This window comes from Dysgonomonas termitidis, assembly GCF_054657735.1.
In genome coordinates, this window is the sequence record NZ_BAAHYD010000002.1 from 3,283,367 (window position 1) to 3,341,037 (window position 57,671).

A 57,671-nucleotide genomic window follows, 5' to 3' on the forward strand; every position below is an offset into this window, starting at 1 on the left:
GCAATACTATCTCTTCGCCTACCTTAAGGGCTTTTATCGATCCTCTTACATTGATTTTTTCTATTGTTTCCATTTGTATTGATTGATATATTTATGCAAATATAAATAAATATCTTGCAGAATATGCAATATAATATTACATAAAATGCAAATATTTTGCAAATAATATTCTAATTAATTGATAATCAATAGATAATTTAATATCATGGAATTTGCACAAAAGAAAATTTTGGAAAATATTGAGTCAATTCGTGAATACAAGCGAAAAATGACTCGGAAAGCATTAGTTGAAAAAATCAATATTTCCGAAGCAACATACAGCCGTATAGTTGATGGAAAAGTTCTATTGACATATAATAGACTTGCAGATATTGCAAAAGCACTTGATTATTCTGTAATCAACATAATAACATATCCTGACGAATATATAAATCAACAAAATCCCACTTCTACAAAAGTATTAGTGGAATTGGAGGTTAGTAATGATGAATTTATAAAGCTAGGATTAAAAGATAAAGTATTACAAATTCTAAATAAATAAAATATCAATAAACAATTAAACCTTAATACATTATGTCAGAAAATGATGAAAGAAAAAATTATTTAAATGCAACCATGTATGAAATTTTTATTTGCAGAGCCTTTAAGTGTAATAACTCAAAAAATGGGGCACATCTCAGTAATATGAAAAATCTAATCGATGCTGAAAATGGAAAATTATGGGTTTCGCATTTACCATCTGCATCTGCTCAATTAATAACTGTAAAAAAATATATATCAAATGCTATTGATGAATTTCTCAAAAAGAGATTATCAAATGCAGAAAGAGAGAACCTCTTAAAACTAAAACATATAGTTGAATTAGCAACAAGTTCATCCCAGTTATTTCAAGTTATTGATGAAGGATTAGAAATTACGGATAGATTTAAATAACTATGGAATTAGGGATAAATAAAGAAACTGAGAATGAGATCATTCAAGAGATTTTATCTAAAATGAGGAAAAATATAGGACGTTATGAACCTAGACTTATAATAAAAAATTACCTTGGCACTGATTTAGACTTTAAAACTTTATCTAAGATAAGTCGTTCAATTACCTCTCGGATGGTAGAAGAAGGATTAATAGAAGGAGGTCACGGAACTTACACGCTCACCCAAAAAGGAATAAAGATTGCTAACGATGGGGATGACGGATATAAAAAATATTTACAGGAACAAAAAGAAAAAGATCAGTTAAGGGAAGAATCTGAGATTGCTGAATATAAAAAGAAAATATTCGATTATAAATTCAGGTATATTTCCTATTTCTTTTCTTTAATAGGTGATATGATAAAATCAACATTTAAATAATTCCGTAGCCCCGCCCATTAGCAGGGCTTTCTTTTTCCACATCATCAAACCGCACAAATAAAGCTTGTCATTTTTTTATACAAGCTTTTATTTTTCACACGCAAAAGTTGCAATATATTGCAACTTTCATTATCTTTGTACTATGAATAGAATAATAATAGCATTTAAGGATTACTATCAGGAGTTTATAAAAACACTGGGTAAGAAAGAATTACTAAAGCTTAAATATATTCTTTCGTTGCTCGAAACTACAGACCGCATGCCGGTAAAGTTTATCAAGTATATCCGTGATGAACTCTACGAGCTCCGGATGGAATATAATAGTAATATTTACCGTGTGTTTTTCATTTTCGATGAAGATTTTGTAGTCGTCCTGTTCAACGGTTTCCAGAAAAAGACGCAGAAAACGCCGGTTAGCGAAATAGATAAAGCATTAAAAATAAAGGAGGAATATTATGCATACAAACAATCACATGATAACAAACATAAGTGAACAACTGGAAAAAGAATACGGCAAGCCCGGAACTCCCGAACGCGCCAAATTCGATGAAGAAGCCTACGCATTCTACACCAGCCAGCTATTACTGGATGCACGGAAGAACGCGAGGTTGACACAACAGGAACTGGCCAGCCGCATAGGGGTAAACAAATCTTATATTTCCCGGATAGAAAAGGGTCTGATAGTTCCCAGTGTAGCGACCTTTTACAGGATAGTCAATGCGCTTGGCTTGAGCGTCGAACTTGCTCCGGCTTAATTCAGCAGTTATTCTGTTTGTGATAAGCTTTCAGCCCTGCCCATCAGCGGGGCTTTTTTTCTCCATCTTTGCAATTCTACCTTTTCAATAATTGACAAGCTTGTATTTATAAACTTTTTTATACTATAATTTGATAAAAACACACAAATAGTATAAAAATATTTACCTATTTATTTTGATAATGGTAAATATTTATATACCTTTACCTTGTCGAATAAATAATACAGGATATGAAATCAAGAGAATTAAACCGGTTGGCGGTAAAGGCAGGATGGAAGTTTATATCACAGGACGCCACCAGCCACCGGACTTATGAAAAGGACGGGAAATTTCTAATCATCCCTTACCATGGGGCGAAAGAAGTCCCCACAGGTACATGCAGCAAAATATTAAAAACAATCAAGGGGCTTATTTAGCCCCTCTAAATCCACAAAATAATGAAACAGATAACAGCAATATTGGAAGCGGGCAAAGACGGCTATGGCGTGTCTTTCAAAGAAATAGACAATGTATTCGGATTCGGCGAAACAATCGAAGCAGCTAAAGCTGACGCGCAGGCTGCACTGGATACATATGTGAAAACGCTGAATAATTATGGAAGGCAATTACCTGAGGTATTACAGGGTGTATATGAGTTGGCTTTTGAGTTCGATATCGAAGCGTTATTGAAGTATATCGACGGGGTTGTAACAAAAACAGCCCTTGCCAAGGCCGCCGGAATAAACGTATCTCAATTGAGCCATTACAGTTCCGGATTGAAGCGCCCGCGAAAGGAACAGCAGGAGAAGATAATAAACGGCCTGCATAAAATAGGCAAAGACTTACTGTCCGTATCTTAATTATTTATTCGACCAAGTAATTTTACGGTCAGGCCCCGCTCATCAGCGGGGCTTTCTTTTCTCACCTTTGCAATTCTACCTTATCAATAATTGACAAGGTAATATTATGCAATTTTCACGAAAAAATACCCCGGAAAACAGGCTTCGCGAGCATGATTTTTTCAAACACATAAAAATAACGTAACTCACTATGTACTAATACTTTAATAAAACTACCTTTTCAAATTTTAAAAAGCTGGACAAATAAGGTTCAAAAAAAAGCCTTAAAAACCCTCATTTTTGACAATATAATACCATATATTAGCAAATTGAAAAATTATTTGACAGTATGACGGTATATGTTTTCATTCGGCAGCGACCTCTTAAGGTCACTACTTATACATCACTTGCCGCGCTTTACGAAGCGAACAAATCTACTATTGATGTTTCAAGATCTACCCTGTATAAATGGAAGTTTAATTCTTTCGACTATGTAAACAGCCACTACATTATAGCGAAGACGAAAACTCAGTCTACAGGCGATGTGCGGAAACTTAATAATACTAGCTTATCAACTATTGACAAGCTAGACATTTGAAGTAATTTTTGACCAGTCGAACAGATCCAGTACTTTTCTGTTAGCATCCCAGATTACCGACCAATCCTTATCGATGTAAATGTCAGTTACTTTCATAGCTCTATCCGGAGCATGGTTTAATGCTTCATGTACCGTATACTTATCGATGCCTACAGTTGATGAACAGGCGATAGTGGCCCAGGAGTGCCGCGCCGCGTAGAACTCTAAATGATCTACGCCAATCTTTTTGCCTATTTTTTTTAAGCCTTCATTAATTACTGCATTGAATACCTTATGGTTAGTATAGTGTCTATGAAACCGGAATAGCTTCTTATCATCTTTATATTTATCCATTAAATTCCGGATACAGGCCTCGACCCTCACACACATCTCAGCCCTGTCATCCCGGCGTGCTTCCGTTTTTCTCCGGTTATAAACTAAAATGTCATTTTTAGGTGAGTCTGAACGGAACATATCGGCGCTATTCATCCCAATCAAGGCAAAAGATAGTATAAAGCAGTCCTTAGCCAGATTAAAAAGGCTACTCCGTCCGCCTATTATTTCCTTTTCATAGGGAAGATCTATTATCTGTTGTATCAAAGTAACAGGCAAAGCCCGTTTACGCGTCTTCGGGAGAGGTTTCAATTTATATTTTTTAAATGGGGAGAAGGGTATATTTATTATCCCGCGGTCTTCGTCATTATACTGTTCCTTAGCCTTGTTATGTATGGCTCGAACGCATGACAGGTATTTAGATACAGCACGGCCTCCCTTAGCTTTCGTTTTATCTTTAGAATCTTTTTTGTATTTCTTTTTATTACTACCACGCTGGGAAGGCTCTGATGCTATGAACTTTTCAAATTCCAGGAGAAAATTTGTGTTTATCTCGGAGATATCAAGGCTTTCCCTTTTTGTAAAACGTTTCAATGAATTCAGCATACTTGTATATGTATCTCCGGTTTCTTTTTTCATTTCAGAGGCTTTCTCTTTTGTGTACTGCATAAAATCGAGATAAAATTTATCGCCACCCTGAAGATGATTTTTTATTTTTGAAACAAGTTCATCTATAGGCATATTAAATAAGCGGAAACCTAGATTATTGCAAACTACACGGCATTCCCGTATAATATCGTCACATTTTTCCACTATATTTACATTCTTTATTTTCAGACTTTTAGTTAGATCATCTAATGTTATATATAAATTTGTGGAAATTCGCCGTATCTCCCTGTTGTGTGTTACCCGTATTCTTACATTGTAAGTTCCGTCCGCACGTTTATTTTGTACTTCCGCTTTGAATGTAGCCATAACCTATAATTATATGTCAACTATTTATAAACAAATATAGCTACTTTTAAATATAAGTAAATAAAATAAGGATATAATTAAGGGAAATATTCAAGAATATGAAAATATAATAACCATATAATATACTGTATTTCAGATATTTTATAAATAACAGTATGATTATATCTAAATTTAATATAGAAGATTGAAGAAACCTTCCAAAGAGAAGCCTTTGACATGGCCGGTCATCACCTCTGTGTTCCAGTATTTTTCATCCTCGACCTTGTAGCTGCACATCAAGGTCCCTTTGGGAAGGTCTTCAAATCCTAATGCTTTCGATTTATCTGTCTGCGGGTCTGCCACTATCCACAGTTCGGTGAGGTAGTTGCCCGAGAGCGGTGTCTGATGCTGGTGTGTGGTATTGTGAAGTGCTACACCGGTACGCATCATTTTCTGTGCTATCCTTTCTATTTGTTCGGCCGAAAACCTGATGTAATAGTCGCCCAGTTCTTCACTGTGACGGTAGATCAGTTGCTCGGGTTTCAGTACTACGCCTGTAATAATGCGTTTCTTTGTATCACGATTGAGAAGAATGTGTTCACTGTTTTTTTTCAATGTCACAAAATCGACCTCATTGGCCGGACAATCGACAAAGGATATGGCACAGATGCCCGTCATATCGTCTTCGTTGTCGTCGATAATACAGTTGTAAATAGGTAAATTCATAGATTATCTGCTTTTTAGGATATAGATAATTGGATTTGAAAAAAATGCAGATAAATGGAAAAATTAACAGTTGGATGTATTACAAAAAATATTCATTCTTATCGCCTTAAAAGCAACAGCACATTTCAGCTGTATTAACAAAAAACAGCCAATATTGGTTGTATTAACAAAAAACAGCTCAAAAAGGCTGTTAGCAAAATAAAAATAGTATCTTTGTAAAAAAAAAATGGGTTGGATAGGAGTAATAACAGGCGATATAGTAGATTCTACGGAAATACTGAGCTCCGGAAACAGGGACAGGCTACTGGATATATTACATAGCGCTATTTCTAATGTCAACACTTTAGCAATAGCTAATACCAGAATAGAGATATACAGGGGTGATAGCTTCCAGATAATTACCGATAATGCCAAAGCTACCGTATGGACAGCTATAACATTAAGGGCTGCCCTGACAGCGAATTCGGGAGCCAATCTCCGCTGGGATGCGCGTATGGGATTAGGGATAGGAAAAGGTGAGTTTATTACAGACAGTGTCGTGGAATCGGATGGAGAAGCCTTCCGTTTGTCGGGTCAGGCATTTGATATGCTGGATAAGAACAGCCGTATGTGCATTATTACGCCTGACGATGACTTCAATGATGAACTGAGTGTCAGCACAACCTTTGCTGATGATATCGTATCCGGCTGGACACAGGCACAGGCTTCGGTTATATATCCCCTTATGATGGCGGAACATACGTCTCAAAAAGACCTTGCAGAAATAACAGGAAAAACGCAACAGACTATCAGCAAATTACTGTTAAATGCGAAAGCAGGTAATATAATCAAATATGCAAACCGGTTCAGAAGGAAGGTATCGGATTTGGAAAAACAAAAATATTAAGAAAGATGGAAATCAATATTCTACTCAGGTTACTTTGCGCACATTTCCTCTGTGACTTCCTGTTTCAGCCCGGATCGCTTGTAGACAGGAAAAAGAATGATGATATACAGATAAGTCTGAAAGCAAATATAATGCATAGTCTTATACATGCTATTGCGGCGTACATCATAGCAGGGGCATGGTTAAGCTGGTATATTCCCGCAGGGATACTGGTCTCCCATTTTGCGATAGATTTCCTGTATAAGCGGAAAAAAGATGGACTGCAACCATTCCTGATAGACCAACTGTTACACATTATTGTTCTGATATTGCTTTGGCTTATCTGTGAAGGCCAGTTCAGGGCATTATGGGAATATATATCCGGCCTTTTTGCAGGCAATAAGATGTGGGTTGTCCTGATAGCATATATCCTCATACTGCAACCCTCTTCGATACTTATCGGCATATTCACCGAAAAATGGAGCAGCCAATTGAACATAACAGGAAATAACGGGCTACAGGATGCCGGAAAATGGATTGGCTACATCGAACGCTTTCTTATAATTAATTTAAGTTGCTATTTATAGATTGTAAATTTTATCAAAAGTATATCCCCAAATGAAAGCAATAAGTTTAATCAAGAACCCCTTTTGAGTGACGGCATGAATTTTCTTAGGCAAATACTTGGTAATATCACTAAAAGCTGTTTCAATCCGCTTTCTGTGAATAGATATCAGATATTCCATACACGGATTATGCGGCTTTGTGGAATTACTTTTCCTGGCAGCTTTCAGATAAATATTATTATCGGCCAGCATGTCTTCAAGCAAATAATCAGTGTAAGCGGAATCAGCCAGAAGTTGACTTCCATCAGGCAGGTTGACCGGCAATTGTTTTATACCGTCAATATCATGGATTCCGCCTGCTGTAAAGGTAAATTCTACGGGAATACCATCCGAAGTAACTATCATATGAACTTTAAAACCATAAAAATAAACACGTTTGGAAGCACATTTACCTCGGTATTGTTCCCCTTTGACAATCCTGGATCTACTTATGCGTATATTATGGCAGACCTCTACAGGAAAGCTATCGATGCTATAAGTTGTCTCAAGGCTCATACCCTTTATTGCCTGGCCTGTATAGAAAAAGAGTTGGCTAAGAAATTCTCCTATATTGTGCAACCTGCGGTTGAAGCGGCTTTTGCCAAGCATACGAGGCATCAATCCGGTAGAACGGACAAAACAGATGGATTTCTCTATATTGCCTGCAAAATACTGGGCGGCAATCAGAACTACCGTAATGATTTCCGCATCACTGGTCTTACGGCTCTCAGGCTCTTTGTGGTTCATCGATTTCAATATATCATCAAAAAATACGTATATTGCAATGGTTTTTGTAACCATGGTCAGTCCTTTTTTGTGTGTTAGCACCGCAAAGTTAAGGGATTGACCTTTTTTATTGGATAATTCTATAAATAGCAACTTGAATTAATTACATTTATATTTACCGGAAATTTCGAAGCCATCGGATTCCTTCTGGCTGCCAAGTCGATATTCAGATATGGCGATCTGAAAGAACTGCAGGAAATAAAAATGACCGAATATGTAATGATAGGAACGCTTTCGAGTTTTTCTGTGGCTATCATTATCGGGGTGGTTTTTAAATATTACCTGCTTTGAAAGCAATATATTATATAAAATAAACAAGAGGCTGCCTTTCCCGGGCAGCCTCTTTCAAATTCTACTGTTTAAAGCCTATACCTAAACAGCAAGCGGGCATTTATATACCAAACAATCTGCTCATTGTTAATATCCCGGATTTTGTTCCAGTAAGTTGTTAGCCCCTATCAGGCTGTAATGTATCGGGAAACGGTTCAGATTCGTATTGTTGGTCGCTTTATGATCCCACCAGTCTTCGGTCACATAAGCGTCCCAACGTACCAGATCGGTGCGGCGGCGGCCTTCGCCCAAAAATTCCCGTAACCATTCGTCCAGCATACGGTATTTGTCCAGGTTCGAAGCCGTAACAGGATCAGGGTCGTTTCCGTTTGCGAAATAGCGTTTACGCACGGTGTTAATCAATTGTGCCGCTTCGCCTTTTTCTCCCGCGCGCATTTTGCATTCGGCCAATGTGTAGTAAATTTCGGCCAAACGAATGATAGGAATATCGGGATCAAACTTACGGTTCTTCTCGCTCTGATTTGGACGTGGGCTGCGTTTGGTAACACGCACGCAGGATGACTCCTCAGCCGTGGCGATAGTAGATGGTAGTGATGCCAACGTAGGATATTCGGCCGAACCTAATTTGGCAAAATACGATACCTGGTCTACGACTGTAATTATCTGCCCGTTATACTCACGGCTACCTGTACAAACCCAATCGGAATTAGTCGGATTGATGAGTTTACCTACGATAAACATCCCCCGGTACTTGCCATTGTTCTCATATACATATGGTTGCTTGCGTATATCGCTGTCATGGAATTTGGAATAAGCACCACCCAGTTTGTAAGGATATTTATTGCCCAGAGGGTCGAGACTTGGAATCAGCCCGATACCATTATTCGAACCCGAACCTTCCAATCCTCCCAGATAATTCCTGTAATTGTATGGTACCATGCGATCCCAGTACATACCGTCAGTTTCCAACTTGGCATTCTGACTAGGTACCGACCATATGATCTCGGTACACGTTTCGTTGTCGAAACCGAAAATGTTTGTCCAGTCCGCATCCAGTTCATATTTGCCGTATACGCCATTGATAATATCCTGACATATCTGTCCGGCCTCTGCATACATTTCCGTACCGATATACGATTTGGCATTGAAGTAGAGGCGTGCCAGAAGAGCGGCTCCTGCAGCCCTGTTGATACTACCGTTCTCAAGACCTCCGAGCTCCTCCTTCACAGGGAGGTTAGGGATGGCTTCTTTGAGCAGGTTTTCGATAAATTCGAAAGTTTCCTTATCGGTCGAACGGCCTTTTACCTCGCTCTGTGTCGTAGTATAGAGAGCTACTCCTCCGAAAAAGTCGAGCCCGTCAAGGTACAAGGATGCAACCAATGCTTTTTGCTGATTCAGCATCGATTCGCGCGTGCCCTGTGGAAACCCCAGAGCATCGAAGTCCACTTTTTCAAGATCTTCGAGTGCATCCCAGGCAAGAGCAACTCCCATCGCAAAATTAGTCCATCCTGTTTCGATGAAAATCATATCTTCTGTATATTCATGATGGTGGAATTTCTGATAATTGGCACCATCAAACCAGTCACTGCCTCTGGTAGGCTGGCAGAATTCATCCGTGCCCAGTTCCTGCAACATCCAGCGGGGAGCGTCATTGGCCACATACCAGCGCCAATGCGTGAAAGGGCGGTTGAAACGTTCCCATACCGCTTCCTGCGATGTATAGAATGTTTCGGGCACTACTTGTGTATAGAAGGTCGGATCTACATCGCAGGATGTAGCAGTGAGCAGACAAAGTGCTCCCGACAATATGAATTTGGTTATCTTATTCTTTTTCATTCTTGCCTATGTATTTAAAAATTTAACTGAAGACCAAAAGTATAAGTACGCGTCATCGGGTAGAAACTACCGTCCCAGAATTTTTCCGTACCGCCGTCCCAATTGGTGATATTCACTTCGGGATTCATACCGCTGTAACCGGTGATAGTAGCGACATTACCCACAGTCCCGTAAACACGTATGCGGTCTACAAACTTCGTATATTTCCTCATCGGCAGGGTATAACCCAGTGTAATGGCGTCGATTTTGAGGAATGTGCCGTCCTCGAGATAATAGTCGCAAATCTGCTTTTCTCCCTTGATATGGGCAAACTTCCCGTAAGCATCTTTCAGTACGTTGGTGTTGCCACGTCCCTGAATACCGAAATACATATTTATGGTATTGTACACATCAAAGTCTATCCAGCTGCGCAAGCTGATACCCAGATCGAAATTTTTATATGCGAGTGTGTTGCGCCAGCCTACGATCAGCTTTGGCAGGTAATTGCCCATATACTGTTTATCGTTCTCGGTCTTCTGAGCAGCCGGTATCACTCCCCCGTCTTTGTTGTAAAGAAGGAAACCTCCATCGTCATCGAACCCTGCAAATTTCCAGATGTAGAACGAACCTATCTTCGAACCTTCCTCTATACGTGCAGCATCACCCGGAGTTCCCGGAGCAACGAAGCCATTACCGTTGTAATAAGTATTGTTGCCCCACAAGCTGAGTATCTTACCCGAATTGTGGCTGAGGTTCATATTGGTAGTCCATGTGAAATCTTTTGTACGGATAATATCTCCGCCAAATTCGAATTCCCAGCCTTTACTTTCCATACTGCCGATATTCTGCCATTGAGAACCCTGCGTGAAAGGCGGTTGAGGTACTTTTACGTTGTAAAGAAGATTATCTATCTTACGGCGATAGTAATCGAACTTACCATAAAAACGGTCGCCGAACAGTGAGTAATCGACACCCAGATTCCATTCTTTGTTCTCTTCCCATCCCAGTTTGGCATTTACGTTTTGCGACTTGCCGAAGGAGTATGCCCATGTCCCGTCAGGAAGCATCCAGTAAGCATCTGAACTCAACATATCAGCCATATAAGAGGAACTGAAATCGTTGTTACCCGTTACTCCATAACCGAAACGCACTTTGAGGTCTTTGAGCCATGTGAGGCCTTTCATGAAACTTTCGCCGGAGATGCGCCATCCTGCCGATACCGACCAGAAGTTGGCCCAACGGTTATCGGCGGCAAATTTGGATGAACCTTCGTGACGAAGAGATACCTGCAACAGGTATTTGTCCTGGAATGAGTAGTTGGCACGCCCGAACACCGAAAACAGACGTTCTGTGATATTTTTACTTGAGGCCAGATTTGCCTTCCCATCGCTGCGGTACGAACCTACCCCGATATTCCAGAATTTGAGACCGTCCACATCGAAGTCGAAGTTTTCCATGCTAAATCCTTCGCCGTTGTTTTCGAAGTAAGAGTAACCGGCTGTAGTATTCAGTACATGGCCTCCATTAAATTCCCTGATATAGTTCACATATCCTTCCGATGTTAGGTTTTCGGTTTTACTGAAACTAAGATATGCGGCTCCCCTGCGCGATTCTTCCAGTTCGGTGCGATGATAGCGTGACCTGTAGAAGTGGTATTCCCACTGGCGGTTTTCGTAACCTATTGTCTGCGTATAAGACAGGCCGGGGATGGGTTTTACATTCAGCTTGAAAGTAACTTCGGGCTTGAACCATTTGTCCAGTCCTTCGTAAGCACTCAGCTTTGCGTCGGCTACTACGTTATAGTCCAGCGACTCGTTGAGCCATACGTTATAGCCGGTTTCACTATCCGGATCGTAAGGCGAACGTGTAGGGTTGTTTCGCATGGCCTGCTGGAAAGCAGGGATATTGTTGTTTCTCCATGCCTGACGGTAATCGACATTCGGGCGCACTTCGAGCCAGTCGTCAAACAGTTTGAAATTGGCATTGAAACGTCCGCCATAATCCTCACGCTCGTCACTGAGCGAGATACCTTGATTTTTTTCGTAAAAAAACGATGTATAGACCTGCGCTTTCTCTGTTCCCATATCTATAGCAATATGGTGTTTGTGAGAGAAGTTGCCGTCGTTTATCATTTCATCTCACCAGTCTGTGTCCGACCCGTAATCGGTACCTATGCCATGTTCGGCATATTCGCGTCCGGTAAGTATCTGTGGCGCCCTGTAGGTCTGTTTCTTTGTTAGTTCGTTGCTGTAAGTCAATTTCACTTTACCATTGGTATTAGAACCGCTTTTGGTGGTAATCAGTATTACCCCTGAAGTGGCACGCGTACCGTAGATGGCTCCGGCAGAAGCATCTTTAAGTACATCTATCGACTTGATATCGTCTTGTGTAAGTGAACGTATATCTCCACCCGGGAATCCGTCGATAACAATGAGCGGCGCCTTTCCGGCATTGATGGAAGTAAGGCCGCGTAACTGGAATGTAGTACCGGCATTGGCACTCCCTATATTATTCATAATAAGCCCGCTGATACGTCCCTGTAGCGAAGCAGATATATCGGAGCCACCTACACCTACCATCAGGTCTTTTCCCGAGATGGAAGTAACGGCACTGGTAACCTGTTTTTTATCCAGTGTCCCATATCCGATTACCACAACTTCTTCGAGTGCCTGAGCGTCTTCCGATAAGTTTACATTTATGGTTTGCTGACTGCCTACCGGAACTTCTTTAGGTATAAAACCTACAAATGATATTACCAGCACGGCATTATCGGGTACATTATTTAAAATGACTTTTCCATCCGCATCCGCAATATTTCCGTTAGTAGTTCCTTTTACTACCACGTTGGCACCGATGAGAGGCCCATCCGCGTCAGTTACAGTTATGGAAACTGTCCGTCCTTTTTGCAAAGGGGAAGTTTCATGAGAGACAGCCTTTTTCTCAGCATTTCCATCGGCAGCGTGGACATTCGGTGCACAGAAGAGGAATAATCCGAAAGTTGCAATTGCCAAAGATGAAAACGACCTACATAAAGATCCTGAATTCAGGACATTAATTTGTTGATGTGCTTTCATTAATTTTCAATAAGATTCGTTAATAATAATGCATTAAATCGTTAAAAATAATCTGAATACAGTATAAATCCGGGCATTTTCTGTACACAGAGGTTCTGATCCATGGTTTCATGTTTTCATATCTACCTCCTTCTATAAATCTGTTAAACATTAAGGCATAATGTGTTAAATCTGATTTTCAATAAAATAGCCTTTAACACAAACTATCATATATGATTGTTGTGATACAAACATAATCAATTTTCTTTAACAAACAATCATTAATGATAGAAATTCATGGATAAAGAAATTTTAGTTAAAAAGGTAGGTTTAAAGATTAGGGAGATAAGAGAGAGTAGAAATATGAGCATGATGGATTTAGCAGATAAGCTTGATATAGAATACAATAATCTCATAAGAATAGAGAAGGGACGTACTAATCCTACCCTGGGTACTTTATATAAAATATGTCAGGCATTAGAGGTAAAATTAATCGATATTGTAAATGTTGAATGATATATAAACTGAATAGGACGATTATGAAAGGCAAAAACTACAAATAAAAATTATTAATTTTTTTATAGTTGTTGTTAATACTTACAAACGTCTTTTTAAAAAAGAAGATCCTTCCGGTCGCCATATCGATATATTCCGGTATGGCAAGTCAAAGATATTGCAGATATAGGAATAAAAGCGTGTATGTTACTTCACATCCTCATATCACTCCTATTTTCTTCTCATTAACAGCGTTTTTATTATTTTTCTTGTTTTTTTCTGTCTTATTTATGGAATCCATCTAAAAATTCCCTCTATATTACATCAAACAAATATAAATTAATATATTTGTAGTAAAGGGGGATGTGCGTCGGACGTTTTTGACAGCGCATTTATGTGAATCTACGTAATACCGAAAAACATGGTGAAGTATGCTAAATATACCATATTCTCCTTGATAATCCTATCCACAACGACAGGGTTGGTATCGTTCGTATATGAAAATGCCGCAGTAAAGGAAACCCGCCGGTTCAATGCAGACAAATTCAGGGAAACAGGATATAATGAAGATGAGCTCAGCCTGTTCTGTGATGTGGCATTCATGTTCGAAAACTCCCGGATACGCAAATGGGACAGGGATATAAAGGTGGAAATTAAGAATATCGGCGAACTTAGCCAACAATCAATTGACGAGGTAGATTCCGTCATCGCCATCCTTGCCCCACTGATTGCCCCGTTGAAAATGGAACGTGTAAACAGAGGTGGCAACCTGCATGTGTACAGGCGCGTACCCGAAGTGATATCGAACAGGCTGCCGCAATCTGTCTGTCTGAATGGAATGTCGAAAGTAAACCGCAAATCGTCTTACTCATGGAGTATTAATTTTGCAGTCATCTACGATGGTTGTCATGCCAGTTCGCAAACGCTGATACATGAATTTCAACATGCACTGGGACTCGACCATCCTATCAAACTATACCCTTATTATGTAACTATCGGCAGGTCGGTAATTCCGCAATTCTTCCGTTCACAGGACGAAATAAGGCATATGATGAAAGAACCTTTCTATATCTCGAAAGAGGAAAAGACAGTCTTAAAAATGCTTTACTCGTCCGAAATTAGGCCGGGACTGCATGTGGAAACGTTTGCACAAAAGATGGGATTTACAGATGCAGAGCGCAAACTGATGATTCCGGATGTAAACAAACGTCCTCGCATTATCATTTATCCTGAGGAAGAAAAGAAATAAGATATAGTCTGGATTTAAAGAATCAAAGATTGCAAGATCACCAAAATGTCTATATATAATGCCGGTGTGGAATTTCCGTGCCGGCATTATATATTTAACAAATAATACATTAGTGATTCGTACCTTCAAATAAGTCGTGATTTTCCTTACCCTGGGCACTCTTCGCCTTGAAGTTATTGAATGTATAACTAAGGCTTAATGTAATCAGCGGATAATTGGGTCTTATATGCGTCACCGATTTCAGGTTTGCCGTACTTATATTGCTTACATAGCGTGCCGAATTGAATACATCGCGGAAAGACAGGGTGGCATTCAGTTTCCTGTTGAGTAGCTGCTGACGTACTGCCAGATTCACATACCAGAATGAATTGGTTTTCCCTTGGGTGGTCACAGATGGCCCCACAAAGTTACCATCGAGTTGTACCCGGGTGTTTTTTCCGGCATCGTATGAATTGTTGAGGGTTATCTCATAATTGTTGCTGGTTTCGTCACCGCTTTCGGTCTTATATTCATTCTCTATTTTGTAATGGTAATAACTTCCGTTGAGATTGACATTCCATCTGCGTGTAGCCTGTATCTGTGCGCTGACCTCAAGGCCTGTTGAATAATCATGCCCTACATTTGCCATCGAATCCAGCGTCACCCCTGCCTGATACGGGACACGCAGACGCTCTATCTTATCCTTGCGGCTGCGGTGGAATACAGATGCAGAAAGTGAATGTTCGCCTATATTCTTCTTATAGTTCAGTTCGTAAGAATTGATGTATTCGTTGCGGATATCGGGATTGCCTATTTCGGCAGAATAATAGTCTCGATATGTAATGTACGGCTCCATAAAAAACAGTTCGGGACGCGTAATACGCCGTGAATAAGATGCCAGTATCTTATCCCCTCCCGGCAGGTTGTAACCGAGGTGTGCAGACGGGAAAAATTCAAATTTGTCATATGTACGGTTTGCCCATTCCTTCGAACTGCGAAGCACACGGTGGGTATGCTCGCCGCGAAGTCCCAGCTGAAAATCGAAACTCCCGTAACTGTCGGCCACTATCGCATAGATGGAATGTATGCCGTACTTGAAATAGAACGTATTATAAATATCATCGCGCCAATAAAATTCCCTCTTCTCCGGATTCCAGAACTGCATGCTGTAATCACCGTCTTCGAGATAGGAGAAATACTGATAACCGCCTTCTATACGTCCTGTTTCACGGTATGGGAATATGTAATCGAGATTTCCGCGCATAGTCCAGCGGTGCTCATCTTCCCATGCCCTGTGTCCCTGCTGGCGTTCACCCTGGTAGTTGAACAGGTCGCTCTGAAAATATTCCATGGCATCGCCACCGTATTTCAGGTAATAACTTCCTGTGAGGTCGTGCCCTTTATCATTAAACTTATGGGCAAACCCGGCTGTTCCCTGATAATATGTTTCATGCAGGTCATAGTCATCATGGCTGATATAATCGCCGCTACCCAGAGGCAAGCCGGCTTTAGTCTGTTCCTCCTTGTAATCGAGATCACCCTTGCGTGTACGTCCGCCATAGCCGCCCTGGACATCCACATTGAACGTGGTTCTGGGTAATGTGTACATCCAGCCCGCTTTTAGCGAATAGTCGAAATTGTTGCTTTCGCGTGGCCCGTCCGAATCGGATATGGTGGTCACATCGGATACAATGGTGGTTTTCTCCTGCCTGAATTTACTTTTGCGCAGTCTGTCGTTCCATCCGCCACCCAGATACCAGCGCGAAGCCTTATCCTGTTGTGTGAGCAGGAAATCTACGCCACGCGACAGCATAGTGCTTCCCGTAAGGTTTACCATGCCGTTCAGTCCCTGCTGAGAATGTTTTTTGGTGATGATATTGATAATGCCTACGTCGCCTCCTGTATCGTGACGGGCCGACGGGGTGGTGATTATCTCTATATTTTCGATATGCCCCGACGGTATTTGTTCCAGTGCCTGCGAACCGCTAAAGACACTCGGCTTACCGTCTACATAAACTGCAAAGCCATTGCTGCCCCTGAATGTTACTTCTCCTTCGGCATCGACACGGACAGAGGGTGTATTTTCGAGTATATCGACTGCCGAACCTCCGCTTGCGAGCAGATTATTGGATGCATCTATTACTTTTTTATCAAGTTTATAGATTACCTGTCTTTTCTGCGCCACTATCTCCACTTCGGCCAGGCCATGTTCGAGCGGTTGCATTTCTATTGTACCCAGATTGAGTACCGGAGCAGACACATTGAGTACAATACCGGAGCGTGTATATACATCAAAGCCCACAGCCCTTACCAGCAGGGAATATTCTCCGTCTTTAATGTCAGACAGGGTAAAAGCTCCGTCTGTCTGGGGCAGGGTATGCGATACGGGATCTATTTTCCCTTTTTCTATAAGGATTATATCGGCATAATCTATCGGTGTACTCTTTCCGGCTTCTACGACTTTCCCTTTTATGCGTGGAATGGAAGCGGATACAGTGAGGGCAAGACACAACAGTGTTGACAAAAAAAACAGGCACTTCATTATCGTTAATCAGGTATTTTATAAAAATGTGTACAAATATAATATGAATAATAGTACATTAACTATTTTATTTATATACAAATGTTAAAGATGAGAAATATGTCAGTAATGTATAATAATTTGTCTGTAACAGAACACTCCTTTTGACTTGTTGTCCTGCAACAGAAGACGGCAATTACATCTTGTTCTCCGGGAAATAAGCGCACATTTATATACAAATTAACAAATATCCCCGAAAGTTCACTATTCTCCCGGGGGTATTTTTGAGTCAGAGATTTAAGACCTGGATACTATAGCGGTTGCCTGCGCCATTCTTAATTATTTCTCATTGTATAGATAACTTACTTTTATTTTGATGAATGTTTAATTAGTTTCCGGACCATTTATCCACCTGTACAGCATCTTCCTGCGCACGGATTATATCCGTTACGGCCACTTTAGGCTCTATACGAATGCCTTTGATGGCATTTATCAGGGCTTCGTTGTCTCCGGAAGAACCCGACTCTATGCGAATGTTCTTAATGGCATGTACCAACGCATCGTTGTCCGAAGAAAAATTAGGGGCTAAAAACGGTGCAGGCATCATCCCTCCCACTGCAAATTCCCGTTGAAATGGCAGCTCGAAACCCTGTGATGCTCTGGCGAAAAATCCGGTAACATCGGAGGGTGTTAATTCTTTACGTTGGGAATTTATATAACGAACCAAGCCTATATTTTTACTCGTTGATTCTCTGTTTATAACATATTCACCGCCCTCTACTTCTATATTTGTGCCTTCGATACGCATGCCGCCTTGTGAGTGGCGTTTGCCATTAAGCAGTCCTCCGTCCTGCATGTATTTTAGTTGCTCAGTCATTATTTTCACTTGTATTCCTCCCTGCAATCCAACCAATGCTGCTAATGCAACGTTCAGAGGCCAGGGATATGCCCCTAATGTTTTCGTTACCCCTCCGGCTACGTCACTGATTGCCTGTGCTATTTTTACCACATGTTCCGCTTTATCCTTTATCCTCTTGAGTTTAGCTATCTGTTCCTCTTTTTTTGCTTTTTTTTCTTCCGCTTTTGCTTTTTCTTCTGTCGCTTTTCTGTCTAATGCTGCTTTTTCAGCTTCTATACGCTGTTTTTCATCTAATACTTTCTGTTCGCTCTGAAAGATGATATCGTTGGCTTCTTTTATCTTTTTCGCCTTATCTGCCGATGCTTCTTCTTCCTGTTTCTTCAATTCGTTTAGTTGTTCTAATCTATCTTTGGCATCTTCGATTTCTTTTTGTTGCTCAGGAGACATTTCATCCCAGCCCGCAACTTCTTTATACCCACCGCTTTCGGTATCCTTCTCTAATCCGTAATCTTTTTCTAATTCCGATATCTTTCCTGAATATCTGCCGACATTGCTGTCGTTGACTCCTTTTTCAGCCGTCAGCCTGTCTACTTCCAGTTCTTTTTTCTTGTCTTTGGCTTCCTGTTCCAGTTCTTTTATTTGCTTATCTAGTTCGGCTTTCTTTCTGGTAGTGCTTTCGGTTATATATGTCTTTTCTTGTTCATATAGGGCTTTTTGTTTTGCATTTATGTCGTCTAAAGGTTTGGTTATACTACTGATATTATCATACAGTGCCTTAAATTGAGAACTATCATCCCATGCTGTACTTTTGGTTAGTTCATCGACTGTATTCTTTATTATTTTTGTGCTTTCGCTCGCTTTTTGAATCGCATTATCGCTCTGTTTATTCCATTTATCAAGAAACGAAATATTAGATTCTTCAATTTTTGCGTTTATTTCCACTACCTTTTTTTGCAGGCTATCTAGAGCTGCTTTCTTTTCTTCCTGAGCTTTCTTAAATTCTTCGCTATCCTTATCGTAGTGCGTACTCATAGCATCGTATTGAATACCTGTCTACAAAATAGCGGATTCAATTTCCGATTTATAGCCTTTCAAATCTCCAATAAAACTTTCATATGTTTTCAGATTGGCGTCTTTAATCCTCTTACCTTTCTCTATATACTTCACTTCTATATCGGTCAAAGACTTTTCAATAAGTTCTTTATTCTTGTTTGTCCGGTCCGCCAATAGTGTAGTTTACATCTCGGAAGAGTTCGTTACCATTGTCAGATAACTTTCCATAACAACGGGCAGTTTCTTCACTGTAGCCTTTATAGAAGACAGAATACTTTCGTCTGATTTCCTGATACTTTTAACCAGTTCCTGCGCTGCTTCTCTGTTCTTGCCGATAGCCTGCTCGGTATGGGCGCTAAGCTCTGAGACAGTAGCTCCTATTTTGGCGACATGCAAAATAGCATCATCTGATATTTCGACAAATCCTGTCCTCAAGACTTCTGCGATAATATTTGCCGATATAGGAAGTTCTTTCATTTTTATCTCTACCTTATCCAAATTATCAGCCAGTTTCTCTACATTTTCTGTACCGTTTACTTTAATTACTAATTCTTTCGTTTTTTTCATAATGCTTTTTAGAGTATAGATAAAGTAATTGAAAAATGATAATAAAAATCAGGCTTTTTTATACTCAAATTATATATTACTTCACTTTCACCACTGACATATTATTACGATATCTTATTTCAGGCTTTTTATTTGTAATAATATGAGTTGGTATATCTTTAATACTTATCCCACAATATTCATAGTTATCAATGGAGAACGGCTTTGCTATCTTACTATTCTCATAAATAAAAAACGTCATTTCATTTTCATCAGCACTGGCAGTCTGTTCTATTTTCAGTGCAGAGAGGTCTAGGTCGCTGGCCTGAGCCTTGGTGACGAAGTCTACGTCTTTGATGATAAGCACTCCTAAAAATATTGCTATCACTGTCAGTACAATCTTAGTGTAAAGGTCTGTTTTCATAATGCGAAGTATTTATTTGTTAATATTATCTACAAATGTAGACGAATATTTTAGATAAAGGTTTAAAAATCACAAGGCGATTGCTAATTTCACCTCTCCATCATTTTTATCTCTACCTTATCCAAATTATCAGCCAGTTTTTCTACATTTTCTGTACCATTTACTTTAATTACTAATTCTTTCGTTTTTTTCATAATGCTTTTTAGAGTATAGATAAAGTTATTTGAAAATGATAACAAAAAAGCCTGAGAAATAACTCAGGCTTTTTATCAATGTTTTATATAACTATCACTCACTTTGATATTAATATAGGAATACCATTTAGATAATTGCCTCTATATCCAAAATACTTTTCAATACTATATTCATTATAACCATTTATAGACGTCCCTCCATACTGCATCAAATTCACATCTATCGGTTTACTAACACTCACAATATTTACATCTATTACTTCTTTTTGTACCGGTAAAGCCTGTATTTGATTGTTTTGGGAAGCGTAAGCCGATGATATTACATCGTTATTTTTAAAGAAATTAGCGACTAAAGCTATTGCTATCACTGTCAGTACAATCTTGGTGTAAAGGTCTGTTTTCATAATCCGAGGTATTTATTTGTTAATATTGTCTACTAAAGAAATCCGTTACCTGTATTACAAATATAGTAATTAATCATTATCAAACAGAGACTCATTGGGCTATAAAGACACCCTTTTTAATAAGAATAAAAATAAAGGCTTCAAAAAACAAAAAAGACTTGCAATACATCTATATTATTGCAAGTCTTCCCCGTTTTAAAATTTCGGAATGTGAAGTTTAAAATTTGGCTAAAGCGACTACATAAGTGTTTAATTAATGATAAGCATGCTAAGCCAGCAATGCATTCAAAGAGTAATTAATCGCAAAAGGCTGCCCATCGCCGAGCAGTATTTTTTATCGACTAAGATGGCAGCTTTTTTTTAACCAAGTAAGTTTTATTATGTAAGAACGTTGTATGCATCACAAATATAGGGATAATTACGGGAAAAGATGAATATATTGTGTTAAAACAACTCATTGATACAGTTAATTAATTCGCTGGTTACCAGAATATTCAAATTAAATATTTTAAGTTAATTTTGACTTTGGCAACAATATTATATAGTAGCAGCACTCTGTCTTTTCCGGAGGCGAACTGTTTTCCTTAAATTATGTTATTATCTATTCATAAATCTACTTCATTATCGTAATGTTATTATATTTGGAAAAATTATAATACAGCATGTGCATGAGTGGGCATGCAAAATAAGACCTGACATGTTACTCTTAATAGAAGCTTCACGGGTTACCCGAAACTAAAATTCATACAGGCATAAAAAGAAAAACAGCCATATATGATGATAATCAGCCGATAAAAATATTTATTATTTTAATACTTATGTTTTCCCATAGTATTAAGGTAAGGTTAGTTGAGAAAACGGGTTGTTGCGAAACAACCTTTTCTCTTTTGTATATTTTACCTGTCAGAATTTTGAATCAGGTTTATCAAATAAAAAAAAGTTTATCTATATAGTAAAAAGCTATGAAAGAACTAATACAATTACCGTTGATAAGTGAAAAACTATTTAAAATGCATTCACCTATTACAGCCAATACCGATATCACCGAGTTTATACCTTATATCTGTATTGCGCAGGAACTTCACATCGCCGGCATATTGGGCGAACCGCTAATGGACGAATTACGCGGACAAGTATCAACCAATACCTTAACTCCTGAAAACAGTGACTTGATACTGAAAATTGCACCGGTCTTATCTTTCTGTTCTGTATATCAGGCTCTGCCGTTCCATTGGGCGACTATCGTAAACAAGGGTATTACAATACGCGAGAGCGAAAACAGCAAAGGTGTGGATATCAAAGACCTTGCACAATTACGCCAGTGGATAAAGAATGATGCGGATGTGTTAAAACAGCAACTTGTGGATTTTCTGAACAATTGCCGGACTAACTATCCTTTGTGGCAACCGGAAAATAAATGCGAAAAGAATACAGGATTCGACAGCGGATTTTATTTTTCTAAACACTAGGCCAAGCCCCGGTATTCAATAATAATCTCTTCAATAAAAAGGCAGTTTAAACAAACTGCCTTTTTATTATCAACAACATTTAATACCATATACATCAATAACTTATTTCAACAAAAAAAACAATTATTCCGGTAAAACAAACTATTTCTTCTAAAATCACAGTACCCGTTTTTACGCTCAAAAAAAACGATTGAAATATTAACAAAATAAAGATAAAGGTCCATCAAACTAATTGAACAGATATTTGTTGAAATATATGAGACAACACAGAATGCATAAATCTTTTTGTTCAAATTATTGACTCATGAAATTAAGAATAAAGTCATTGACATCCATTCTGATAGTGATTTTAATGATGTCAGAGTTCCCGGCGCTTAGGGCACAAGTAACGATCGGTTCCAATATTCCTCCAAAAACAGGAGCCTTACTCGACCTCAAGGAAAGCGAGACCAGTGGCAGTAATTTAGTGAATTCTACCAAAGGACTATTATTACCACGTGTATCCCTCGTTAGCCGTCAGAGTATGGCCCCACTGATTGCCTCTGCCACCGAAGAAGAAAAAAGACAATCGGCTGGCATGATTGTATATAATTTGCTGCAAACACCAGACCTGTTTCCAGGCCTTAACATCTGGGATGGGACTAAGTGGGTACTCGTTGCCAGCATAGACTGCATATCCAATGTAATAACGGCCGAGTTTACAGTAGCCTCCACTACTGTCAGAGGCTCTTATGTAAAAGGAGTCGACCTCACTCCGTTAAACTTTTTAAGCATTGTCCTCGATATTTCGGTCCCGGGAAAATATATTATTACCGGAACCACAGGCAATGGGTATGACTATCTTCTATCCGGTGAATTCCCAGCTACAGGGGTGCAAACGGTCAATGTTCCCGGAGGTGGCACACCGGTTTTAGCAACCAGTGACCTTAGTGAAGTGCCAGATACTATAAGTGTAAAAATCAATAATGAGGAAGTGTCTTTGCCCAACAGGGTACTTAGTAAGCCATCAGACTATCTTGTGGACTGCAATACATTGACCGTGAACGGAACATATGTGGCAGGAGCATCTCTAAACCCTGCAACAAACTATCTTACAATACAAGGTATAACCACAGCCCCCTCGGCAGGGGGATCATATGAGATAAAAACAGACACGGTCAACGGGTATTCTTTTACCAAATCAGGTTTGCTTACAAGCGGAGGCCAGACATTTACAATATCTCCCACCAACTTGACGGATAAACCGCTGGTACAGGGTCTGAACAATTTCACACTAACAACGAACAGCGGTTTGTCAGCGATTACATGTCCATTTACGATAAAAGCAATAAACCCTGCTTTGTCTATGTATATAAGTAACGTCGCATATGCCGGCTATCCCACCTCTATGACCAATATAGCCGGAAATATCAATAATTACGGACCAAACGGAATATACGATAAGGTGGAAAAGATAAATTCCACTACAGGTGCGAACGCCAATGTGATAACTAATATGACCAACAAAGCTACGGATGTGACCATCATCAATTACAGTATGACCATGAGTTCAACAGAGGCAGCAACAGCACTGGCATATATCAAAAGTGGAAAAATTCTTATTTATGCTGTAGATAATACGACCGACCCGGTAGCAGGCGCAGTGTCGATAGTAGCAGGTTTGTTAGGGGTCAGCGCCTCCTCTGTGCTGGCTACCTATTCAACCACAACGAACGCCGAAGCGGGGATTATAATAAACTCGACCACACTGACGTCGCCGAACAGTAATATTATCAATGGACCTTTCGGGAATACATCCGGCTTATCCTTCGCCAGGGACGGCGATTATAACTGGAAGATAGATCTGGCTTCGTCGGTTACCGATACATCTGTTCGAAACCGGTTTACTCCGATAGCTAAAGTTTCGGACGGAACCGCACGAATCCTGCTGGTAGAGGATAGCAGTAGCAATGGCGCCCTCATTTTGCTGACAGACGGAGGTGCATGGGCTAATCTGGCTACAAGCGGCTATGAAACAAAAAAGACTCTTTTCAGCAACATTCTAGCCTGGGCTACAGACAGACTCAACAATTAGTATATCATCCTTCAAATTAAACTAAGGGCAGCCGGAAAGTCAGGAGTGGTCGGAAGAAATTCCGATCACTTTTTGTTTTCTACGTTTTGAAGAAAATAGAAGGATCACCACCACACTGCACAACAATCATAGATATAATCAGGTTTCTCAATTCCATGGAAAATCTTCTTTTAGCAGTTTTATATCCAAGTTTATTAGCCTGTTTATATATCAAGATAAGTATAGCCACAATCAAAGTCATATATAGGATAACTTTTATTCCATTTTTATTGAGTGACACAAGAGTACTCACATTTAGTTCCTGCTTTATAAATCGGAAGAATACTTCGATATCCCACCTTCGCCTGTAAGCGTCCGTAATATCTTTGGCTGATAAGTTAAGCACATTGGTGATAAACCAAAATTCTTTATCAGGATCATCTTTGCTTTGTGCTACAATTAAGCGAAAAGGTACTTCTACCAGCTCTTCTTTGTAATGGATATTACCTCGTTTATTATTAATAGGCTTACCGGTATATAAATAAACTTCACTATCTTTCAAAAGCATCAAACTACCCAAGTCTAGATCAATATCATCGCTTTTCAAGGATTTTAGTTCAACATGTTTTCGATTCTCTTTTGCTCTTATTATAAAAGGGATAGATTCTCCGGAAAAATCTTTCATGGTTCTAGCTGACTGCAATCCTCTGTCCAAAATGTAAATATTGTGATGTCCGGTTTCTTGTTTCACATGACTTCTTATAACCTCAGGTAAAGCTGTTTCTTCGCCAGAGTATTTGGAGTCTGTAAATATCTTAACATCACAAGGTAAAATGCCATCAAAAGCAATGCTATACTTAACTGACTTCTTTCCGTTTTTATGGTCAATACCTTCTTCTAAGAGTTTGCTACAAGCTTCACTTACCATTGAAGAATCAACTCGTATCAGATTATATTCCTCTTTTTCTGTCGATGAATAGGCTGCTGAGAATTGTTCATAAATACATTCATATATTTGTTTGAAGAAGTCCGCATCAATCTTAGAAAGCCGTTCTGATATGGAACTTCGGCGAACACTCTCTGATTTGTCTAAGTTAAAAAGCATCTTGAAGACTGGATCATTAAAGGTATCCTCTAAGGTTCGCTGACTTAATCTGTCATTCTCTAAAATGCCATACATCAAAAGGTAAAACAATTTCTTGCCATGCAGAACTTTTGAATAATAGTCAACTTTTGTATTTTCGGATAAATGACTTAAAAGTGCCTCTGGAATAACTCCCAATAGTTGATTTATTCCAATCCTATGATCTTTAAATATTGCCATAAATATATGATTATCAATACTTAAAGATAATAAAACTATGTGATAAAAACAAACATAATCAGCTTAATATCAAATGATTATATAAAAAAATAGTCGGAAGATATTTCTTCCGACCACTCCTGGCCGGAAAGTTGCCTTTTTCGTTTCCGGCTAATGAAAGATCAAAAAAAAGGCCACGATATCACATCGCAGACCTCTTTAACCTTAACACAAACTTTACAAAACTACATAAATACAACGCAGATTAACACTATAAAGTTGCGACACAGGCGTTAAATTTGGTTAATCCTAAAAGGACACATTTCACTATGAATAAAGCTAAAGATATGCCAGCCACTGCAAAATTCATCTTTTATATATATCCTGAACCGAACTTTTAATTATCTTTACCACTGCCAATTAAGATATGGCCTAATAAATCTGACATATGAAAAAAATCTGTAAATACCTATTGATTGCAGGCATACTATGCAGTTATGCATCTTGCAATACAAAAAACAAGCAACAATCGGAAGAATCTAACCGTACCGAGGCTGAAGCTTTAACCAAAGCCGAACAAAACGGATGGTACCTGTCATTACAGTCCTATACCTTTCATCGCTTCACTTTTGCCGAAGCACTCGACAAAACCCGTGAACTGGGAGTGAAATACATCGAAGTATTCCCCGGACACAGGCTGGGCGATAAATGGGGTGACAAAGTATTCGGTATAGACCTCACTGCCGAAGAACGCAAAGAGATAAAAGAATTTGCCGAGAGTAAAGGCATCAGAATAATTTCTACAGGGGTATATACCACGGATAACCCCGACAACTGGGAAAAAGAATTTATCCTGGCCAAAGACATGGGCATGGCATTCATATCCTGCGAACCGGCCGTAAAGGACTGGGACCTGATAGAAAGCCTTGTAAACAAATACGGCATCAAAATAGCCGTACACAACCATCCTCAGCCATCGGCCTATTGGAACCCCGACCTGCTGCTGGCACAGATATCCAACCGCAGTCCGATGATAGGCGCATGCTGCGACGTAGGTCACTGGCGTCGCGAAGGCTTAAACCAGATAGATTGCCTCAGGAAACTGGACGGACGCATCGTATCGCTGCATTTCAAGGATATAGCCGAAAAGAAAGAGGGTGAAACCGAACAACACGACGTTATCTGGGGAAAAGGCATACTCGATGTGGCAGGAATGCTGAAAATACTGAAATCGCAAAACTTTAAAGGATACATATCCATAGAATATGAAAACAACTGGGATAATTCCGTTCCCGACATAAAGCAATGTATCGACTACTATACAACAATAACTGAGGAATTTTTTTGAAAGTCTCCATACTTTATCGTTTGAAGCCGGAAGATTTCCGGCTTTTTATGTCTATGTAAAGTCTGTTTTTTATATCATTCAAAAAATTGAGAAAAACTATTACCCTGTCTGTTTGTTCTAAAAACAAATGCTTTTCGTACATTTACTTCAAATAGCAGAGAAACGCAATATATGTCCGGCAGAAATATAATAAAACAACGCAGTTATATCAATATGCTTGCTATCGGTATCCTTATCGGTGGCATTATCATGTACCTCTTTGGCGGTAAAGACAAAGGAGGTGACAAAGTGGAAGTTTCGCACAATATGATTGTAGAGAAAATAGAAAGCCTCGGCAATCTGGAAGTCTTGAAATACAACATTCAGGATATGGTGGAATACAAGAAAGTACGCCAGTGGCTGCCCAATGCCAAGACAGCGCTCATCGTATCGGGTGAAGTAATCTGCTGCATAGACCTCACACAGCTCAAACCCGGAGACATATACACCTCCGGCGATTCCATACGCCTGACTTTGCCCGCCCCGGAAGTCTGTCATGTAACCATAGATCACTCGGCTTCGCGTATCTACGATATGCAGTTTGGACTGTGGGAGTCGACACAGATAGCGGACGAAGCCTACCGTCAGGCCGAGAAGCAGTTACGCGAACAAGCTGAAAAACTGGATATGGACAGAAAAAGCCGCGACAGCGCAGTGAATCTGCTGCGCCCTATCTTGCAGGCAATGGGCTTCGAACACATACTTATTTCCTTCGGACAGGGAAAGGAATATAAGGAAAAATAAAAACCCAAGTTTGACACCATCCGATATTTATCCGGGAATCTATCATTCCTGGATCAGTGTTCTCTTTAAAGTTCCATATAAATTATGGCACAAATTTTGCTTTTAACATAAAAATAGAAACTTCATGAAGCCGAAAACTAAAAAGAGAATCAAAAGGGCAATGATCATAACACTTTCAGTCGTAGCATTACTAGCTGTCACAGTTGCAATATTCATCAATCAGCCAAGTTTCGGCAGCACACCAAGCGGGAAACGTAAGGAACGGGTCAAGAACTCACCGAACTACAGGGACGGAAAATTCCGGAATCTGAGCCACACACCGCAACTAACAGGAGATAAGGGATATATAGGTATTATGTACGAGTTTCTTTTTGTCAAACACGAACGTGTGACTCCTGCCAGTAAAATTCCTTCAGTGAAAACCGACTTGCTGCATCTTGACCGGAATAATGATATACTCGTCTGGTTCGGGCATTCATCTTATTTTATACAGATAGACGGCAAGCGCATACTGGCCGATCCGGTATTCAGTAAGGCTGCATCGCCCGTTTCTTTTGCCAACAGGGCTTTCGATGGAGCTGACGGATATAAGGCTGAAGATATACCTGATATAGATTACTTATTTATTTCGCACGATCACTGGGATCATCTCGATTACAAAAGTGTAATGGCGCTTAAAGGCCGCACAGGTAAAGTAATTTGCGGACTGGGCGTAGCAGAGCACTTCGAAAGATGGGGCTTTGATATGAATAAGGTTGTAGAACTGGACTGGAACGAGGATGCCGTTATCGGTGACGGATTTACGACCTATTGCCTTCCTGCGCGGCATTTTTCGGGTCGGGGGCTTTCACCGAACCAGTCGTTATGGGCTTCATTCCTCCTGCAAACGCCTACAATGAATATCTATATGGGCGGCGACAGCGGATATGACACACATTTTGCCAAAATAGGTGAACGCTTCGGCAAGATAGATCTGGCGATACTCGAAAACGGACAATATGGCACAGGATGGAAATATATACATATGACGCCTGAAGAAGTGGTGCAGGCAACCAAAGATTTACATACAGAAACACTGTTCCCGGTACATTCGTCTAAATATGCCCTTGCAAACCATTCATGGGACGATCCGCTGAAAAGGGTAACTGCTGCAAGCAAAGAAGAAAATATACGCCTGCTGACCCCAATGATAGGCGAAACGGTGAATCTGAAAGACAGCACGCAGACATTTAAAGAATGGTGGGTGGGGATTGAATAAAAAGAAAAGGGTACGAACTTTAAAGTCCGTACCCACACATGAAATACAAAACTAATTGCTGCTATCCGTAGCAAGCTCTTTCACTATATCCAAATCTTCCACCACCAAGCGTTTATATCCGTTATTGATGGTAAAAATACTTAGCGTATCCAATATTTTGCGGCGAAGCTGGTGGATAACCGTATGGTTGTAAAGCACATATGAATTGATTATCTCATTGGCATTTCCGCTCAGGTTGCCCGAACCTGACAGGCCTGCCAGTGTCGGCGAAGTGAGGCGGTGGGCGGATATGATTTTCTGGAAAATAATCTCATCCACATTGTTGTACAGATCGGCGTTGTTGCTTGCGGTATATGATGTCACCACGGGCTTTACTTCCTGGCTTTCTCCCCAGAGCACAACGATGCTGTTTGCCCCGTTAGTACCTGCATAGCTGCTTTCGATATCTTTCTGGAATTGTTCTTTCTGCTCCTCTGCCGGATTACTCGGCATGGTAATAATGGTAGAAGGTACAAAACCATTGTTGATAGAGTTGCAGTAAAATTTACCCAGCAATCCGTCCGCTTCTATATAGTTCAATGCGGAATAATACTGAGGAACAGGATAATAATCAAGGCTCGGCTCATAATCCTTATAATAGAAAAGATACGGAACGCCTTTCTGCATTTCTTCAGCTCCATAAGCTTTTATTTCTACCGGAGCGAATTTCCCGTATGTCTTACGCCAGTCGTTAGAGAGGAAGAAGCTGAGATAAGTACCGAATTCGTTGACCTCCCCTACCCTCACTTTACTGAAATCGGTATGATAAAGGCTTATGGTCTTGCCGTTTTGGTTCAGTATCACCTGAAAACAATATCCGCCAAAAGTCACATAATCTTTAGCTATTTTTTCTATTAATGCATCCCAGTCGCCGGCAGGGTTGGGTTGTCCGTAATATTCCCCGTCCTTCACTCCTGTTCCGCAAATATAAGTCACTTTATTGTCTATCACGGCTTTGTTGATTGCCGATTCGTTGTTCAGTTCAATGATTCGCTGCGGCAACAGATTATCACGGTCGTAACTTACCCAGCCTTTTGTATTGCGGGTGAATGTCGGGTATGATTTTACCGATCGGGACAATTTAATTACAGCATAATTAGCTTCTGTCGAATGTTGTTTCATATTTTCTGTTTTTTCCATTGGTGTTTTTAGAGTATAGATAAATTATTTTGATTTTGATAACAGAATGAATGAGTTTTATTTAACTTCGTCCGTTCAAAACACGATCACATATGCATACCAAATCGACAACAGACGAGATAAGGGAAAGATTCGACTGTGGTATTAAATAATGAATCAGGCAATGCACACACCTAACCAAAACTATAGAAATATTAAAAAAGAAAATGGTTTGAATACAGAGGAAAACCGGATAATATCAGTCTTCGTTGTCTTCTGCAAATAATATTTGCCCGATATCATCTTTCGGCATCCCTGCCTTGAGTAATTTATTCCGTAAATCCAGTTTGCGGAAATTCATATTCTCTTTGTGCGGACGTACACCCAGCAGGATTGCAACATCATTGCGTTTGTATCCGCAATAGTAGAGCATAAAAAGCAATAATTCCTTATCTTTCAGCGATGAAAGCACACTCTCTCCGTATGGCAGTTTCTGAAAATGTTCTTTAGCCTGTCCCACAAGCTGCTCATTGGTATTCTGCCGGAAACTTTCCACCATCTTCTTTATTTTCACATAAAGTTCGGGTTCTTCTTTGGCTCCGAACTCTTTGGCCAGTGATTTCACCTGCTTATCTATTTCCACCCATTCGGTTACAATATTACGGTATATTCCCTGCATATATGTCAGGCTTTCATCCTGATGTTCAAGAAGTTTCTGCTGAACCTGCGACTGGTCTTCCAGCAACTTATTTCGTTCGTCTATCCTCTGGCGTTTGAGCCGCATAGTCCTGTTATTGAAATAGGTTACAACCAGAATGATTAATATCACCGATACGCCTATCAGCAAATACAGGTAATTGCGCATATTCAGGCGGTCTACCTCTTTTTGGTGGAGGGTGGCTTTGTGTCTACGATCAGCCTCGGCTATTCTATCAAAGTTATTGGCTTCATTGATTTCCTGAAGAGCCTCCTTATGTAAATTACTGTAATGCAACGCATTCTTGTAATCACCACTCTTTTGATAAAACTCAGCAAGAGAATTATACATATCCCGTCGGGAATAGACATAAGCATTTTTCCATACGTCTTCTTTAAACAGGCTGGCATAATGTTTTGCCGAGTCGAGTCGATTGGCTGTATTGTATAACTTCATTAAACCTATATGGATACGCTGTGCTTCTTCGGGATTTGAAGTCTCCGAAAATGCAGTGCGTAAATATTCCCCAGCTTTTACATACTCCCGCTGCTCGCGAAGTGTTATTCCCAGCATATGTATAAATATAACATGAAAATCATGGTTATGAAACTGATCCGACATCTGTAGACCTTTCTCAAAATAATAATATGCACTATCCATTTTTCCGGTACTATAAAACGAAAGACCGATAGTCTTTATTACATTTAACCGGCTACTTTCGGTACTCCTATTTTTCGGGTAATAATTCAATGTTTTTCTGAAATTAACGATAGCACTGTCATATACGTTTTTCTCATAGTAAAAATTGCCTATGGAATGCTGGCTTTTGGAAAGTAGTAAACTGTCGTTTGCTATCCGGGCATAATGTTCTGCCAGCATAAAATACTCCAGTTCTTTTTCAGTTATCTTATTTTCGTGATATACGCTTGCTGTATAGTAGTTTGCTAAAGCTGCCTGATAGGGATTGTCCTCTTTGTCGAAATATTTTTGGGCTTCAAATATCAATGTATCCTTTCTTATATCCTGATATGTTTTATATCTGGCCTGAATATCCGCCACAATATATTGCATATAATTGCCTCTATCCATTTCTTCAGGGCTACGAATAGAATCGAGTAACAGAAGAGCGGCTGCCGGATTACTTTCTATTTTACTCTGAGCCTGAACCAATAAATCAACAGAACGATTATTCGTTTTACAAGAATTAAAGAAGAGAATTAGTAATAGGCAAGATATACAACTTCCCCAAAATACTATTTTTTTCATTGAATAAAACTCCACAAACAGGTTCGGGAGATATCTCCCGAACCATTTTAATTAACTATTTTATTTTAGAATAAGTATCAGTCAATTTCAAAACTCCCGTACTTATTCAGAGTCCCGGTTCTGTTCTTAATTGTAATGATATATGTATCAGCCGGAAGTGTATTTACATCAACCGACAATATTTTCGATTGTGATGTATTGATACTACTTTCGTAATATACCGTACCGTTTATATCTTTCACAACTATATCCACAAGACCTGCGTTGGCCGTAAATGTAACTTCAACGCTGTTATTATCTGTAAGCGTTGCAGTTATCGGTGGAAGGGCGATTCTGCGCGGGTTCACTCCTGGACCGCCTTCGCCATTACCGTCATTCTTTAAATCAATCGGGGCATCGGAAGCATAAACAATTCCCCCAAAAGACAACATAATAAACACTAAAAAGTAAATTTTTGTTCTCATAATAGATTAATTTTTAAATTATTGCGTGTTCTAAGCTGGCATTTATTGCCAATCGATAAAGTTAGATATTTTAATTTGCATTTTCTTCCGAAAATAATATTTTTTCAATAACCTCCTGTTGCATCCCGGCTTTGAGCAGCTTATTCCTCAGGTTCAATTTACGGAAAGCCATGTTATCCTTGTGCGGATTCACTCCTAACAAGATCGCCACATCGTTGCGCTTGTATCCGCAATAGTAGAGCATGAACAACAAAAAGTCCTTGTCTTTGAGTACCGAAATGGCATTTTCGCCGTAAGGTTGTTTCAGGAAAAATTCTTTTGCCTGCCCTACAAGCTGATGATTAGTATTTTCCTTGAAGCCCTCTATCATTTGTTTTATCTTCATATAGAGTTCAGGTTCTTCCTTTACACCGAATTCTTTCGCGAGCGTTTTCACTTTTTTATCGATATCCACCCATTCGTCTACTATGCTGCGATATATATCCTGCATATATGTAAGGTTTTTGTGCTGTTGTTCGAGCAGTTTTTCCTGAACCTGCGATTGCTCCTCCAGCAGCTTGTTTCGCTCGGTAATTCTCTGACGTTTGAGTTGCGATGCTTTCTTACAGGAACAGGTTAATACCAGTATAATCAGTATCAGCGATATAGTGCCCAGCGTGTAGAGATTATTACGCAGACGCATGCCTGCCAGTTCTTTCTGTTCTATAATAGCTTTATATCTCCTGTCGGCTTCGGCCAGTTTATTAGAACTGTCGGCCTCTTTTATTTTACGGGTAGTGGCATCATATAAGCTGTTGTAGTAAAGCGCCGCTTTATAATTACCGCTTTTTTTATAATAATCCGAGATAGCGGCATAGCTTTCCTGTATGGTGTAAATATATGTCATCTCAGGAATGTACTTAATCAACAGGTCTGTATACTGCCTTGCAGAATCCAGCTTATCCATATCATTATATAGCAAGAGCATACTAAGGCAGATGCGCCGCAACTCATTCTGGTCTGCGGTTTTGTCCAATGCTTTTTGCAAATAGGATTCTGACCTTTGTAGGTTTCCTAAATCACGATAGATTATACCTTGCAAATGAGTAAAAGAAGTCAAATAAGGCTTATTGTCAAACTCTTTCGCTAATTGCATGCCTTTATCAGCATAAACCATTGCGCTATCTAACTTCCCTGCCACTTCATAAGAAAAACTCATATAAAACAGTGTGTGCAACCTGTATATCTCCACCTTTGAAGATGTTGCATAAAATTTTAAAGCCTGCCGATAATTAACAATGGCACTATCCACCATATTTTTCCGGTGATACAAGTTACCGATCCAATGGAAGCTTTTGCCTGCCAAAATACTGTCATGCGCTTTTTGGGCATAATATACTGCCAGTTTAAAATGTTCCAGCTCTTTATCCGCAAATTCATTCAGATTATATAAAATACCCGTATGGTAATGGGCTAAAGCCGATTGATGAATATTTTTCTGATTATCAAAATATTTATATGCGTCGAAGATTAGTGTGTCATTCTTTATATCAGGCCTGTGAACATTAGATTTCGCCTGTACTCTCGTTACTATATATTGCATATAGTTATCCTCACTCATTTGCTCCGGATTATGGATAGAATCAAGTAGGAGAAGAGCTTCAGATGGATTATCCTCTACTTTATTTTGTGCTTTTATTAATAATTCCGCCGAATGATTATCTTTTTTGCAGGAATAGAAAAAGAAAATTAGAAGTAGACAAAGTATATAACTTTTACCAAATACTATATTTTTCATTAAACTAAGACCTAGAATCGAAAAGGTCCGGGCTGGTAATCCCGAACCCCTCTAAGATTTATTATATAAAATGAATAATTAATTAACCTCAAAAGTACCATATTTTTTCAATGTCCCGCCAGCATTTTCCAATGAGACAGTATATGTTCCTGACGGAAGTATACTGATATCGACAGACAGATTTACTGATTTTGAAGCGTTTACATTTTTCATATAGTGTACCATGCCTGCTTCATCTTTTATTATCACATTCACAACACCCAAATTAGTTCTGAATGATATATCCATATTCACATTATCCGTCACAGTCACTGTTACCGGAGATACAGTTATCATTCTGGCCAAAGGCATTATAGGTTCGCCCTGACCGGGTCCGCCTGCATTATGTAAGGCAACATCAACATTTTCATCAGTGGCTGCATAGCCTGTTCCGCCATAGCAAAAGATAAGGAACACAAGGAACAAAGTTTTAATTCTCATAATTGTTTCGTTTTTACTTTAATTAATGAATAAAAAGAAGTATAGATAAAGTTTTGTGCGAGGAATATATAAAATTACACTGTATTTTTCATATTAACATATGCAAAAAAGCTACATATAGATTTTTTCATAGATAAAATTATATCAATTTTAACAAAACCAATAATTTAGGTTAAATCGTTATTGTGAAAAATATAGATTTTTTTTAACAAACAACTATCAGAAAAAATGATTTATAAAGACTCGATACATTATTTTCCATTCTCCGTCCATTTTCGGATGGTCATTTTCTATAATAATCTGATAAATGTATATGTTTTCATCAAAAATGGCAACTATCGAAGAGAAAATTATGTTTCAGGGAACTATCTTATCATTTTCCCGTTAATTTGCACAAAATAGCCGATACACGTGCCAGGCACCACATAAAAAAAGAAAAGGTTGTTTCACAACAACCAATCTTCATTATTAACCTTAAAATCTAATACCATGAAAAACACATAGTATTAACGTAACGAAAGTGAATTTTGTTTAATGGATTGTTTCTATGTTAAAATAGATAATGTCGATAAAGTGATGAAACCCGTGGCGGGGAGTCGCCCGGACAAATTACCTGTCCGGGCTTTTTATGATAAAATATATCCGTTTATGGAGCCACCCTCGGCCAGAGGTCTTGATAATCTGTTCTTACCCTGTGCCATTCTTTCAATATCTTATCCACAAAGTGAAATTCATACTTTTCAAAATCATAGGCAGAATCCCACCTGATAATTTCCACACTACCCTCCGGTGACCGGATTGCACCTGCCGATGTGTACGATTTGCCCATTATAGATATAACTTCTTCTTTGGTCATGCCCAATTCCACTTTTCGGACATTCTTTTCAGAATACATTGCATCTTTCACTGAGCCGCAGGATACTAGAGCAATAACAAGTAAAGTAGTGATTAATAACTTCTTTTGCATTTTATACATTTTTTAGTTTTCAATAGTTAACCATATTCTTTCAAATATATCAAAAATAATACGAGCCTGCTTAAAAAAACAATAAAATATTTTTTGTACCCTATCCTCTCTTTTCCACAATTTTAAATGTTTTTAACTATAAGTGCATTAAAGGAATTGATTAAACTTTTATCAAAATAAAAGTAATTTATCTATATCATAAAAATTCATCATTCAACAAGAATCAACATGTTAAAAATCGAAATCAACAACCAGAAAATCTCCTTACCCGAATCATGGGCCGACCTTAGCCTTGCCGATTATGAAAAATGGTTTAAGCACCGCCCCGATGGCAAGATGGAATACGTGCACTTCATAGCCGGCATTTGCAGGCTGGACAGCCAATGGTTGCTTGACTCCCCTACCCAACTGTTCGATGCCATATACGAAGCTGTCAGCTTTGTGTTCGACACCGATTTCGAACCTGCAACAAGGGTCAATATCGATGGGCAGGATTTCTTTATCCCCGTATCGGACAAGCTCACACTGAGCGAATGGATAGACGTAGAGGAAACGCTCAACGGTGACAGCCAAACCAAAATTTCGGAAACGCTGGCTATCGTATGCCGTCCGGCGGGTGAAAGCTACAATCCCGATACTGCCGCCATACGACAAGAGACGTTCCGCAACCTGCCTTGCGACAAAGCCCTACCGTTGCTCGCTTTTTTTTTGTACAAAAAGAAAAAATCAGAGGAGATTTTGCACCATTATTCAACGGTGGTGGATCAGGCAAACCGGTTTCTAAAGGATACAAAGACTTTTGTAATAAATGGGGGTGGTATAAAACAATTGCCGATCTGGCGGAGGATAAAATATACTTATTTGACCAGATCACTGGAAAGGCAGTTGTCGAAGTTTTCGGATTCCTCCTTTACCGGATAGATAAGATGCGGGCTGAAGATGAGCAGTATAAGTTTGAAAGGCAGATAAGGAGGTAACTATTTGGGGAAAATTATTGTATATGCCAACTCGGAAGAATAACCTGTTAAATTCTTATTATATACTTTAATGTAATTATCATCTGTACTCCAACCTCCAATATCTTCCTCTTTTTCACAAGACACTAGATTAAAGGAGATAAATAATGTTATAATAAGATATAAGATATTTTTCATTGTTTTATAGTATTTCCATTTATAAATATAGACTTTTAAATTAACAATTGTAATCTGTTATCAAAAATAAAAAACTTTATCTATACCTTAAAAACACTTATGGCAGACAAAACACTTAAATTAAAAATTGACAGTAGCGATGTTGTAGCATTGAAGGACAAGCTGGAGAATGTGGAAATAAAGACCATAAACGTAATTTCGGCTCAGGAAATATTACAAGGCATACTCACCTCGCCCGAGCCGGTAAAGAATATGGATAAGATTATACCCGCTTACCAAAAGATGGGTACAATTGTAGAAGGCATGTCGAAACTATTGCCCCGCAGCGCAAAAGGATTGCAGGAAGTGCAGGCGTCTATACAAACGGGCATAAATAAAGAACTGGATGGTGCAAAAAAGATAAGCGATGCACATAAAAAAAAGCTGGATGAAATAAAAAAAGAAGAAGCCGCTTTTATAAAATCGGCAAAAGAAAAAGAAAAAGAAGATCTCTCCGTTTTGAATTTTGCGCTCGCGAATGCTAAAAAAAGGGGGGATGATACCACCGTGCAGGAAACCCTGATAAGGAAACTATATGAACAAACAGAAGCCGGAATAACAAGGCACATACAGGACAACAACGACAAGCGCGCCCTGATAATACAAGAGTCGATGAAAAATATGGTTACTGCCATAGACGATAACTACGAGAAGCAGAAAGCCTCGCTAGAAGCCAAGTACAAACTGGAAACGCAGGCAATAAAAAATGCAACCGACCTCACCATTGCCTCCGAAGACGAGAAAACAGCCCACATACAATATTCCAATGCCGACAGGCAGGCGATGGCGATAGCCCGGTTTCAGAAACTAAAAGACCTTGACGCCCAATATAATGAGGAATCGGCCAAGCTGGAACAGCAATACCAGAAAGACAAAGCCGGTACATTTGAGAATTTCCTGAAACAGCGTGGCGAAAAGATAGAAGTACATGTAGATACAGCTTCGAAGAAAATAAAGAAAAGTACGGAGAAAGTGGCTGATGAACTCGATTCCTTCTTTCAGGATATGATGTTGAAAGATAAGACCTTTTCGGACAAGACTGTCAGCCAGATTGTAGACCATTCCGTAAAATCGCAAAAAGCAATTACCGATGCAGCAGAAAAAGCAGCAGAAGCCAACAATCAATCTGTCGATGCTACAAAGAAGAATGCTGAAGCTACCGACAAAGCTGCCGATGCCACAAAGAAGTACCTCGACATACAGGCTACCCGAACCAACTATGCCAACCAGATAAATGAAGATAAGGCGTTGCGGGCATCTATGATGCAAAATATGATGACGCAAGTTGATGTATTTAATGAAGAAATAGCTGCCGCCGGCGACAATGCCGAGAAACGCAAGGAAATAGAAACCAAAAAACTGGAATATATAAAACAGGCAGGTGCCGAACTGATAACTGTACAGCAAAGCATCACTGCCGCCGAGAAGAAAGAACAGGATCTCGGCATGGTGCAGTGGAAGCAGTATACCGAACAGCTAAGCACGGTGGCAAATAGCATAAAAGGGGCACTGACTCAGACCGCAGATTATTTTGGTACGGCATTTGGGGCTATTAGTAGTGTGTATAAGGCAGAGATAGATGCGATTGATGAAGACATAAAACATCTTAAAGCTAAGAATGATGGAATTATAAAAGAAGCAGAAATTAGGACTACGACTATAACTGCTTTAGAAAACCAATTGAAAGAAGCTGTAGCAACAAATAATGAAGATACAATACGAAGTTTAACAGAAAAACTAAATACAGAAAAAAGTGCTGCAACTGAATCGATAAAAATAAAAGAAGAAACTGAAAAAAAAGAAAAAGAACTAACAGAGAAAAAACTTAAAAAACAAGCAGAACAAGAAAAAATAGAAAAACTAAACCGCAAAGCGACATTACTTAAAAATATTGGTGAAGGTATCTTTAATGTAGCACAAGGAGTAACAAAGGCTTTATCTTATGGTCCTATTCTCGGTCCTATACTGGCGGCGGTAGTTGCGGCAGCGGGAGCCGTTCAGGTGGGTATAATGACAAAGCAGCTCGCCAAATTTGCCGACGGTGGATTACTTAACGGCAAACGCCATGCGCAAGGCGGTATGCGCATCGAAGGTACAAATATAGAAGTAGAAGGCGGCGAATATGTTATAAACAGAGAGTCAACAAGTAAAAATCTAGGCTTGGTACGTTACATTAATTCACAACGTAAAGAATTAACACCCTCCGATGTCACCGGATTTTTCGCCAAAGCATCACTGGGTTTCGAACTGCCATTCCAAAGAGAGTTTGCTTCTGGTGGACTAATGCCTGCAATAGAAGCACCCGAATCTATTGATAATGATGCTTTAATAAAAGCAATCAAATCAATAAAAATTGAGTCCAAAGTCGCTGTCACGGATATTATCCGTGCACAAGAAGATGCTGTACAAGTAGATAGATGGTCGGGGAATTGATAAATGCTTTAGCATCACTGGAGATTACAACTCCCCAGTGATGCTAAAGTCTAATAATAAGTATCGCCTGAATATATCTTATAATCGTCATCCAACCACTTTATTATTCTGAAAACTGGCTGTCCACTTGTTTTATCGCCTGAATATATTTTATAATCGTCATCTAACCACTTTATTATTCTGAAAACTGGCTGTCCACCTGTTTTATCGCCTGAATATATTTTATAATCGTCATCCAACCACTTTATTATTCTGAAAACTAGCTGTCCTTTTGTATTATTACCCGGATATATTTTATAATCGTTATCCAACCATTTTATTATTCTGAAAACTGGCTGTCCTTTTGTATTATCACCCGAATATATTTTATAATCGTCATCCAACCATTTTATCATTCTGAATATAATATTATTTTCATCCCCTTCTCCCCCTCTCACAAACACCCCATCCCTATTAAACACAATATCCCCGTCAGCTTTTTCTCCGGCACGGATATAGTCGCCATCGATATTAAAGACCACATCGCCCGTCTTTTTCTCGCCGGCACGTATCAGTTTGCCGTCGATATTAAATACAACGTCACCCGTAGCCTTTTCCCCCGCACGGATATAATTGCCGTCGATATTGAATACCGCATCGCCCGCAGTCGTCTTTCCTGCACGGATGAGATTGCCGTCAAGGTTAAAGACGATATTTTCCTTTTCCGCAGGCGGGGTTACCGGTGGTTCGGGTTCGGGAATGTAAGGGTCGTTCTTGTCGCCGCAGCCCGCAAATAATAAACAACAGACCAAAAATAAGCCCCCCAGCCCCCGTAGAGGAAATATGGAAGATATGTGAGTGAGTAGTTTCATGTAATTAGCGTTTAGCTGATAGCCGTTAGCTATTAGCATTTTTGTAATACAACTGTTTTTTAGCCAAAAGCTATTGGCTAAAGGCTAACAGCTTCCTCTTACAAATATAGACTGAATAATTTAACAAAAGTTTAAAACTCTCAAGGGAATTTTTCTTGTGAAGAGTTATTATCAATTTTCAAAAACTTTATCTATATCATAAAACATCTCTAACAACAAAGAAGATATGATAAACAGCATTCTACAAATCTTTCGCCAACAGGCGCAGCAACACAAGACCATCAGGGCCTTTTATTACAATCGCAACTACGAACTCGGCAGCGGTAAGGAAACCCATCCCCTGTTCTGGCTCGAAGACCCGCTGACGGGACGCAATCAGGACAATGTATTCACCAATTCCGTAAACTTCTCCATCCTGTTTCTCCCAACAACCGAGGAGTCGGTGCATCACCTGCAAAACCTGGCTTTCTCTATCGGGCTGAATATTATTGAACGGATAAAGAAAAATCCGGATTATGGTATCAGTATCCGTCCCGACTGGACATACACCACCCTGCGCGACTATTACGACAACAATGCCTGCGGCTGCCGTTTTTCGGTCAACTTCACCCAGATAAATATGCAGAATCTTTGCCTGATAGACGAACAGTTCGGTGCGGACAACCAGTTTGAGGACAAATCTCTTTTACCGGATCTCGATATGTTTCCGGCAAACAATTGTGAAGTATTTGTACAAAAGCTGCCCGATTTCGACATCAAAACCCGTAAATAATGGATACAGCGATTACAAAAGCCATGGAGGCCATCGCGGCCGATGTGTTAAAGCTGTCGCAAACAATACTGTCGGACAGGAATATAGGCACAAACACGAAAACAGGAAAGAACACTCTAAAAAACAGCGCATTGGAAGATAGTGTCAGAGTAGAGATCCGCAAGATGGGCGAATCGGTAGTGATAGAAACCCTGTTCGATAATTATATAAGCTACATCGAACAGGGACGGAAACCCCGTACAGGCAAACAACCTCCGATCGACGCTTTGCGCGACTGGGCTTTATCGCGGGGCATACCCACCGACAACAGTACATTGTTCCTTATCGGCAGGGCTATCTGGCGCGACGGTTACGAGGGACGTCCGGTGCTGGCAACGCTGGAGGAGGAAATAGAAAAGCAATGGGACGACAAATGGGCGGACATGCTTTTTGATACGATAATAGATGAGTTAAATAAATATTTTGAATAAAACAGTAAAAAACGGTAGAAAATGGAATATACAATAAATGAAACAGCAAAGATAGAGGGGCCGGAAATAGTTTCTTTAGCCGGGAATCCCAATTTTGTAGTATTCGAAAGTGTGATAGGGAAAGATACATCATTAAACAATAAAATCGATTTCAACTTACAGGTTTTAAGAGTAAAAGATATAGAGGAAAGTGAAACCGGATTTGAGTTTATCGACACATTATCAGGCACCTTACATAGATTCACAGGTACAGACGATAAGAGTAAAGTCAGCAATACCACATTTCATATAAACAGGGAAAGCGCTGCCATTACAACGGAAAACATAAGGAAATGCCTGTTTTCCGATTCTTTCTTCAAAGGAAATTTCCATATATCGATACCCCTTATCGTGAATGAAACCGGGATTGAAAACGGAACAACAATCAATATAGTCTCGAAAGGTTCCGGCAGGGCGTACACTTTAAAATCGTTCAAACCTGAAAACAGCAAATTTATAAGCATCAATGGAAATTACACCCAATCATACCACCCCGATTCCATCCTCAGAGACGACGAGAATTGCGAAATACAGCTCGACATCTACAAAGACATTGATATACTGCCTGGCATAAAGGATCATTCCAAAATGGGAACTTATGCCACTACCCTGTCCAAGTCTTACTTCGGGGAACCTTTGTGGTTCGATATGAATACAATGTGGCTCAATGCGAACTTATATTCGGACAAATTCCTCGAAGGAAAAGGCTGGTATGATACGGGCACAATGACTGATTACCGTTTTGTTGCCAAGCGTTTCAATGGAGTCGACACGGAAACATTCTATTATTCCGGTGTATTGTTTGCCATTACCGGATACGACCGCAATCTCGAAAATAATAATTTATCGGAATATGTTTACGATGTCAGTCAAAATAATGAGATAAAGCCGTTGACCCGGCAACCCGTGCTTACGCATATCAGGGGGCAAAAGCAATATTTCAATTTTATCCTCTCCGATTCCGGCCCCGAAAGCAACGACACACAGTGCAGGCTGGGAATACTATACAAAATCTATACACAAGCCGGCAGTTATCTGGGCTGTGAAATTTCGGATGTACAAAATAAAGATAAGTACAACGCCATAAATACCGCATGCCTCGATATAGACAACGTAGTATCGGACAAATACGCAAAAGCAGGCATCATAAGGGTGCATTTTTGCCGCGACGGGAAGGCTGTGAGTAAACCCATTACCTTTAGAATGCTCCCCGATTGCCTTTATAATGTAAATGATTTTGCATTTCTGAACTCGCTGGGCGGATGGTCTTCCTTCAATTTCGGCGGAATGGAACAGACCGATTTTAAATCGGAAACCACAACAATCCATCGCACCCAAACACCGGATTATACGATCAGCAGCCGTATAGAATCAGTATTCACTAAGGATGTAACCGAACAGTTCAGCGCCCAGACCTCACCGATAACACGTGAAGTAGCCGAATGGCTGAAAGAAATAAGTTCGTCGGCAGCTGTCTATGAACTGTCTACAAAGCGGTATGTAATAGTGGACGAACTGAATGTGAAGCACAATAGTAAGGATGATCTCTTTACCCTTCAAATGAAATATCATTATTCGGATTCGTATAATGCGAGGATAAAATAGGGCGATGAATCATGATGTTAATCGGTGGTGGAATTTAATGTTCTGTTTTTTTCACATAAGCGTTCTTTGTAACAACTTTCATCTTTCGGTTTAAGTTTGTCGCGCCCTGCCGGGCTTGTCCTCATTTTGGCATTGTCCAAAAGGGACACAAGCAATCTTTGATTGCGTGTAATAGAAAAAACAGAACATTAAATTAACATCATGATCCAATTCATTGAAGTTCTATCTCATAATCGATATTCATCTGTCCGATAAAATATTGGTCATGCGAAACGAGTAATATGGTTCCTTTATAATCTCTGATTGTGGAAGTAAGTATTTCTACATTTCGTATATCGATATTATTCGTGGGTTCGTCCAGTATAAATACATCCGGTGTATTGGCCGATACCATCAGGCAACTGAGAGCCAGCTTCATTTTTTCACCACCGCTAAGCAAGCCGCACTTTTTATCCCATGAGGAGTATGAAAAAAGAAACCGGTTGAGTATTGTCTTTATCTCATGTTCCTGTAGTCCCGTACTGAATTGCCTTATCTGTTCATAAACGCTGTGATCGTTATTGATAATGGAATATTCCTGGTCGAGATATACATAACTGAAATCAGCCGTTGTCAATATTCCGGCCTGTGGGGGCAATTGCCGTGTCAACAATTGTAGCAAAGTGGTCTTACCCGACCCGTTACTTCCTCTTAGCAATACCCTCTCACCGCTTTTTATCTGAAAATTCAATGGGTTTTTCCACAGGAGATCGGCTCCATAGCCAAAATTTACATCTTTCGCCGTAATCAGAATCTTTCCCGCATGCAACGCGGATGTACTGAAATCTGTTTTCATTGATTTCATATCAGGCAAGGATTTCCTGATATCGCCGATATTTTCCCTCAAAGAACCCATCTTCTGTTCGTGTGCATCTTTCTGCTTTGCAGTACTGTTTTCGGCCTTATTCCGGAGTGTATTGACTATAATACGGGCTATCCCTTTCTGTTGAATATCTTTCTTATTACGGGCATCCCGTTTCTGATTTCGCTCAGCAACTTCCTGTGCAATCTTACGGGCCCGGCGCAATTCTTTTTCCTGTTCTTCGAGCTTTGCCTGCAACGAATTCATTTCCTGTTCTTTTTGCATTTTATAAAACTCGTAATTTCCTGCATAATAAGCAATTCCATCTTTTCTCAATTCATAGATTTCGGGCAGCATGTTCAACAGCATCCTGTCATGGCTGATAATAAGCATTGTTTTACGAGATGAGGATATAAAATCGTACAATTTATCCCGGTAATGATAGTCAAGATGGTTTGTGGGTTCATCAAACAAGATAAGTCCCGGTTCATGTATCCCGATGCCTGCCAGAAAAAGTTTCGTTATCTCGCCTCCACTAAGGCTGTCGAGCGATGTTGAAAAATCTATATAGTCCAGTCCCCACAGAGACAGGGCTATCCGGGAACGTTCTTCTATATCCCAATCGTCATCAAGGATAGAAAAGTTTCGGGCTGAAGCATCACCATTGAGAATTGCATGCAATGCCCTTAATTTATCATCCATTCGCAAGGCCTGCGCTACAGTCACCCGGTTATATTGCCCGAAATGCTGAGGTATGTAATATGGATGTGAAGTACGGATCACTTTTCCTGATACGGGAAATAAATCCCCTTTCAATATATGCATCAGTGTAGATTTACCCGAACCGTTATCGCCTATCAAAGCTACTTTCTGGCCTTTGGTTATAGAGAAACTGATATCCTGAAAAAGTTCTTCTTTATCGGGATGTATATATGATAGTTGTTGTACCGAAATACACATAATACTTCTTAAATTTAAAATGTTAGTACTTGATTGGATTAAACACGAAATAAAGCTACCGGAGATGATAGCAGAAATCATATCCGTTTCTTCTGACGAATATAAATATTAAGCCTGTGTGCTTATATTCTTTTAATTACATATGCGGAAAGTATAGACTAAAACAGGCTAATGCGCTGTACTGTATAGTCAGTTAAACAATTGAGAAATAAACCTGTGTATGATATAAGATTTTTACATTCTCATCGGAGTAGTTTTATTGTTCGGATGTAAAATTAGTAAATGTAATTGATACAGGCAAGAATTTATAATCTTTTGTATCATCTCCGATATTCCATTATGAAAACTTTTAGCCAAAAATCTTTTATTTTAGCCAAAATATACTATCTTTGCACTCGCTAAAAAGCAAAAAGGATGGTCCGGTAGCTCAGCTGGATAGAGCAACAGCCTTCTAAGCTGTGGGTCGTGGGTTCGAATCCCGCTCGGATCACTAAGCGAACAGAACCTAACAGTCTGTTGAACGCCAAAAGAGATCAAAAGTCTTCTAAACTAATGTTTTAGAAGACTTTTTTTATAGCCCGATGTCAAAACCTATGACAAGTCGAGGCAGGAAAAAGACTACTAAAAGTCAGAATTAGCTACTGAATAACTACTACTATCCTTTTTTACAAATTTAGTAGTTGTTTTAGCAAAAAACTCTCATTTACTGCCGATTGTCGCAGAGTTGTCCTGTATTCTTCAATAACTAAACAAGTAATTTGTAATTTTAAAATTGAAGATTATGAGATCAACATTCAAGACACTTTTTTATCTGCGGAAGAATCAACCGAAGAAAGACAAAACCGTACCTATTATGGTTAAAATCTCAGTTAACGGGACATCCGTCCAATTCAACAGTAAGATAAGCGTAAATCCCGCAGTTTGGGATTCCAAAGCAGGAAAAGCCATCGGACGTACTAAGGAAATAATGGACATCAATGACTCTTTAGAGAATTTGAATGTATCTATCCGAAAATCGTACAATAAACAGTTGGACGAATATGATTATGCTCTTCCCGAGAAGATTAGAAACCAAGTCTTAGGGCTTGAAAAAGGGGCAAAAACATTAATCGAATTTATTGATTTGCATAATGAGCAGTATGCAAATAGAGTTGGTATCAATACCACCCGTACAACCTTTATTCGGTATCAGTTAGTCAAACAACGTATACAGGATTTTCTAAAATTGAAATATCATATATCCGATATTCCTTTACGAGATCTGACTCCTGTTGTATTAGAGAATTTCTATCTATATCTTCGCAAAGACTGTAATTGTGAAAATAACTCCTCGATGAAGACCATGCAACGCTTGCGTAAGATTGTTTATTTCGCTAAAAATATGGGCGAAACTATGGCAGACCCATTCCAAAGCTTTCGGGTACATTTCGAATCTGTCGATCGGGAGATTCTGACAGAAGAGGAGATTCACATGATATATAACAAAGAATTCATTACCGGAAGATTGGAACAGGTTAGGGATATTTTTATTTTTAGCTGCTTTACCGGACTCAGTTACATCGATATGGCTAACCTGGCAGATGAAGATATCAAAGAAGCCTTTGACGGAAATCTATGGATAATGACCAAACGCCAAAAAACAAACGTAAATTCAAATATTCGCTTGTTAGATATTCCTAAAGCTATATTAGAAAAATATAAGGGAAAGCAGAAAAACAGTAAATGTTTGCCCGTTGTTTCCAATCAAAAGATGAATGAATACTTAAAGGAAATTGCGACAATATGTGGAATCACAAAGACGGTTACCTGCCATGTTGGAAGGCACTCGTTCGCCACTTCAATCGCCCTGTCGAACGGAGTTCCGATAGAAAGCGTATCTAAAATGCTGGGGCATACCAGCATCCGAACGACTCAAATATATGCAAAAATAACAGACCGGAAGATCAGTAAGGATATGGATATGCTGGCTCAAAAAATGAACAGACGGCGAAGTAAATAAAAACAAAAGCCTAAATAGGCGATTTTTGAATTCGGAAAGCTTTTCACAAAATTATGTGGAAGGCTTTTCTTATTTTTGTTGAATAGATAAGTAGAATATATGCTCCGAGACTTTGCAGCCATAGATTTTGAAACAGCCAATCAGGAATTATCCAGCGTGTGTAGTGTTGGTATTGTTGTAGTACGCAATGGTATTATAACGGAACGCTTCTATAGTTTGATTCAACCCGAACCAAACTACTATTGTTATGGCAATAGTCAAGTTCATGGCTTAACAGTCCAAGATACCGACAATGCAAAGCTATTCTCGGAAGTCTGGCGAGAAGTTGAGCCACTTATCGTAAATCTACCTTTAGTGGCTCACAACAAAGGTTTTGATGAATCCTGTCTGAATGCAGTCTTTCGGACTTATCGGATGGATTATCCCAATTATGTATTCTATTGTACGTTGGCTGCATCACGTCACCAGTTGAAACATTTACCCAATCATCAACTACATACGGTTGCCGAAGATTGTGGCTATATTCTGACTGATCATCATAATGCTTTGGCTGATGCGGAAGCTTGTGCGGAGATAGCGTTGCAGTTATTATAAATTTCATTTTTATGGAAGAAAAACCAAGAATAATATTCATGTTCGAGAAAAAGCAGAACAATAACAAGCTTCCTTTTAACTTGAGAAAGAGATTATCCACCCGTATCGGGATGGACGATATTCACGAAATAACTTATCTGATTCAAAATAATAATAAGGAGAAACAAAAGCTATATAACTTCGCATTCGATGAAGATGATACCATAGCCACAAATGCGCTTTGGATAATGACCCATTTTTCACTCTATGAGAATGAATGGTTGTATCAAAAACAGAATGAAATGATTGACAGGGTATTAGTTGTCACGCATCCATCACAACAAAGATTATTGCTGCATTTACTATACAGGCAACCATTGGCAAACCCTCCCCGTGTCGATTTTCTTGATTATTGTTTAGATGAAATGCTTTCCCGGAAAGCTGCTCCCGGAACAACAACACTTTGCATGAAACTTGCTTATGAAATGTGCAGAACAATACCCGAATTACTGAAGGAATATTGTGCAGCATTGGATATTATGGAACCGAGTCTGCTTCCTCCATCTTTAAAAACTGCCCGAAGGAATATCATAAAAGCAATACAGAAAGGTAAAAGCCTACAAAACTGCTAATTACCTTTATTTAATGAACTTATTTTTTGTTCTAAGCTATATTCATCGATAATTAATACATCACGTGGCTTACTTCCCTGTGTAGGGCCTACAACACCCGCAACTTCAAGTTGATCCATTAGTCTTCCGGCTCTGTTATAACCTATTACAAATTTGCGTTGAATAAGAGAAGTCGAACCTTGTTGATGTACAACGATTAATCTGGCCGCTTCTTCAAACAAAGGGTCTCTCTCATTTAGATCAATACTCCCGAGGCTATAGTTATCGGAAGAACTAATGTATTCCGGCAATTCATAAGCATGTGAATATCCCTGTTGATCTGCAATGAAGCAAACAATCTCTCTGATTTCCTCTGTCGATACATACGGTACTTGTATCCGGGTTGTATTCATCTCATTACAATATAGAGCATCACCTCTACCCGATAGGTCTTCTGCTCCATTTTTATCAATTATTATCCTCGATTCTAGAGAGTCAGAAACTTTGAAGGCTATCTGTACAGGAAAATTAGCTTTTAGATCACCTGTAATAATATTTTTTGTAGGACGTTGAGTTGCTAAAATAATATGGATACCGGCTATATGTCCTTTTCCGGTTAGTTGTATTAATGATGATTCCGTTTCCTTACCCGAAATCATGGCTAAATCTGAATATTCGTCAATTACAACTACGATGTAAGGTAAAAAGCGATGGCCTTGAAGTGGATTCAATCTACGTATTTTAAACCTTTGGTTATACTCACGGATATTTTTTGTACCACTTTTAGATATGAGTTCATAGCGGTCATCCATCTCCTTGCACAGTGATTGTAGTGTTCGCACTACCTTGTAAGTCTCTGAAACAATAGCCTTTTCAGAATCAGGGAGTTTAGTCAGATAATGCTTTTCAATCTGAGAGTACAGATTAAACTCTATTATATGAGTATCAATTAGTACAAACTTGAGTTCTGCCGGATGCTTTTTGTATAGCAATGATATTATCATGTTGTTTAGCAAAACAGATTTTCCCTGTCCGGTAGCTCCGGCAATGGAAAATCCAGTGAGCGTTGCCCCCTCGTGCCAGTCTAAATTGACCCCATGTACCAAAATATGTTTGACCCTTTTCGCCAAAATAAAAATGTCCCCTGTCGGAATATAAACCAACAGGGGATTTTTATGTAATTTAGATTTACCCTCCTGGTCGATGGGTTAAAACTAAAATTACTATGACAACAAAATTAGCAAACATTCTTCATTGCTATGCAATGGGGATGGGTATAAAAGGTATCAGCGCGACCTTTGAGCTATCCCGTAACACAGTGCGCAAGTATGTGCGTTTGTTTCAAGAGAGTGGTATGCCAATGGAGCAGCTTCAGTCCATGCCGGCGAAGCGCCTTGAGGAGATGTTTGGAAGCAGCGGTGAGAGGGAACGTACCCCTTCAGTGCGTCAGTTGGAACTGGAGGCGCTCTTACCTGAGTATGCCGCAAGACTTACACGCAAAGGAGTGACAGTAAAATCTTTGTATGAAGAGTACCGGCGAGAGCATCCGGGTGGATTCCGTCATGCAAGTTTCGGCGCGTACATACAACGTTATCGGCTTGTATCACGTCCGGTGGGTCACGTTGAGCATTACGCCGCAGACCAGCTGTATATTGATTTTGCGGGCGACCGTCTAGAGGTTGTTGATGAGCAAACAGGCGAAGTCAGATCCGTTGAAGTTTTTGTAGCCATCCTTCCTTGTAGCCACTATACCTACTGTGAGGCAGTCTGGTCGCAGAAGAAAGAAGACCTTATAAAAGCATGTGAGAATGCACTACACTTCTATGAGGGTGTGCCCTTTGCAATCGTCCCTGACAATTTGAAGTCGGCGGTAACTCGGAGCAATCGCAATGAGCCGGTTATTAACGAAGACTTTGCCGCTTTTGCCGAGCATTATGGTTGTAGTGTATATCCGGCACGTGTCAGGCACCCAAAAGACAAAGCCCTTGTAGAGAACGCTGTAAAACTGATGTACAAGTCTGTTTATACCGATCTCGAAGGTCTGATGTTCCATGATTTGGAATCACTCAATGCCTGCATTATCCAATCTCTAAGTCGTTTCAACGAGAGAAAACTTACCGGACGCAATCAGTCTCGCAGGCAGTTGTTTGAAGAGGTAGAAAAAGACTATCTACGAACTTTACCCTCTGTGCGGTATCAGATGAAGGAACGCAAATCTGTGACCGTGATGCGTAATAGCTATGTAACTCTCAAGAAGCATCATTACAGCGTGCCAAAGGAATATGTAGGCAAGCGTGTCGATATTGTTTACGATGCTGATACTCTCGATATCTTCTATGGCCTGCGGCTGGTAACAACCCACCAGCGTGATGACACTCCCTATGGCTACACTCGGAAGGAGGCACACAATCTTCCCGGTAGGCATGGTAGCTACGAAAAGGATCTGGACGAGGTTTTTGAACGAGCTACTCAGATAGATAATATCGTCTTGCTTTATCTCAAGGATGTAGCATCGCAGAAGAAATATATGCCTCAGGCCTTCCGCTCATGCAGAGGTATCCTAGCCTTGGAAAAGACCTTCGGACAGGACAGGCTTGTGGCGGCATGCGCCTGTGCTTCATTGATGCGCGTTTACGGATATCAAGATGTTATCGGTATCCTGAACCGGGGCGATGATGCAGACTTTCTGCCACAGGCTGATCAGGACTCGGACACCAACTTATCACTTCCGCACCACAAGAACATCCGTGGACGTGAATACTTCTCAAAATCAACAACAAAAACTAACAACAACAATGGAAACAAATAATAAAACCGCACCCGTTACTCAGGAGAAAGACCAAAATATCATTTCTCTGGATCTGATGAACCGTATGAAGCTGCATGGTATGGCTGCCGCCTTTAAGGAAAGCCTGCAGTCCACCGTTGCCGAGTCTATGACTGCTGACGGCTTCCTCTCATTACTATTGGCTCGTGAATGGGACTATCGTTCGGATGCCTCCATACAACGCCTGATTCGAGGGGCCGGCTTTCGATACAAGGCTTATCTTGAGAATATAGACTATACCATCAATCGAAGTCTCGACCGCAACCATATAGAACGGCTCTCGTCGCTTGACTTTATCCGTCAAGGAAAGAATCTGTTCATTACCGGTTCATCCGGAACCGGCAAAAGTTATATTGCAACAGCCATTGGGTATCAGGCGTGTAAGAACGGAATACGAACTAACTATGCCAATGCATCCAAACTTATGGGAGCGCTAAAAGTTGCAAAGACAAAGGGGATCTTCGAGGCCGAACTCAAGAAAATAGAACGATGTCAGTTACTTATACTTGATGATCTCTTTCTTGTTCCTCTTGACGCTAAAGAACGTTCAATATTGCTTGACATCATCGAAGATCGTCATGAGCGCAAATCTATCATTGTGACCTCACAATTACCGGTTGCCAACTGGTATGATGCAATAGGAGAACCAACAGTCGCTGATGCCATTCTTGACCGCATCGTCCACTCGGCGCATCAGATAGAACTTACCGGTGAGAGTGTGAGAAAAATGAAGGTAGACAAAAACAAGTAAATCTAAAATAAAAATGACCCCGTCGACCAGGATAATTTAGGGGTAATCATAAAGTTTTTTCAGGGGTCAATTTAGATTTGGCACGAGGGGGCAACGCTCACTGGATTTTCCAGGCAATAAGGATATGAGGTTGTACAGTCAAATCGACTATGAAATTCTGAACCTTCATCGTCCTGCCCATAATTAAGGGCAGCTCAAAATCAGATTCCTGAAACCCTCGGGAAGCAATTAATGCTTGCAGCGGTAGTATTTGAAAATTCTTATTAGGGATAATAATTCCGATCACTCCCCTTTCCATTATTGGCTCAATAGTTAATTGAGAAACTAAAAGGGCAAATGCCAAATCCGTTTTTAATTGTTTGATTCTGGCAATACGGAATCCTGCTTTTGGAACTATTTCATATAAAGTGTTTACATATCCGACATTTGCATTGATAGAAATTATTTCAATATTATTGATTTGTAATATAGAGGTTATCTTGGCTTGAATTTGTTCGACTTCTTCCGTATCTGCACTAATATCTTCATATACTTTAAGAAGATTAACTGAAGGGAAACAGTAATTTGACAAATCCAATGTCGGGTCGTAGTCTTCCAGCTCTTCATAAATATCCGGTTCTAATTCTTCTATAGCATCATCATCAACAGGGATAATAATCTCCATATCATTTTCCACTATGGTAATATCTTCCTCTGCTATTTGTACAGTATTATCCGGATTTTCAGTTTGTTTAAATTCACATTTTGATACAGGTGTGATTTGTTCCGTTTTCTTTTTTCTAAAGAAAGAGAATATTCCCATTTGATTATCAATTAAGTATTAAAAACAAAAATACAATTAATTGATGGTTTAACGTCTTAGCTCTCATATTCATTTTCTAATACTTGATTTTAAATATTATCCTGCGACCCTCTTTCCTCCCTGCTTCGGATTTGTTCTCTATCATATACGTTAGCACCGGATATTGTCGTTCCAAACCTCATACTATCGGAAAGACAGTCTCGGATAGCTGTAACCAAGAGCACATCCGTCCCTACTGTACACTTGTGGCAATGGTATGCCCGTGAGCCATACTTGAAGCAAAATCAATATCTAATAAAAGAATTTCCCTTTCACTTTTCATTTACAATACTCCACAATTGTGTCACCCTTGAGTCGGTCGTTAGTTCAATGGGCAAAGGTATGTATGGATTTTAGGTATTCATATTCGGAGCCTTGCGGTTTTCAAAATAAATCTTCCTCTTTCCCTATCGGGCGAGCGTATTTATTTAAGAAAAAATATGCCTCTCTAAAATGCCTATACCTAATGTTGCCCTTGAAACATAAAACGACCGACCCGGCGGATGACGCAAAAAAAAATGTCGTATTGTATGAAAAATGAAAGAAAAATATTGAAACAAAACTCCCTCACCTCTGGAATCATCATAAAATTTGGGCTGTGGGTTGTATTAGTGGCTCTTTTGAGTGTTTGCGTGTGGTGTGTGACCAAAACGGGAGCATCACTATTGTGGGTAGCAGGAGTATATATACTTCTTCGTAGCATCCTTAGGATCATTCGTTTGTCCATTCGGATTATACTCTCTTTAGTTTCTATACTTTGTCTGATTCTTATCTGCATGGCAATCGTAGTATTCATTCTTTAAAATCAAATCATTATGGATAATATACATATTAACAAGTCAAAGACAGTCGCATTTACAGGGCATCGCCATATTAACCCTAACGCTATTGCTCCCTTGAAAGAAGAATTAACACATACAATCCGTCAGCAGTACCACAACGGCTATACTACATTCATTGTAGGTGGTGCAGTAGGATTCGATTTACTGGCAGCAGAAATTGTATTGGAGTTGCAACAGGAATTTACCGATATACAACTATTCTGCGCTGTACCCTATGCAGGGCATCATATTTATTTCAGAAATGAATCCATGCAACGCTATATCCATATAGCAAACAAGGCAACATCAAATATTATACTATCCCCTCGCTACTATGACTGTTATTTTCTACATCGTAACGATTACATGATAGAACATTGCTCTTTACTGATAGCCTATTACAATCAATCATTTCGCAGTGGCACAGGCTATACAGTCCGCAGAGCAGAAGCAAATAACATTTCAATTATTAACCTATACAAATAATATACAATCATGGCAAAGCAATTTTTACTATTCGCAGGAAAAGAAATAGATACAGATACACAAACTGTAAGTGTGAACCAAATCGTACAGTTAGAGGGGTATAGCTATTCAAAATATGTAGTCTATGAAATCAAAAAAGACCAATGGGGAGTACATTACAAGCTAATCAATCTCAAAGACTATTCTTTCCATACAAGCGAACTGATCCAACCATTGAGCGAGAAATTCGGTATAGGTATCTATTACGATGATAAGAACCCGACATTCAAGACCAGCGAAGAAGTAGCGGTACTCTTAGCCAAAGCACAAGCCAAACATGTAGATGAAATGGAAGTACAGAGAGCCGAAGAAAAACAAAGAGAGGAAATAAGAGTTATCGGTCGAGAATGGCTCACAAACAATCTCCCCGAAGATACCAAAGCCTTAATTATCGCTTGCTTGAAACAGGACGAATCCGATTCACAAACGGACTACTATGGGGCATCTACTGTGCGTACCGTGATACTTGGCTTTTCCAAGCATACACGAGACATATTTTCTGAAATGAGAAAATGTGCATCCAATTTTGAAGAAACCGCCCACCTATCCGAGCATAACGAAGAATATGAGAATAGGGAAAAATACAGCATGGGAAAAGGCTACTATTTAGGAGAAAGCTATTACAGCGGTTGGATAATTAAGAAAGAGTCTATTGGGAGCAAGGAACAGGCTATACAGCACTTCTCGTATATCGCTGGCTGTCCCGATGCTATCCATATCAAAGCGAACCAACAGAGCAAGCAATCTGATATGACAGAGACGACAGAGAATGAACAAACAGCCATACAGATAGAATCCGATAACCTTTCTTTCGAGATAGTCGATTATTCCGAAAAAGCAATCGCCCTTTTCGGAGATACCAAAGCCATCAAAGATTTACTCAAAGCGATGGGGGGAAAATTCAATCCGAGATTGACACATAAGGATGAAAAACAGGCAGGGTGGATATTTTCCCCCAGTCAGAGAACCGAGTTAGAAATAGTATTAAACCTAAATAACAATAGCCATGTGGAGGATAATTGATAATAAAGGAACTCTTTACTCTGGTAGTGAAGAAGATATAAAAATCATATATGACCAGATCAAAAGCGGTCAGATACAAGAAAAGTGGTATGGAGATTTATTATTGGTACAAGTACACGATATATACAAATAACTAAAATAGAAAGCCTTATGAAATCAACAGCCTATTTTACGCGAACCATATTGACACATTTGGAGCAAAGAGCATCAGAAGACCCTTTGTTCGCTGAATCATTCGCTAATCCCGATAGAGATATAGATCAGTGCTGTATTTACATTTTAAACCAAGTTCAAAAATCGGGTTGTAATGGCTTCCATGATGATGAAATTTTCGAACTGGCTGAAAGTTATTATACAGCCGAAAATATAGAAGTAGGTAAGCCTATCAATGCCCGAATCTCTGTCAACCATGTGGTAGAATTAACCACTGAGGAGCGAGAACAGGCACGACAGGATGCTATTCAAAAAGCACAGAATGATGCGTATAACAAGATGATGCAACCCAAGAAGAAAGCAGTAAGAGTTCAACTCAATACCGCTGTACAAACCAGTCTATTCGATTAACACTAAAAATAATTATCAGATGAAACCAAAAAATAAGTTCCAAAAACGAATCGTAGAAGCGAGTAAGAAATTACCGAAGATAACCAATGCTCAAATCAAGTGGGCATACAAAAACTGTATTGAACACATCGGTCACAAATCGAAAAAAAGTATTGTAACCTGTTTAGAGTGTGGACACAAATGGAAAGATAAAACCAACAAAGAACATTGCTCCTGCCCACACTGTAATACCCACTTAAAAATAGAAGAAACACGCAAGCGTACCTTTATGGATTATGAGTATATGTGTATTGTCACAGCCTGTGAGGGTTTTCAAGTATTACGGTTTATCTATGTCGAGTGTAATATGAAAGTAGGCAAAGAAGCAGATTATTACTATACGGAAGCCGTACAGTGGTGGATTGCACCCAATGGGAAAACTGCGACTATGGCAAGGCTTAAACAAATGGGATTTTATAGCTTTCGTTGGAATCTTTATAGTGATCTTGAAATTCGTCCCGAAAAGCCACTATACAACGTCACTCCGACAGCTGTTTATCCTCGTCAGAAGCTAATACCCGAGATTGTGAGAAGTGGATATAACAAAGAGTTCTATAAACTCACTCCTTTCGATTTGCTCCACTTTCTACTCTCGAATAGTAGAGCCGAAACATTGCTTAAAGCAAGACAAATCAGTTTGGTGCAATACTTCGCCTATCATACATCAAAGAATATACAGGACTATTGGCCCTCTATCAAAATTTGTATGAGAAACAAGTTCTGTATAGAGGATGTACAGATGTGGTGTGACTATATTGATTTACTCCGCTTTTTCGAGAAAGACTTGCATAGTACAAAATATGTATGCCCGATAGACCTGCATACCGAACATGACAGATACGTGAGAAAGCGTAGAGAGTACCAAAAACGAGTAGACGAAGAAGAAGCAAGGCGTAAAGCATTGGAAGATGAAGCCTTTTTTAAGGAAACCAAATCCCGATTTTTCGGTGTTGAGTTTTCTGACGGACTTCTTACTATTCGGGTATTAGAGAGTGTCCAGGAGATTATGCAAGAGGGTGACGCAATGAAACATTGCCTATTCACAAATAATTACCACCTCAAAACCGATTCTCTTATTCTGTCTGCCTGTATAGACAATAAGCGAATAGAGACAATAGAACTGTCAATTTCTGAGTTGAAAATCCTGCAAAGTCAAGGGGTATCCAATAAGATAACGGAATACCACAATCAAATATTGAAACTTGTAGAGCAGAATATCCCCCTGATTGAAAAACGATTGGCAGCATAAATAATATATAAATTGATACTATTATGAATGACTATTTTGAACAACAAAAGGCTGAACAACAGATAGAAAAAGAATTGAATGTAAACCGATGGGTAATTATATCCATCGGTTACAGAACTAAAGATTGTAATACAACCGATGCAATTCTCTATACATACACGCTCCCTGTTGATATGAGTAAAAAATACAGTTATGTATTTAGATGGAGAGCAGCCAAACTACAATGTCAATACCCCAAAGAATATATCTGTATATGGCAGAGCCATTTTGACAAAAACACTTCGTTGAGATTAGACCATGACAGCCTGTATTCAAAGGTTATCCGTTGGAAAGGATTGGTAACAAGAGCCAAGAATATCATAAAGAAATACGAGGAAGAAAGATTAAAAACATTATTTCATGATTTTGAAAATGACCCTATTTGGTTGGATGCACAAGTCAAATTACAACAACGTGTCGATGGACATGCAAAGCTACAAACAGCATTAGATAAAGCATTAGCAGATTATAATAACAAAAAAACAGCATAAAGATGAAAAAGTTATCAACTTATACACACGCCCGATATTGTACCGATGAAGTTGATCTATTAGCAGGGTTGGCAGAAATAGAGGAAGCGATGAAACATTGCGAGAGGATGGACAAAAAAATACCGAACTATTTCTATGTCCGAAAAAGTAAACTCAAGGAAAAACTAAAGATTGTCGTTACCAAAGGGTTAAAGGCTGATGAGTTCAGATACAGGGATCATATATTCCGAGCGGAACGGCAATTTAAACCGCATGAAGATTTTGGCTATATAGGTCGTAGACTAACACGTCTAACCGTTTACGGATGGGATTGGAACGAGTTTTGGGTATGTGCCAATATTATTAAACACGAAAATCTATCCCTTAAAAAAGCAGATGTATTTTTAATGGACAGAAACGTTTTAATTGTGCCATGCGAGAACTTTTTGGGAAAATATACAATCGAATAACGAACTATGATACAGAGACTATTATATA

Annotated in this window: 55 protein-coding genes, 1 tRNA gene and 1 pseudogene (1 of these 57 cut by a window edge); 34 read left to right on the plus strand and 23 right to left on the minus strand. The window is 39.4% G+C overall.

What is annotated here, in order from left to right:
* Positions 1-73: the beginning of a hypothetical protein gene (locus tag ACYQ3L_RS17715; protein WP_379994806.1), read on the minus strand. It extends 122 nt beyond the left edge of the window; the window shows 73 of its 195 coding nt (coding positions 1-73); the start codon lies at positions 71-73; its stop codon lies beyond the left edge, outside the window.
* Positions 74-205: 132 nt separating this feature from the next.
* On the opposite strand from ACYQ3L_RS17715, the gene ACYQ3L_RS17720 reads away from it, so the two are divergent.
* The 7 genes from ACYQ3L_RS17720 to ACYQ3L_RS17750 all read left to right on the plus strand — a co-directional run bounded on the left by ACYQ3L_RS17720 (position 206) and on the right by ACYQ3L_RS17750 (position 2,946).
* Positions 206-541, plus strand: a complete 336-nt coding sequence (locus ACYQ3L_RS17720) for a helix-turn-helix domain-containing protein (RefSeq protein WP_379994808.1) — start codon at positions 206-208, stop codon at positions 539-541.
* Between the two features lie 32 nt (positions 542-573).
* On the plus strand, positions 574-933 hold the full coding sequence (locus ACYQ3L_RS17725; RefSeq protein ID WP_379994810.1) for a hypothetical protein: 360 nt from the start codon (positions 574-576) through the stop codon (positions 931-933).
* A 2-nt stretch (positions 934-935) separates the two neighbouring features.
* A complete protein-coding gene (locus tag ACYQ3L_RS17730) occupies positions 936-1,352 on the plus strand; it encodes a hypothetical protein (RefSeq protein ID WP_379994812.1) in 417 nt (138 codons plus the stop codon).
* Positions 1,353-1,494: 142 nt separating this feature from the next.
* Positions 1,495-1,845 (plus strand): type II toxin-antitoxin system RelE/ParE family toxin, encoded by a 351-nt coding sequence (locus ACYQ3L_RS17735; protein ID WP_379994814.1) that lies wholly within the window; start codon positions 1,495-1,497, stop codon positions 1,843-1,845.
* Positions 1,808-2,107 (plus strand): helix-turn-helix domain-containing protein, encoded by a 300-nt coding sequence (locus ACYQ3L_RS17740; protein ID WP_379994816.1) that lies wholly within the window; start codon positions 1,808-1,810, stop codon positions 2,105-2,107. The genes ACYQ3L_RS17735 and ACYQ3L_RS17740 overlap by 38 nt, the downstream gene beginning before the upstream one ends.
* A gap of 230 nt (positions 2,108-2,337) precedes the next feature.
* The gene (locus tag ACYQ3L_RS17745) at positions 2,338-2,523 is read left to right on the plus strand and encodes a type II toxin-antitoxin system HicA family toxin (RefSeq protein ID WP_379994818.1); all 186 of its coding nucleotides are present in this window, start codon (positions 2,338-2,340) and stop codon (positions 2,521-2,523) included.
* Positions 2,524-2,544: 21 nt separating this feature from the next.
* Positions 2,545-2,946, plus strand: a complete 402-nt coding sequence (locus tag ACYQ3L_RS17750) for a hypothetical protein (protein ID WP_379994820.1) — start codon at positions 2,545-2,547, stop codon at positions 2,944-2,946.
* Between the two features lie 565 nt (positions 2,947-3,511).
* Here the strand turns inward: ACYQ3L_RS17750 and ACYQ3L_RS17755 are convergent.
* A complete protein-coding gene (locus tag ACYQ3L_RS17755) occupies positions 3,512-4,810 on the minus strand; it encodes a phage integrase SAM-like domain-containing protein (RefSeq protein ID WP_379994822.1) in 1,299 nt (432 codons plus the stop codon).
* A 171-nt stretch (positions 4,811-4,981) separates the two neighbouring features.
* Entirely contained in the window at positions 4,982-5,515 is a 534-nt protein-coding gene (locus ACYQ3L_RS17760) for an XkdF-like putative serine protease domain-containing protein (protein WP_379994824.1), read from the minus strand.
* A gap of 226 nt (positions 5,516-5,741) precedes the next feature.
* Here ACYQ3L_RS17760 and ACYQ3L_RS17765 point away from each other — a divergent pair, with 226 nt between their 5' ends.
* Entirely contained in the window at positions 5,742-6,401 is a 660-nt protein-coding gene (locus tag ACYQ3L_RS17765; RefSeq protein WP_379994826.1) for a SatD family protein, read from the plus strand.
* A 5-nt stretch (positions 6,402-6,406) separates the two neighbouring features.
* Entirely contained in the window at positions 6,407-6,967 is a 561-nt protein-coding gene (locus ACYQ3L_RS17770; RefSeq protein WP_379994828.1) for a DUF3307 domain-containing protein, read from the plus strand.
* Here the strand turns inward: ACYQ3L_RS17770 and ACYQ3L_RS17775 are convergent.
* The 3 genes and pseudogenes from ACYQ3L_RS17775 to ACYQ3L_RS17785 all read right to left on the minus strand — a co-directional run bounded on the left by ACYQ3L_RS17775 (position 6,962) and on the right by ACYQ3L_RS17785 (position 12,951).
* On the minus strand, positions 6,962-7,786 hold the full coding sequence (locus ACYQ3L_RS17775; RefSeq protein ID WP_459952367.1) for an IS982 family transposase: 825 nt from the start codon (positions 7,784-7,786) through the stop codon (positions 6,962-6,964). The two genes, ACYQ3L_RS17770 and ACYQ3L_RS17775, sit on opposite strands and share 6 nt — an antisense overlap.
* A gap of 402 nt (positions 7,787-8,188) precedes the next feature.
* Positions 8,189-9,898 (minus strand): RagB/SusD family nutrient uptake outer membrane protein, encoded by a 1,710-nt coding sequence (locus ACYQ3L_RS17780; protein WP_380001029.1) that lies wholly within the window; start codon positions 9,896-9,898, stop codon positions 8,189-8,191.
* A 14-nt stretch (positions 9,899-9,912) separates the two neighbouring features.
* Positions 9,913-12,951, minus strand: a pseudogene (locus ACYQ3L_RS17785) (SusC/RagA family TonB-linked outer membrane protein).
* Positions 12,952-13,227: 276 nt separating this feature from the next.
* Between ACYQ3L_RS17785 and ACYQ3L_RS17790 the strand changes: the two are divergent.
* Positions 13,228-13,446, plus strand: a complete 219-nt coding sequence (locus ACYQ3L_RS17790) for a helix-turn-helix domain-containing protein (protein WP_291109166.1) — start codon at positions 13,228-13,230, stop codon at positions 13,444-13,446.
* A 400-nt stretch (positions 13,447-13,846) separates the two neighbouring features.
* Positions 13,847-14,674 carry a zinc metalloprotease gene (locus ACYQ3L_RS17795; protein WP_380001031.1) on the plus strand — a complete coding sequence of 276 codons (828 nt, stop codon included), beginning with the start codon at positions 13,847-13,849 and terminating at the stop codon, positions 14,672-14,674.
* A gap of 109 nt (positions 14,675-14,783) precedes the next feature.
* On the opposite strand, the gene ACYQ3L_RS17800 is transcribed toward ACYQ3L_RS17795, so the two are convergent.
* From ACYQ3L_RS17800 to ACYQ3L_RS17825, 6 genes are all read right to left on the minus strand, one after another.
* A complete protein-coding gene (locus tag ACYQ3L_RS17800; protein ID WP_380001033.1) occupies positions 14,784-17,195 on the minus strand; it encodes a TonB-dependent receptor domain-containing protein in 2,412 nt (803 codons plus the stop codon).
* Between the two features lie 367 nt (positions 17,196-17,562).
* Positions 17,563-19,065, minus strand: coding sequence for a hypothetical protein (locus ACYQ3L_RS17805; RefSeq protein ID WP_380001035.1), 1,503 nt, complete (start codon positions 19,063-19,065; stop codon positions 17,563-17,565).
* A gap of 21 nt (positions 19,066-19,086) precedes the next feature.
* Positions 19,087-19,260, minus strand: coding sequence for a hypothetical protein (locus tag ACYQ3L_RS17810; protein ID WP_380001037.1), 174 nt, complete (start codon positions 19,258-19,260; stop codon positions 19,087-19,089).
* A gap of 9 nt (positions 19,261-19,269) precedes the next feature.
* Positions 19,270-19,653: a hypothetical protein gene (locus ACYQ3L_RS17815; protein ID WP_380001039.1), complete on the minus strand. Its 384-nt coding sequence runs from the start codon at positions 19,651-19,653 to the stop codon at positions 19,270-19,272.
* 76 nt (positions 19,654-19,729) lie between these two features.
* Complete coding sequence (locus tag ACYQ3L_RS17820; RefSeq protein ID WP_291109160.1) at positions 19,730-20,056, minus strand: hypothetical protein; 327 nt, start codon at positions 20,054-20,056, stop codon at positions 19,730-19,732.
* 292 nt (positions 20,057-20,348) lie between these two features.
* Positions 20,349-20,654, minus strand: a complete 306-nt coding sequence (locus ACYQ3L_RS17825; RefSeq protein ID WP_291109159.1) for a hypothetical protein — start codon at positions 20,652-20,654, stop codon at positions 20,349-20,351.
* 962 nt (positions 20,655-21,616) lie between these two features.
* Here ACYQ3L_RS17825 and ACYQ3L_RS17830 point away from each other — a divergent pair.
* Entirely contained in the window at positions 21,617-22,123 is a 507-nt protein-coding gene (locus ACYQ3L_RS17830; RefSeq protein ID WP_380001042.1) for a DUF6712 family protein, read from the plus strand.
* Positions 22,124-22,427: 304 nt separating this feature from the next.
* Positions 22,428-24,197: a hypothetical protein gene (locus ACYQ3L_RS17835; RefSeq protein WP_380001044.1), complete on the plus strand. Its 1,770-nt coding sequence runs from the start codon at positions 22,428-22,430 to the stop codon at positions 24,195-24,197.
* Between the two features lie 79 nt (positions 24,198-24,276).
* Here the strand turns inward: ACYQ3L_RS17835 and ACYQ3L_RS17840 are convergent, their stop codons facing one another.
* Positions 24,277-25,500, minus strand: coding sequence for an IS4 family transposase (locus ACYQ3L_RS17840; protein ID WP_459952373.1), 1,224 nt, complete (start codon positions 25,498-25,500; stop codon positions 24,277-24,279).
* Positions 25,501-25,927: 427 nt separating this feature from the next.
* Here ACYQ3L_RS17840 and ACYQ3L_RS17845 point away from each other — a divergent pair, with 427 nt between their 5' ends.
* From ACYQ3L_RS17845 to ACYQ3L_RS17855, 3 genes are all read left to right on the plus strand, one after another.
* Positions 25,928-26,827: a sugar phosphate isomerase/epimerase family protein gene (locus ACYQ3L_RS17845; protein ID WP_380001949.1), complete on the plus strand. Its 900-nt coding sequence runs from the start codon at positions 25,928-25,930 to the stop codon at positions 26,825-26,827.
* Positions 26,828-26,998: 171 nt separating this feature from the next.
* Entirely contained in the window at positions 26,999-27,610 is a 612-nt protein-coding gene (locus ACYQ3L_RS17850) for a DUF4230 domain-containing protein (RefSeq protein ID WP_380001947.1), read from the plus strand.
* Between the two features lie 124 nt (positions 27,611-27,734).
* Positions 27,735-28,868 carry an MBL fold metallo-hydrolase gene (locus ACYQ3L_RS17855; RefSeq protein WP_380001945.1) on the plus strand — a complete coding sequence of 378 codons (1,134 nt, stop codon included), beginning with the start codon at positions 27,735-27,737 and terminating at the stop codon, positions 28,866-28,868.
* A gap of 51 nt (positions 28,869-28,919) precedes the next feature.
* Here the strand turns inward: ACYQ3L_RS17855 and ACYQ3L_RS17860 are convergent, their stop codons facing one another.
* The 6 genes from ACYQ3L_RS17860 to ACYQ3L_RS17885 form a co-directional block, all read right to left on the minus strand.
* On the minus strand, positions 28,920-30,047 hold the full coding sequence (locus ACYQ3L_RS17860) for a hypothetical protein (protein WP_380001943.1): 1,128 nt from the start codon (positions 30,045-30,047) through the stop codon (positions 28,920-28,922).
* Between the two features lie 238 nt (positions 30,048-30,285).
* Complete coding sequence (locus ACYQ3L_RS17865) at positions 30,286-31,989, minus strand: tetratricopeptide repeat protein (protein ID WP_380001941.1); 1,704 nt, start codon at positions 31,987-31,989, stop codon at positions 30,286-30,288.
* 77 nt (positions 31,990-32,066) lie between these two features.
* Positions 32,067-32,453: a DUF3244 domain-containing protein gene (locus ACYQ3L_RS17870; RefSeq protein WP_380001939.1), complete on the minus strand. Its 387-nt coding sequence runs from the start codon at positions 32,451-32,453 to the stop codon at positions 32,067-32,069.
* Between the two features lie 70 nt (positions 32,454-32,523).
* Entirely contained in the window at positions 32,524-34,230 is a 1,707-nt protein-coding gene (locus ACYQ3L_RS17875) for a tetratricopeptide repeat protein (protein ID WP_380001937.1), read from the minus strand.
* Positions 34,231-34,308: 78 nt separating this feature from the next.
* Complete coding sequence (locus tag ACYQ3L_RS17880; protein WP_380001935.1) at positions 34,309-34,710, minus strand: DUF3244 domain-containing protein; 402 nt, start codon at positions 34,708-34,710, stop codon at positions 34,309-34,311.
* 646 nt (positions 34,711-35,356) lie between these two features.
* Complete coding sequence (locus ACYQ3L_RS17885) at positions 35,357-35,677, minus strand: hypothetical protein (RefSeq protein ID WP_380001933.1); 321 nt, start codon at positions 35,675-35,677, stop codon at positions 35,357-35,359.
* 228 nt (positions 35,678-35,905) lie between these two features.
* Here ACYQ3L_RS17885 and ACYQ3L_RS17890 point away from each other — a divergent pair, with 228 nt between their 5' ends.
* Entirely contained in the window at positions 35,906-36,598 is a 693-nt protein-coding gene (locus tag ACYQ3L_RS17890) for a hypothetical protein (protein ID WP_380001931.1), read from the plus strand.
* Between the two features lie 332 nt (positions 36,599-36,930).
* Complete coding sequence (locus ACYQ3L_RS17895; RefSeq protein ID WP_380001929.1) at positions 36,931-39,303, plus strand: hypothetical protein; 2,373 nt, start codon at positions 36,931-36,933, stop codon at positions 39,301-39,303.
* A gap of 50 nt (positions 39,304-39,353) precedes the next feature.
* Here the strand turns inward: ACYQ3L_RS17895 and ACYQ3L_RS17900 are convergent, their stop codons facing one another.
* A complete protein-coding gene (locus tag ACYQ3L_RS17900) occupies positions 39,354-40,154 on the minus strand; it encodes a hypothetical protein (protein WP_380001927.1) in 801 nt (266 codons plus the stop codon).
* Positions 40,155-40,380: 226 nt separating this feature from the next.
* Between ACYQ3L_RS17900 and ACYQ3L_RS17905 the strand changes: the two genes are divergently transcribed.
* From ACYQ3L_RS17905 to ACYQ3L_RS17915, 3 genes are read left to right on the plus strand one after another with little or no spacing between them, the layout of a single operon-like run.
* Entirely contained in the window at positions 40,381-40,926 is a 546-nt protein-coding gene (locus ACYQ3L_RS17905) for a hypothetical protein (RefSeq protein ID WP_291112085.1), read from the plus strand.
* Entirely contained in the window at positions 40,926-41,396 is a 471-nt protein-coding gene (locus ACYQ3L_RS17910) for a hypothetical protein (RefSeq protein WP_380001925.1), read from the plus strand. Before ACYQ3L_RS17905 ends, ACYQ3L_RS17910 begins: the two co-directional genes overlap by 1 nt.
* A 21-nt stretch (positions 41,397-41,417) precedes the next feature.
* A complete protein-coding gene (locus ACYQ3L_RS17915; protein ID WP_380001923.1) occupies positions 41,418-43,040 on the plus strand; it encodes a hypothetical protein in 1,623 nt (540 codons plus the stop codon).
* A gap of 211 nt (positions 43,041-43,251) precedes the next feature.
* Here the strand turns inward: ACYQ3L_RS17915 and abc-f are convergent, their stop codons facing one another.
* Positions 43,252-44,841, minus strand: a complete 1,590-nt coding sequence (abc-f, locus tag ACYQ3L_RS17920; RefSeq protein WP_380001921.1) for a ribosomal protection-like ABC-F family protein — start codon at positions 44,839-44,841, stop codon at positions 43,252-43,254.
* A gap of 416 nt (positions 44,842-45,257) precedes the next feature.
* On the opposite strand from abc-f, the gene ACYQ3L_RS17925 reads away from it, so the two are divergent.
* From ACYQ3L_RS17925 to ACYQ3L_RS17940, 4 genes are all read left to right on the plus strand, one after another.
* Positions 45,258-45,331 (plus strand) — tRNA-Arg (locus tag ACYQ3L_RS17925).
* A 291-nt stretch (positions 45,332-45,622) separates the two neighbouring features.
* Entirely contained in the window at positions 45,623-46,840 is a 1,218-nt protein-coding gene (locus ACYQ3L_RS17930; protein WP_380001919.1) for a site-specific integrase, read from the plus strand.
* Between the two features lie 99 nt (positions 46,841-46,939).
* Complete coding sequence (locus ACYQ3L_RS17935; protein ID WP_380001917.1) at positions 46,940-47,434, plus strand: 3'-5' exonuclease; 495 nt, start codon at positions 46,940-46,942, stop codon at positions 47,432-47,434.
* A gap of 11 nt (positions 47,435-47,445) precedes the next feature.
* The gene (locus ACYQ3L_RS17940; protein WP_380001915.1) at positions 47,446-48,045 is read left to right on the plus strand and encodes a hypothetical protein; all 600 of its coding nucleotides are present in this window, start codon (positions 47,446-47,448) and stop codon (positions 48,043-48,045) included.
* Here the strand turns inward: ACYQ3L_RS17940 and ACYQ3L_RS17945 are convergent.
* Positions 48,042-49,154 (minus strand): FtsK/SpoIIIE domain-containing protein, encoded by a 1,113-nt coding sequence (locus ACYQ3L_RS17945; protein WP_459952449.1) that lies wholly within the window; start codon positions 49,152-49,154, stop codon positions 48,042-48,044. The genes ACYQ3L_RS17940 and ACYQ3L_RS17945 overlap by 4 nt on opposite strands.
* A 95-nt stretch (positions 49,155-49,249) precedes the next feature.
* Here ACYQ3L_RS17945 and istA point away from each other — a divergent pair, with 95 nt between their 5' ends.
* Positions 49,250-50,833, plus strand: a complete 1,584-nt coding sequence (gene istA, locus ACYQ3L_RS17950) for an IS21 family transposase (RefSeq protein ID WP_380002093.1) — start codon at positions 49,250-49,252, stop codon at positions 50,831-50,833.
* The gene (gene istB / locus ACYQ3L_RS17955; RefSeq protein ID WP_459952321.1) at positions 50,820-51,602 is read left to right on the plus strand and encodes an IS21-like element helper ATPase IstB; all 783 of its coding nucleotides are present in this window, start codon (positions 50,820-50,822) and stop codon (positions 51,600-51,602) included. Before istA ends, istB begins: the two co-directional genes overlap by 14 nt.
* A 97-nt stretch (positions 51,603-51,699) precedes the next feature.
* Here istB and ACYQ3L_RS17960 read toward each other — a convergent pair whose 3' ends face one another.
* On the minus strand, positions 51,700-52,404 hold the full coding sequence (locus ACYQ3L_RS17960; protein ID WP_379998846.1) for a DNA translocase FtsK: 705 nt from the start codon (positions 52,402-52,404) through the stop codon (positions 51,700-51,702).
* An 854-nt stretch (positions 52,405-53,258) separates the two neighbouring features.
* On the opposite strand from ACYQ3L_RS17960, the gene ACYQ3L_RS17965 reads away from it, so the two are divergent.
* From ACYQ3L_RS17965 to ACYQ3L_RS17995, 7 genes are read left to right on the plus strand one after another with little or no spacing between them, the layout of a single operon-like run.
* Entirely contained in the window at positions 53,259-53,750 is a 492-nt protein-coding gene (locus ACYQ3L_RS17965) for an SLOG family protein (RefSeq protein ID WP_379998848.1), read from the plus strand.
* A 9-nt stretch (positions 53,751-53,759) separates the two neighbouring features.
* Positions 53,760-54,812 (plus strand): fusion protein, encoded by a 1,053-nt coding sequence (locus tag ACYQ3L_RS17970; protein ID WP_379998850.1) that lies wholly within the window; start codon positions 53,760-53,762, stop codon positions 54,810-54,812.
* Positions 54,796-54,945, plus strand: a complete 150-nt coding sequence (locus ACYQ3L_RS17975) for a hypothetical protein (protein WP_379998852.1) — start codon at positions 54,796-54,798, stop codon at positions 54,943-54,945. The genes ACYQ3L_RS17970 and ACYQ3L_RS17975 overlap by 17 nt, the downstream gene beginning before the upstream one ends.
* A 17-nt stretch (positions 54,946-54,962) precedes the next feature.
* Positions 54,963-55,376: a PcfK-like family protein gene (locus ACYQ3L_RS17980; RefSeq protein ID WP_379998854.1), complete on the plus strand. Its 414-nt coding sequence runs from the start codon at positions 54,963-54,965 to the stop codon at positions 55,374-55,376.
* A 19-nt stretch (positions 55,377-55,395) separates the two neighbouring features.
* Positions 55,396-56,664 carry a PcfJ domain-containing protein gene (locus ACYQ3L_RS17985; RefSeq protein WP_379998856.1) on the plus strand — a complete coding sequence of 423 codons (1,269 nt, stop codon included), beginning with the start codon at positions 55,396-55,398 and terminating at the stop codon, positions 56,662-56,664.
* Positions 56,665-56,687: 23 nt separating this feature from the next.
* Positions 56,688-57,194, plus strand: a complete 507-nt coding sequence (locus ACYQ3L_RS17990; RefSeq protein WP_379998858.1) for a hypothetical protein — start codon at positions 56,688-56,690, stop codon at positions 57,192-57,194.
* 2 nt (positions 57,195-57,196) lie between these two features.
* A complete protein-coding gene (locus ACYQ3L_RS17995; RefSeq protein WP_296952589.1) occupies positions 57,197-57,643 on the plus strand; it encodes a hypothetical protein in 447 nt (148 codons plus the stop codon).
* Positions 57,644-57,671 lie beyond the last annotated feature (28 nt).

Excerpts from the sequence above, each read along its gene's own strand:
- ACYQ3L_RS17720 (WP_379994808.1), top strand. The coding sequence starts at position 206 with ATGGAATTTGCACAAAAGAAAATTTTGGAAAATATTGAGTCAATTCGT.
- ACYQ3L_RS17725 (WP_379994810.1), top strand. The coding sequence starts at position 574 with ATGTCAGAAAATGATGAAAGAAAAAATTATTTAAATGCAACCATGTAT.
- ACYQ3L_RS17730 (WP_379994812.1), top strand. The coding sequence starts at position 936 with ATGGAATTAGGGATAAATAAAGAAACTGAGAATGAGATCATTCAAGAG.
- ACYQ3L_RS17735 (WP_379994814.1), top strand. The coding sequence starts at position 1,495 with ATGAATAGAATAATAATAGCATTTAAGGATTACTATCAGGAGTTTATA.
- ACYQ3L_RS17740 (WP_379994816.1), top strand. The coding sequence starts at position 1,808 with ATGCATACAAACAATCACATGATAACAAACATAAGTGAACAACTGGAA.
- ACYQ3L_RS17745 (WP_379994818.1), top strand. The coding sequence starts at position 2,338 with ATGAAATCAAGAGAATTAAACCGGTTGGCGGTAAAGGCAGGATGGAAG.
- ACYQ3L_RS17750 (WP_379994820.1), top strand. The coding sequence starts at position 2,545 with ATGAAACAGATAACAGCAATATTGGAAGCGGGCAAAGACGGCTATGGC.
- ACYQ3L_RS17755 (WP_379994822.1), bottom strand. The coding sequence starts at position 4,810 with ATGGCTACATTCAAAGCGGAAGTACAAAATAAACGTGCGGACGGAACT.
- ACYQ3L_RS17760 (WP_379994824.1), bottom strand. The coding sequence starts at position 5,515 with ATGAATTTACCTATTTACAACTGTATTATCGACGACAACGAAGACGAT.
- ACYQ3L_RS17765 (WP_379994826.1), top strand. The coding sequence starts at position 5,742 with ATGGGTTGGATAGGAGTAATAACAGGCGATATAGTAGATTCTACGGAA.
- ACYQ3L_RS17770 (WP_379994828.1), top strand. The coding sequence starts at position 6,407 with ATGGAAATCAATATTCTACTCAGGTTACTTTGCGCACATTTCCTCTGT.
- ACYQ3L_RS17775 (WP_459952367.1), bottom strand. The coding sequence starts at position 7,786 with ATGGTTACAAAAACCATTGCAATATACGTATTTTTTGATGATATATTG.
- ACYQ3L_RS17780 (WP_380001029.1), bottom strand. The coding sequence starts at position 9,898 with ATGAAAAAGAATAAGATAACCAAATTCATATTGTCGGGAGCACTTTGT.
- ACYQ3L_RS17790 (WP_291109166.1), top strand. The coding sequence starts at position 13,228 with ATGGATAAAGAAATTTTAGTTAAAAAGGTAGGTTTAAAGATTAGGGAG.
- ACYQ3L_RS17795 (WP_380001031.1), top strand. The coding sequence starts at position 13,847 with ATGGTGAAGTATGCTAAATATACCATATTCTCCTTGATAATCCTATCC.
- ACYQ3L_RS17800 (WP_380001033.1), bottom strand. The coding sequence starts at position 17,195 with ATGAAGTGCCTGTTTTTTTTGTCAACACTGTTGTGTCTTGCCCTCACT.
- ACYQ3L_RS17805 (WP_380001035.1), bottom strand. The coding sequence starts at position 19,065 with ATGAGTACGCACTACGATAAGGATAGCGAAGAATTTAAGAAAGCTCAG.
- ACYQ3L_RS17815 (WP_380001039.1), bottom strand. The coding sequence starts at position 19,653 with ATGAAAAAAACGAAAGAATTAGTAATTAAAGTAAACGGTACAGAAAAT.
- ACYQ3L_RS17820 (WP_291109160.1), bottom strand. The coding sequence starts at position 20,056 with ATGAAAACAGACCTTTACACTAAGATTGTACTGACAGTGATAGCAATA.
- ACYQ3L_RS17825 (WP_291109159.1), bottom strand. The coding sequence starts at position 20,654 with ATGAAAACAGACCTTTACACCAAGATTGTACTGACAGTGATAGCAATA.
- ACYQ3L_RS17830 (WP_380001042.1), top strand. The coding sequence starts at position 21,617 with ATGAAAGAACTAATACAATTACCGTTGATAAGTGAAAAACTATTTAAA.
- ACYQ3L_RS17835 (WP_380001044.1), top strand. The coding sequence starts at position 22,428 with ATGAAATTAAGAATAAAGTCATTGACATCCATTCTGATAGTGATTTTA.
- ACYQ3L_RS17840 (WP_459952373.1), bottom strand. The coding sequence starts at position 25,500 with ATGGCAATATTTAAAGATCATAGGATTGGAATAAATCAACTATTGGGA.
- ACYQ3L_RS17845 (WP_380001949.1), top strand. The coding sequence starts at position 25,928 with ATGAAAAAAATCTGTAAATACCTATTGATTGCAGGCATACTATGCAGT.
- ACYQ3L_RS17850 (WP_380001947.1), top strand. The coding sequence starts at position 26,999 with ATGTCCGGCAGAAATATAATAAAACAACGCAGTTATATCAATATGCTT.
- ACYQ3L_RS17855 (WP_380001945.1), top strand. The coding sequence starts at position 27,735 with ATGAAGCCGAAAACTAAAAAGAGAATCAAAAGGGCAATGATCATAACA.
- ACYQ3L_RS17860 (WP_380001943.1), bottom strand. The coding sequence starts at position 30,047 with ATGGAAAAAACAGAAAATATGAAACAACATTCGACAGAAGCTAATTAT.
- ACYQ3L_RS17865 (WP_380001941.1), bottom strand. The coding sequence starts at position 31,989 with ATGAAAAAAATAGTATTTTGGGGAAGTTGTATATCTTGCCTATTACTA.
- ACYQ3L_RS17870 (WP_380001939.1), bottom strand. The coding sequence starts at position 32,453 with ATGAGAACAAAAATTTACTTTTTAGTGTTTATTATGTTGTCTTTTGGG.
- ACYQ3L_RS17875 (WP_380001937.1), bottom strand. The coding sequence starts at position 34,230 with ATGAAAAATATAGTATTTGGTAAAAGTTATATACTTTGTCTACTTCTA.
- ACYQ3L_RS17880 (WP_380001935.1), bottom strand. The coding sequence starts at position 34,710 with ATGAGAATTAAAACTTTGTTCCTTGTGTTCCTTATCTTTTGCTATGGC.
- ACYQ3L_RS17885 (WP_380001933.1), bottom strand. The coding sequence starts at position 35,677 with ATGCAAAAGAAGTTATTAATCACTACTTTACTTGTTATTGCTCTAGTA.
- ACYQ3L_RS17890 (WP_380001931.1), top strand. The coding sequence starts at position 35,906 with ATGTTAAAAATCGAAATCAACAACCAGAAAATCTCCTTACCCGAATCA.
- ACYQ3L_RS17895 (WP_380001929.1), top strand. The coding sequence starts at position 36,931 with ATGGCAGACAAAACACTTAAATTAAAAATTGACAGTAGCGATGTTGTA.
- ACYQ3L_RS17900 (WP_380001927.1), bottom strand. The coding sequence starts at position 40,154 with ATGAAACTACTCACTCACATATCTTCCATATTTCCTCTACGGGGGCTG.
- ACYQ3L_RS17905 (WP_291112085.1), top strand. The coding sequence starts at position 40,381 with ATGATAAACAGCATTCTACAAATCTTTCGCCAACAGGCGCAGCAACAC.
- ACYQ3L_RS17910 (WP_380001925.1), top strand. The coding sequence starts at position 40,926 with ATGGATACAGCGATTACAAAAGCCATGGAGGCCATCGCGGCCGATGTG.
- ACYQ3L_RS17915 (WP_380001923.1), top strand. The coding sequence starts at position 41,418 with ATGGAATATACAATAAATGAAACAGCAAAGATAGAGGGGCCGGAAATA.
- abc-f (WP_380001921.1), bottom strand. The coding sequence starts at position 44,841 with ATGTGTATTTCGGTACAACAACTATCATATATACATCCCGATAAAGAA.
- ACYQ3L_RS17930 (WP_380001919.1), top strand. The coding sequence starts at position 45,623 with ATGAGATCAACATTCAAGACACTTTTTTATCTGCGGAAGAATCAACCG.
- ACYQ3L_RS17935 (WP_380001917.1), top strand. The coding sequence starts at position 46,940 with ATGCTCCGAGACTTTGCAGCCATAGATTTTGAAACAGCCAATCAGGAA.
- ACYQ3L_RS17940 (WP_380001915.1), top strand. The coding sequence starts at position 47,446 with ATGGAAGAAAAACCAAGAATAATATTCATGTTCGAGAAAAAGCAGAAC.
- istA (WP_380002093.1), top strand. The coding sequence starts at position 49,250 with ATGACAACAAAATTAGCAAACATTCTTCATTGCTATGCAATGGGGATG.
- istB (WP_459952321.1), top strand. The coding sequence starts at position 50,820 with ATGGAAACAAATAATAAAACCGCACCCGTTACTCAGGAGAAAGACCAA.
- ACYQ3L_RS17960 (WP_379998846.1), bottom strand. The coding sequence starts at position 52,404 with ATGGGAATATTCTCTTTCTTTAGAAAAAAGAAAACGGAACAAATCACA.
- ACYQ3L_RS17965 (WP_379998848.1), top strand. The coding sequence starts at position 53,259 with ATGGATAATATACATATTAACAAGTCAAAGACAGTCGCATTTACAGGG.
- ACYQ3L_RS17970 (WP_379998850.1), top strand. The coding sequence starts at position 53,760 with ATGGCAAAGCAATTTTTACTATTCGCAGGAAAAGAAATAGATACAGAT.
- ACYQ3L_RS17975 (WP_379998852.1), top strand. The coding sequence starts at position 54,796 with ATGTGGAGGATAATTGATAATAAAGGAACTCTTTACTCTGGTAGTGAA.
- ACYQ3L_RS17980 (WP_379998854.1), top strand. The coding sequence starts at position 54,963 with ATGAAATCAACAGCCTATTTTACGCGAACCATATTGACACATTTGGAG.
- ACYQ3L_RS17985 (WP_379998856.1), top strand. The coding sequence starts at position 55,396 with ATGAAACCAAAAAATAAGTTCCAAAAACGAATCGTAGAAGCGAGTAAG.
- ACYQ3L_RS17990 (WP_379998858.1), top strand. The coding sequence starts at position 56,688 with ATGAATGACTATTTTGAACAACAAAAGGCTGAACAACAGATAGAAAAA.
- ACYQ3L_RS17995 (WP_296952589.1), top strand. The coding sequence starts at position 57,197 with ATGAAAAAGTTATCAACTTATACACACGCCCGATATTGTACCGATGAA.